This window comes from Achromobacter sp. CSND-B12 (genome assembly GCF_052906545.1).
Genome location: NZ_JBREGJ010000001.1, coordinates 5,530,200 through 5,583,018 on the forward strand (window position 1 = coordinate 5,530,200; position 52,819 = coordinate 5,583,018).

56 protein-coding genes and 1 tRNA gene (2 of these 57 only partly in view) are annotated in these 52,819 nt (G+C 68.0%); 32 read left to right on the forward strand and 25 right to left on the reverse strand.

Going from position 1 to position 52,819, the window contains the following annotated elements:
- From pheT to ACUTAG_RS26020, 5 genes are all read left to right on the forward strand, one after another.
- Positions 1 to 1,485: the 3' portion of a phenylalanine--tRNA ligase subunit beta gene (pheT, locus tag ACUTAG_RS26000; RefSeq protein WP_006388000.1), read on the forward strand. Its footprint begins 933 nt before the window's first position; only the last 1,485 of its 2,418 coding nucleotides appear in the window; its start codon lies beyond the left edge, outside the window; it ends in the stop codon at positions 1,483 to 1,485.
- Positions 1,486 to 1,488: 3 nt separating this feature from the next.
- Positions 1,489 to 1,827, forward strand: coding sequence for an integration host factor subunit alpha (locus tag ACUTAG_RS26005; RefSeq protein ID WP_006388001.1), 339 nt, complete (start codon positions 1,489 to 1,491; stop codon positions 1,825 to 1,827).
- A gap of 57 nt (positions 1,828 to 1,884) precedes the next feature.
- Positions 1,885 to 2,316, forward strand: coding sequence for a MerR family transcriptional regulator (locus ACUTAG_RS26010; RefSeq protein ID WP_006388002.1), 432 nt, complete (start codon positions 1,885 to 1,887; stop codon positions 2,314 to 2,316).
- Positions 2,317 to 2,607: 291 nt separating this feature from the next.
- Positions 2,608 to 2,684: transfer RNA gene (locus ACUTAG_RS26015), tRNA-Pro, on the forward strand.
- 336 nt (positions 2,685 to 3,020) lie between these two features.
- A complete protein-coding gene (locus ACUTAG_RS26020) occupies positions 3,021 to 3,335 on the forward strand; it encodes a hypothetical protein (protein WP_131727054.1) in 315 nt (104 codons plus the stop codon).
- A 358-nt stretch (positions 3,336 to 3,693) separates the two neighbouring features.
- On the opposite strand, the gene ACUTAG_RS26025 is transcribed toward ACUTAG_RS26020, so the two are convergent.
- The 3 genes from ACUTAG_RS26025 to ACUTAG_RS26035 form a co-directional block, all read right to left on the reverse strand.
- Positions 3,694 to 3,852, reverse strand: a complete 159-nt coding sequence (locus tag ACUTAG_RS26025; protein WP_020927051.1) for a DUF6726 family protein — start codon at positions 3,850 to 3,852, stop codon at positions 3,694 to 3,696.
- A gap of 325 nt (positions 3,853 to 4,177) precedes the next feature.
- Positions 4,178 to 4,453, reverse strand: coding sequence for a hypothetical protein (locus ACUTAG_RS26030; RefSeq protein WP_053500251.1), 276 nt, complete (start codon positions 4,451 to 4,453; stop codon positions 4,178 to 4,180).
- Between the two features lie 99 nt (positions 4,454 to 4,552).
- A complete protein-coding gene (locus ACUTAG_RS26035; protein ID WP_053500249.1) occupies positions 4,553 to 4,924 on the reverse strand; it encodes a VOC family protein in 372 nt (123 codons plus the stop codon).
- Positions 4,925 to 5,004: 80 nt separating this feature from the next.
- Between ACUTAG_RS26035 and ACUTAG_RS26040 the strand changes: the two genes are divergently transcribed.
- The 4 genes from ACUTAG_RS26040 to ACUTAG_RS26055 all read left to right on the forward strand — a co-directional run bounded on the left by ACUTAG_RS26040 (position 5,005) and on the right by ACUTAG_RS26055 (position 7,508).
- Positions 5,005 to 5,334, forward strand: coding sequence for a hypothetical protein (locus ACUTAG_RS26040; RefSeq protein WP_131727053.1), 330 nt, complete (start codon positions 5,005 to 5,007; stop codon positions 5,332 to 5,334).
- 69 nt (positions 5,335 to 5,403) lie between these two features.
- Positions 5,404 to 5,709: an NIPSNAP family protein gene (locus tag ACUTAG_RS26045; RefSeq protein ID WP_020927055.1), complete on the forward strand. Its 306-nt coding sequence runs from the start codon at positions 5,404 to 5,406 to the stop codon at positions 5,707 to 5,709.
- Positions 5,710 to 5,865: 156 nt separating this feature from the next.
- Positions 5,866 to 6,783, forward strand: a complete 918-nt coding sequence (locus ACUTAG_RS26050) for a PhzF family phenazine biosynthesis protein (protein ID WP_148316621.1) — start codon at positions 5,866 to 5,868, stop codon at positions 6,781 to 6,783.
- 290 nt (positions 6,784 to 7,073) lie between these two features.
- A complete protein-coding gene (locus ACUTAG_RS26055; RefSeq protein ID WP_006388011.1) occupies positions 7,074 to 7,508 on the forward strand; it encodes a GNAT family acetyltransferase in 435 nt (144 codons plus the stop codon).
- Positions 7,509 to 7,596: 88 nt separating this feature from the next.
- Here ACUTAG_RS26055 and ACUTAG_RS26060 read toward each other — a convergent pair whose 3' ends face one another.
- Together ACUTAG_RS26060 and ACUTAG_RS26065 are read right to left on the reverse strand one after the other, a co-directional pair.
- Entirely contained in the window at positions 7,597 to 8,550 is a 954-nt protein-coding gene (locus ACUTAG_RS26060) for a succinylglutamate desuccinylase/aspartoacylase domain-containing protein (protein WP_148316623.1), read from the reverse strand.
- 9 nt (positions 8,551 to 8,559) lie between these two features.
- Positions 8,560 to 9,561, reverse strand: coding sequence for a Bug family tripartite tricarboxylate transporter substrate binding protein (locus ACUTAG_RS26065; protein ID WP_020927058.1), 1,002 nt, complete (start codon positions 9,559 to 9,561; stop codon positions 8,560 to 8,562).
- 150 nt (positions 9,562 to 9,711) lie between these two features.
- Here ACUTAG_RS26065 and ACUTAG_RS26070 point away from each other — a divergent pair, with 150 nt between their 5' ends.
- The 3 genes from ACUTAG_RS26070 (at position 9,712) to ACUTAG_RS26080 (ending at position 11,856) form a co-directional block, all read left to right on the forward strand.
- Positions 9,712 to 10,575 carry a MurR/RpiR family transcriptional regulator gene (locus tag ACUTAG_RS26070; RefSeq protein ID WP_026385315.1) on the forward strand — a complete coding sequence of 288 codons (864 nt, stop codon included), beginning with the start codon at positions 9,712 to 9,714 and terminating at the stop codon, positions 10,573 to 10,575.
- Positions 10,576 to 10,761: 186 nt separating this feature from the next.
- Positions 10,762 to 11,016: a hypothetical protein gene (locus tag ACUTAG_RS26075; RefSeq protein WP_006388015.1), complete on the forward strand. Its 255-nt coding sequence runs from the start codon at positions 10,762 to 10,764 to the stop codon at positions 11,014 to 11,016.
- 246 nt (positions 11,017 to 11,262) lie between these two features.
- Positions 11,263 to 11,856: a BPSL1445 family SYLF domain-containing lipoprotein gene (locus ACUTAG_RS26080; protein ID WP_006388016.1), complete on the forward strand. Its 594-nt coding sequence runs from the start codon at positions 11,263 to 11,265 to the stop codon at positions 11,854 to 11,856.
- 84 nt (positions 11,857 to 11,940) lie between these two features.
- Here ACUTAG_RS26080 and ACUTAG_RS26085 read toward each other — a convergent pair whose 3' ends face one another.
- Positions 11,941 to 12,174, reverse strand: coding sequence for a hypothetical protein (locus ACUTAG_RS26085; protein WP_020927062.1), 234 nt, complete (start codon positions 12,172 to 12,174; stop codon positions 11,941 to 11,943).
- Between the two features lie 112 nt (positions 12,175 to 12,286).
- Complete coding sequence (locus ACUTAG_RS26090) at positions 12,287 to 12,757, reverse strand: Lrp/AsnC family transcriptional regulator (RefSeq protein WP_006388018.1); 471 nt, start codon at positions 12,755 to 12,757, stop codon at positions 12,287 to 12,289.
- A 160-nt stretch (positions 12,758 to 12,917) separates the two neighbouring features.
- Here ACUTAG_RS26090 and ACUTAG_RS26095 point away from each other — a divergent pair, with 160 nt between their 5' ends.
- The 5 genes from ACUTAG_RS26095 to ACUTAG_RS26115 all read left to right on the forward strand — a co-directional run bounded on the left by ACUTAG_RS26095 (position 12,918) and on the right by ACUTAG_RS26115 (position 16,243).
- Positions 12,918 to 13,823, forward strand: a complete 906-nt coding sequence (locus ACUTAG_RS26095; RefSeq protein WP_148316625.1) for a DMT family transporter — start codon at positions 12,918 to 12,920, stop codon at positions 13,821 to 13,823.
- A gap of 42 nt (positions 13,824 to 13,865) precedes the next feature.
- Positions 13,866 to 14,090 (forward strand): hypothetical protein, encoded by a 225-nt coding sequence (locus ACUTAG_RS26100; RefSeq protein ID WP_006388020.1) that lies wholly within the window; start codon positions 13,866 to 13,868, stop codon positions 14,088 to 14,090.
- Between the two features lie 366 nt (positions 14,091 to 14,456).
- Complete coding sequence (locus ACUTAG_RS26105; protein WP_006218759.1) at positions 14,457 to 14,669, forward strand: hypothetical protein; 213 nt, start codon at positions 14,457 to 14,459, stop codon at positions 14,667 to 14,669.
- Positions 14,670 to 14,818: 149 nt separating this feature from the next.
- Entirely contained in the window at positions 14,819 to 15,925 is a 1,107-nt protein-coding gene (locus ACUTAG_RS26110; protein ID WP_054447070.1) for an AGE family epimerase/isomerase, read from the forward strand.
- A gap of 102 nt (positions 15,926 to 16,027) precedes the next feature.
- The gene (locus tag ACUTAG_RS26115) at positions 16,028 to 16,243 is read left to right on the forward strand and encodes a hypothetical protein (RefSeq protein WP_006388022.1); all 216 of its coding nucleotides are present in this window, start codon (positions 16,028 to 16,030) and stop codon (positions 16,241 to 16,243) included.
- 89 nt (positions 16,244 to 16,332) lie between these two features.
- Here ACUTAG_RS26115 and ACUTAG_RS26120 read toward each other — a convergent pair whose 3' ends face one another.
- Positions 16,333 to 17,274, reverse strand: a complete 942-nt coding sequence (locus ACUTAG_RS26120) for a LysR substrate-binding domain-containing protein (RefSeq protein ID WP_110059676.1) — start codon at positions 17,272 to 17,274, stop codon at positions 16,333 to 16,335.
- Positions 17,275 to 17,423: 149 nt separating this feature from the next.
- Here ACUTAG_RS26120 and ACUTAG_RS26125 point away from each other — a divergent pair, with 149 nt between their 5' ends.
- From ACUTAG_RS26125 to ACUTAG_RS26160, 8 genes are all read left to right on the forward strand, one after another.
- Positions 17,424 to 18,413 (forward strand): Bug family tripartite tricarboxylate transporter substrate binding protein, encoded by a 990-nt coding sequence (locus ACUTAG_RS26125; RefSeq protein ID WP_047992945.1) that lies wholly within the window; start codon positions 17,424 to 17,426, stop codon positions 18,411 to 18,413.
- A 2-nt stretch (positions 18,414 to 18,415) separates the two neighbouring features.
- Positions 18,416 to 19,294: an N-formylglutamate amidohydrolase gene (locus ACUTAG_RS26130; protein ID WP_110059675.1), complete on the forward strand. Its 879-nt coding sequence runs from the start codon at positions 18,416 to 18,418 to the stop codon at positions 19,292 to 19,294.
- A 146-nt stretch (positions 19,295 to 19,440) separates the two neighbouring features.
- The gene (locus tag ACUTAG_RS26135; RefSeq protein WP_047992944.1) at positions 19,441 to 19,761 is read left to right on the forward strand and encodes a hypothetical protein; all 321 of its coding nucleotides are present in this window, start codon (positions 19,441 to 19,443) and stop codon (positions 19,759 to 19,761) included.
- A 149-nt stretch (positions 19,762 to 19,910) separates the two neighbouring features.
- Positions 19,911 to 20,942, forward strand: a complete 1,032-nt coding sequence (locus tag ACUTAG_RS26140; protein ID WP_020927069.1) for an ABC transporter substrate-binding protein — start codon at positions 19,911 to 19,913, stop codon at positions 20,940 to 20,942.
- On the forward strand, positions 20,929 to 21,948 hold the full coding sequence (locus tag ACUTAG_RS26145) for an ABC transporter permease (protein WP_054497741.1): 1,020 nt from the start codon (positions 20,929 to 20,931) through the stop codon (positions 21,946 to 21,948). The genes ACUTAG_RS26140 and ACUTAG_RS26145 overlap by 14 nt, the downstream gene beginning before the upstream one ends.
- Positions 21,942 to 22,727 (forward strand): ABC transporter ATP-binding protein, encoded by a 786-nt coding sequence (locus ACUTAG_RS26150; RefSeq protein WP_006388029.1) that lies wholly within the window; start codon positions 21,942 to 21,944, stop codon positions 22,725 to 22,727. Before ACUTAG_RS26145 ends, ACUTAG_RS26150 begins: the two co-directional genes overlap by 7 nt.
- A complete protein-coding gene (locus ACUTAG_RS26155) occupies positions 22,724 to 24,211 on the forward strand; it encodes a c-type cytochrome (protein WP_236260899.1) in 1,488 nt (495 codons plus the stop codon). Before ACUTAG_RS26150 ends, ACUTAG_RS26155 begins: the two co-directional genes overlap by 4 nt.
- 77 nt (positions 24,212 to 24,288) lie before the next feature.
- The gene (locus ACUTAG_RS26160; protein WP_006384667.1) at positions 24,289 to 24,819 is read left to right on the forward strand and encodes an OsmC family protein; all 531 of its coding nucleotides are present in this window, start codon (positions 24,289 to 24,291) and stop codon (positions 24,817 to 24,819) included.
- A gap of 42 nt (positions 24,820 to 24,861) precedes the next feature.
- Here the strand turns inward: ACUTAG_RS26160 and ACUTAG_RS26165 are convergent, their stop codons facing one another.
- Positions 24,862 to 25,704 carry a LysR family transcriptional regulator gene (locus ACUTAG_RS26165; protein WP_020927071.1) on the reverse strand — a complete coding sequence of 281 codons (843 nt, stop codon included), beginning with the start codon at positions 25,702 to 25,704 and terminating at the stop codon, positions 24,862 to 24,864.
- A gap of 108 nt (positions 25,705 to 25,812) precedes the next feature.
- Here ACUTAG_RS26165 and ACUTAG_RS26170 point away from each other — a divergent pair, with 108 nt between their 5' ends.
- Positions 25,813 to 26,799 carry a bile acid:sodium symporter family protein gene (locus ACUTAG_RS26170; protein WP_020927072.1) on the forward strand — a complete coding sequence of 329 codons (987 nt, stop codon included), beginning with the start codon at positions 25,813 to 25,815 and terminating at the stop codon, positions 26,797 to 26,799.
- 4 nt (positions 26,800 to 26,803) lie between these two features.
- On the opposite strand, the gene ACUTAG_RS26175 is transcribed toward ACUTAG_RS26170, so the two are convergent.
- Together ACUTAG_RS26175 and ACUTAG_RS26180 are read right to left on the reverse strand one after the other, a co-directional pair.
- Entirely contained in the window at positions 26,804 to 27,190 is a 387-nt protein-coding gene (locus ACUTAG_RS26175) for a Rieske (2Fe-2S) protein (protein ID WP_006386601.1), read from the reverse strand.
- A gap of 52 nt (positions 27,191 to 27,242) precedes the next feature.
- Positions 27,243 to 29,045 (reverse strand): ABCB family ABC transporter ATP-binding protein/permease, encoded by a 1,803-nt coding sequence (locus tag ACUTAG_RS26180; protein ID WP_187378257.1) that lies wholly within the window; start codon positions 29,043 to 29,045, stop codon positions 27,243 to 27,245.
- Positions 29,046 to 29,340: 295 nt separating this feature from the next.
- On the opposite strand from ACUTAG_RS26180, the gene ACUTAG_RS26185 reads away from it, so the two are divergent.
- Positions 29,341 to 30,168: an aldo/keto reductase gene (locus ACUTAG_RS26185; RefSeq protein ID WP_006386603.1), complete on the forward strand. Its 828-nt coding sequence runs from the start codon at positions 29,341 to 29,343 to the stop codon at positions 30,166 to 30,168.
- Between the two features lie 73 nt (positions 30,169 to 30,241).
- Here the strand turns inward: ACUTAG_RS26185 and ACUTAG_RS26190 are convergent, their stop codons facing one another.
- Entirely contained in the window at positions 30,242 to 30,442 is a 201-nt protein-coding gene (locus tag ACUTAG_RS26190) for a hypothetical protein (RefSeq protein WP_006386604.1), read from the reverse strand.
- Entirely contained in the window at positions 30,439 to 31,614 is a 1,176-nt protein-coding gene (locus ACUTAG_RS26195; protein ID WP_020927075.1) for a PepSY-associated TM helix domain-containing protein, read from the reverse strand. Before ACUTAG_RS26195 ends, ACUTAG_RS26190 begins: the two co-directional genes overlap by 4 nt.
- Positions 31,615 to 31,799: 185 nt before the next feature.
- Here ACUTAG_RS26195 and ACUTAG_RS26200 point away from each other — a divergent pair, with 185 nt between their 5' ends.
- On the forward strand, positions 31,800 to 32,519 hold the full coding sequence (locus ACUTAG_RS26200) for a metallophosphoesterase (protein ID WP_006386606.1): 720 nt from the start codon (positions 31,800 to 31,802) through the stop codon (positions 32,517 to 32,519).
- Positions 32,520 to 32,637: 118 nt separating this feature from the next.
- Here the strand turns inward: ACUTAG_RS26200 and ACUTAG_RS26205 are convergent, their stop codons facing one another.
- Both ACUTAG_RS26205 and ACUTAG_RS26210 read right to left on the reverse strand, forming a co-directional pair.
- Positions 32,638 to 35,322 (reverse strand): penicillin-binding protein 1A, encoded by a 2,685-nt coding sequence (locus ACUTAG_RS26205; protein ID WP_054515863.1) that lies wholly within the window; start codon positions 35,320 to 35,322, stop codon positions 32,638 to 32,640.
- 215 nt (positions 35,323 to 35,537) lie between these two features.
- Positions 35,538 to 36,344 (reverse strand): AraC family transcriptional regulator, encoded by an 807-nt coding sequence (locus ACUTAG_RS26210; RefSeq protein ID WP_054508210.1) that lies wholly within the window; start codon positions 36,342 to 36,344, stop codon positions 35,538 to 35,540.
- Between the two features lie 165 nt (positions 36,345 to 36,509).
- On the opposite strand from ACUTAG_RS26210, the gene ACUTAG_RS26215 reads away from it, so the two are divergent.
- Positions 36,510 to 37,760 carry an MFS transporter gene (locus ACUTAG_RS26215; protein WP_054444167.1) on the forward strand — a complete coding sequence of 417 codons (1,251 nt, stop codon included), beginning with the start codon at positions 36,510 to 36,512 and terminating at the stop codon, positions 37,758 to 37,760.
- Positions 37,761 to 37,809: 49 nt separating this feature from the next.
- On the opposite strand, the gene pgaD is transcribed toward ACUTAG_RS26215, so the two are convergent.
- Genes pgaD through pgaA form a run of 4 tightly spaced genes read right to left on the reverse strand, consistent with a single transcriptional unit; the run spans position 37,810 to position 44,105 of the window.
- Positions 37,810 to 38,271 (reverse strand): poly-beta-1,6-N-acetyl-D-glucosamine biosynthesis protein PgaD, encoded by a 462-nt coding sequence (gene pgaD, locus ACUTAG_RS26220; RefSeq protein ID WP_148316630.1) that lies wholly within the window; start codon positions 38,269 to 38,271, stop codon positions 37,810 to 37,812.
- A complete protein-coding gene (gene pgaC / locus ACUTAG_RS26225) occupies positions 38,268 to 39,605 on the reverse strand; it encodes a poly-beta-1,6-N-acetyl-D-glucosamine synthase (protein ID WP_446650380.1) in 1,338 nt (445 codons plus the stop codon). The genes pgaD and pgaC overlap by 4 nt, the downstream gene beginning before the upstream one ends.
- On the reverse strand, positions 39,602 to 41,635 hold the full coding sequence (gene pgaB / locus ACUTAG_RS26230; protein WP_148316631.1) for a poly-beta-1,6-N-acetyl-D-glucosamine N-deacetylase PgaB: 2,034 nt from the start codon (positions 41,633 to 41,635) through the stop codon (positions 39,602 to 39,604). The genes pgaC and pgaB overlap by 4 nt, the downstream gene beginning before the upstream one ends.
- 7 nt (positions 41,636 to 41,642) lie before the next feature.
- Positions 41,643 to 44,105 (reverse strand): poly-beta-1,6 N-acetyl-D-glucosamine export porin PgaA, encoded by a 2,463-nt coding sequence (gene pgaA / locus ACUTAG_RS26235; protein ID WP_148316633.1) that lies wholly within the window; start codon positions 44,103 to 44,105, stop codon positions 41,643 to 41,645.
- A gap of 605 nt (positions 44,106 to 44,710) precedes the next feature.
- Between pgaA and ACUTAG_RS26240 the strand changes: the two genes are divergently transcribed.
- A complete protein-coding gene (locus ACUTAG_RS26240) occupies positions 44,711 to 45,940 on the forward strand; it encodes a sensor domain-containing diguanylate cyclase (RefSeq protein WP_060721661.1) in 1,230 nt (409 codons plus the stop codon).
- Here ACUTAG_RS26240 and ACUTAG_RS26245 read toward each other — a convergent pair.
- On the reverse strand, positions 45,930 to 47,837 hold the full coding sequence (locus ACUTAG_RS26245; protein WP_370445616.1) for a S9 family peptidase: 1,908 nt from the start codon (positions 47,835 to 47,837) through the stop codon (positions 45,930 to 45,932). The genes ACUTAG_RS26240 and ACUTAG_RS26245 overlap by 11 nt on opposite strands.
- 163 nt (positions 47,838 to 48,000) lie before the next feature.
- Between ACUTAG_RS26245 and ACUTAG_RS26250 the strand changes: the two genes are divergently transcribed.
- Complete coding sequence (locus ACUTAG_RS26250) at positions 48,001 to 48,456, forward strand: BPTD_2524 family lipoprotein (protein ID WP_006386616.1); 456 nt, start codon at positions 48,001 to 48,003, stop codon at positions 48,454 to 48,456.
- 60 nt (positions 48,457 to 48,516) lie between these two features.
- Here ACUTAG_RS26250 and ACUTAG_RS26255 read toward each other — a convergent pair whose 3' ends face one another.
- The gene (locus ACUTAG_RS26255) at positions 48,517 to 48,942 is read right to left on the reverse strand and encodes a PaaI family thioesterase (RefSeq protein ID WP_006386617.1); all 426 of its coding nucleotides are present in this window, start codon (positions 48,940 to 48,942) and stop codon (positions 48,517 to 48,519) included.
- Positions 48,943 to 49,112: 170 nt separating this feature from the next.
- Between ACUTAG_RS26255 and dinB the strand changes: the two genes are divergently transcribed.
- Positions 49,113 to 50,195, forward strand: coding sequence for a DNA polymerase IV (dinB, locus tag ACUTAG_RS26260; protein ID WP_006386618.1), 1,083 nt, complete (start codon positions 49,113 to 49,115; stop codon positions 50,193 to 50,195).
- A 2-nt stretch (positions 50,196 to 50,197) separates the two neighbouring features.
- Here dinB and ACUTAG_RS26265 read toward each other — a convergent pair whose 3' ends face one another.
- The 4 genes from ACUTAG_RS26265 to ACUTAG_RS26280 all read right to left on the reverse strand — a co-directional run.
- A complete protein-coding gene (locus ACUTAG_RS26265) occupies positions 50,198 to 50,659 on the reverse strand; it encodes a GatB/YqeY domain-containing protein (RefSeq protein ID WP_006386619.1) in 462 nt (153 codons plus the stop codon).
- A gap of 88 nt (positions 50,660 to 50,747) precedes the next feature.
- Entirely contained in the window at positions 50,748 to 51,971 is a 1,224-nt protein-coding gene (locus ACUTAG_RS26270) for a beta-ketoacyl-ACP synthase (RefSeq protein ID WP_026383853.1), read from the reverse strand.
- Positions 51,971 to 52,702, reverse strand: coding sequence for a 3-oxoacyl-ACP reductase FabG (gene fabG, locus ACUTAG_RS26275; RefSeq protein WP_006386621.1), 732 nt, complete (start codon positions 52,700 to 52,702; stop codon positions 51,971 to 51,973). The genes ACUTAG_RS26270 and fabG overlap by 1 nt, the downstream gene beginning before the upstream one ends.
- On the reverse strand, positions 52,699 to 52,819 hold the final stretch of the coding sequence (locus tag ACUTAG_RS26280; protein ID WP_148316635.1) for an ApeP family dehydratase. Its footprint extends 335 nt past the window's final position; the window shows 121 of its 456 coding nt (coding positions 336-456); the start codon falls outside the window, past its right edge; it ends in the stop codon at positions 52,699 to 52,701. Before ACUTAG_RS26280 ends, fabG begins: the two co-directional genes overlap by 4 nt.

A 52,819-nucleotide genomic window follows, 5' to 3' on the forward strand; every position in this document is an offset into this window, starting at 1 on the left:
AGCCTGGCCGGCATCATGGGGGGCGAGGCCACGGCGGTCACGCTCGACACGCAGAACATCTACCTGGAAGCCGCGTTCTGGTGGCCGCAGTCGCTGGCCGGCCGCGCGCGCCGCTACAAGTTCAGCTCCGAGGCCAGCCACCGCGGCGAGCGCGGCGTGGACTTCGCCACGATTCCGCAGCACATCGAATTCATCACGCGCCTGATCGTCGACATCTGCGGCGGCCAGGCCGGTCCGCTGGACGACCAGATCGTCAACCTGCCCAAGCGCGAGCCGGTGCGCATGCGCCTGGCGCGCTGCCATCGCGTGCTGGGCGTGCCGGTCACGCAGGCCGAAGTCGCAAAGATCTTCGGCAGCCTGGGCCTGGAATTCACGCTCGATGGCGACGACTTCGTCGTCACCCCGCCGTCGTATCGCTTCGACCTCGAGATCGAGGAAGACCTGATCGAGGAAGTGGCCCGCATCTACGGTTTCGAGAACATCCCCACCGTGCCGCCGCTGGCGCGCGCCAAGATGTTCTCGCAGCCCGAAGTGCGCCGCGGCCCGCATGCGCTGCGCCGCCTGGCCGCGGCGCAGGACTACCAGGAAGTCGTCAACTACAGCTTCGTCGAAGCCGAGTGGGAGCGCGACTACGCCGGCAACGACACGCCGGTCAAGCTGGTCAACCCGATCGCCAGCCATCTGTCGGTGATGCGTTCGAGCCTGATCGCCGGCCTGGTGGCCAACATCCGCCACAACGCCAACCGCAAGCAGACCCGCGTGCGCCTGTTCGAACTGGGTCGTGTGTTCGCGCGCGACGATGCCGCCAAGGACGGTCCGCTGGAAGTGGCCGGCGTGCGCCAGCCGCTCAAGCTGGCGGGCGCCGCATGGGGACCGTCGGTGGAAGAGCAGTGGGGCGTGCCGGCGCGCCAGGTCGATTTCTACGACGTGAAGATGGATGTCGAGGCGCTGTTCGGCGCGCGTGGCGCCCGCCTGCGTTTCGAGGCCGCCGCCCACCCCGCGCTGCATCCGGGCCGCAGCGCCCGCATCACGCTGGACGGCACGCAGGTTGGCTGGCTCGGTGAGCTGCATCCGCGCTGGGCGCAGCAGGCCGACCTGGCGCACGCGCCGGTGGTGTTCGAGCTGGACGTGCAGGCGCTCTCCGAAGGCGAGCTGCCGCAGGTGCGCGAGCTGTCGCGCCAGCCCGTGGTGGTGCGTGACCTGGCCCTGTGGGTCGATGCGCCCGTGACCGTCCAGTCCATGCTGGACACGGTGGCGGCGACCGTCAAGGCCGACCCGCAGCTGGCCGTGGTGCAGGACGTGCGCCTGTTCGACGTCTGGCGCGAAAAGCCCCAGGGCGACCAGCCCGTGGCCGAGAAAAGCCTTGCGTTCCGTTTCTGGCTACAGGACACTGAGGTCACACTGGACGAAGCCCGGGTGGCCGCCTGCCTGGCACGCATCAAAGACGCTTTGGTCAGTGCCCACGGCGCGCGCCAGCGCGCTTGAACCATGGGGAACAGTATGCTTGCCGAGCCGCGCACCCTGACCAAGGCCGAGCTGGCCGAACTGCTCTTCGAGCGGGTCGGCCTGAACAAACGCGAAGCCAAGGACATCGTCGATACGTTCTTCGAGGAAATCCGCGACGCCCTGGCGCGCGGTGACTCCGTCAAGCTTTCGGGCTTCGGGAATTTCCAGGTGCGCGACAAGCCGCCGCGCCCGGGGCGCAACCCCAAGACCGGCGAAACCATCCCCATCGCCGCGCGCCGCGTGGTCACGTTCCACGCGAGTCAGAAACTCAAGAGCGTCGTCGAACAGGCCACGCCCGCGGCGCCAGACGCCGAGGAGTGATACGCTTTGTCGGTAATTGTTATCGGCTCTCGACGCATCGCGGCATAGAATTCTCTTATGACACGTACCGAATCCACCGTTACCTTACCGCCCATTCCCGCCAAGCGTTACTTCACCATCGGTGAAGTCAGCGACCTGTGTGGCGTCAAGCCTCATGTCCTGCGGTATTGGGAACAGGAATTCACGCAGCTCAAGCCGGTGAAGCGGCGCGGTAACCGTCGCTATTACCAGCACCATGAAGTGCTGCTGATCCGCCGCATCCGTTCCCTGCTGTACGAGCAAGGCTTCACCATCAGCGGCGCGCGCAACCGTCTGGGCGATGCGCGCGACACGCCACACGACCAGGATGCCGCGGTGCGCCTGAGCGGCGCGGAGATGCAGGCCCTGCGCAACGAGCTGGGCAATGTGTCGACGATGCTGGGCGAGGCGCTCGGCTCGGCCGCTACGGCTTCGAGCGGCAATGCGGTGAGCGCCAACGCCACGGCCTGAGCATGGCGGTGCATTGCACCGCCGTCTATCCGAGTTGATGGCCCCGCGCCATGGGCGTTGTCGTTGAACGCGGCGTGCATGGAGCGCTGAGACCTGTAGTTCACTCTGTCGCATAGTGCAGCTCATCCTGTGGTTTAGTCTGCGATTCAGTGCCTTGCGTGCCATGCGCGAGCCTTGCCTGTGAGTGTTGCGGGCATTGCGTAGGGCACGCAAATTTTTTTTGAGTATTCGGCACTTTTTTTGCACCAATGCGTGCAAACAATTTTTAGGTCTGCTATACTCTTTTTCTTTCGGGGCGTAGCGCAGCCTGGTAGCGCACTTGCATGGGGTGCAAGGGGTCGCGAGTTCGAATCCCGCCGTCCCGACCAGCAATACCCTAGGGGGTTAGTGATGAAAATCACTAACCCCCTTTCTCATTGCGGCCCCAACGCATGGGGCCAAACCCATGGGGGCCAAACCCATGGGGGCTAAATCCGTCGAATATCGGCGGCGCCTGTGGAGTCTTCCACATGCACGGACATGTCGTTCAGTGCTCATTTCGCTCAGTCCTCATTGCCCCTTCGTGATGGTTGCTGCGTTGCCGGCAATTGGAACAGCTGTGAACAGCGGGACGGGTTCGTGGCCGATCCACTCTCCCTTTCGTTATAGTTATCTCCCATGTTCAATACGCTATCTGAAAGGGAGGGATGGTGAGATCAGTCGCAGTGCTGCTGCTTGTTGTATTGACGGGGTGTGCTTCGGTGGAGGATCTGCGAACCGGGGGCACGATCTATGAAGGCGAGACTTCCAAGCCTGTTGCCGAATACGGCCCGTGTGTCTCGGAAAGGTGGTCGAAATTCAGCGCCGGCTGGACGAATTACTACCCAGTGCCCAAAGGGATAGAGATCGTGTATGCCCCCATGTTTGTCGATCTGCTCCTGCGCGCCGTCGAGCAGGATGGGGTGACTCGTATTCACATCGGAAGTCGCGCCGGTTGGCGTGCGACCGATTTCGTTCAAGCGGCCAAAGACTGCGCTTAAGTGTGCGATCGTTCCGGCCGTCGCCTCGTGCGATTGGCCATTTTTGTTCTGTATCCGCAATCATGCCTAAAGTCAGCCCTTGGGGGGCGTGCGGCATTGCCCGCACGGCGCAAGCAGAGCGTCAGAATCTGAACCCGCTGATGTATTCGCCGCAGGAGTTGTAGCTGGTCTTTCCGTTGGTCTTCATGTCATAGCGCAGCACCGTGCCTTGTCGGTGTAGAAGAGAAGATCACGGCAAAGTCGGTGTACTCGGGCACGTAGGCGCTGTAGGACCCATTTGTCGTGCCCATCGGAAACGATTGGTTTTTCCGCGCAAAAACGCGTGGGCGCTGCAGAACTGATACCGGCCCGGGCGCCATCAGTCGATAACCTCCGCGCACGCATCCGTTGGCGCGGCCGCGACGCCGCCGACGACCGGCACGATCTTGATGACGGCGGACGTGACGCGACAAGGCGCAGCGGCCAGGCCGCAGCCCGCGCAGGACAGGCAGAGCAGGGAGATCAGCAACCACTTCATGGGAGATGCGCCGGCGGATGGACGTTGGCACCGTCGGCGAGGCCAGGGTGCAATGGGAAGATTGTGCGTTGCGGGCCTGCCGGCAATAGTGGGGAATTGATGGGCGAATGTAATGACGTTTGCCCGCGATCAATCAGGATGTAACCGGGGCGGGCATGGACGGCTTCGGAGCGGCTTTGTCGCCGGAATAGGCGACCACGGCAACGCCGTCCAGCGTCAGTGGCGTCGGGGTCCGCCTGCGCCGGAAGGGCGCCATCGAGCGGCGGGCCGCCCCTTGGGGTTCGCGGCTGCGCCCCAAGGGGCACCGTACGCCCGGCGTGTCGTTTCAGCCGCGTGTACGCAGCCGTGCCACTGCCGTCAGGATCAGCTGCAGGATCGTCACGATGCAAAGCGCCGCCAGCATCGAGTCCAGCACCATGTTGTCCCACAGGCGCGGCGGACCGACGCGGAACTGGATGCTGTCGAACACCATGCCGGCGGTGAAGCTCGTGGCGAGCGTCCCGCGCCAGCCGCGCAGCGGCACGCAGCGCAGCGCCAGCAGGACGGCAAGGGTGAGAACCCACAGGCGGGGGTCCAAGGCCTGGGCGAGAAAATATGACAACGACTGGAGCTCCGGGAGGATGAAGCCCGCTCAGGCGCGGGCGCACGCCCGTTTTTAACCCAGGATCGGATGACCGGCGTGGGGAAAGCCGATCCGATGTCAGGGAAGGCGGGATTGCAGCGCGATGCGGTTGCCTTCGCTATCGCGGATTTCGGCCACCTGCCAGCCGGATCCGGTCGGGGTCTTGGGAAACAGCACTTCGCTGCCTAGCGCCTGGGTCCGGCGCAACGCGCCGTCGAGATCGCTCACTCCGAAATAGACGATGGGGCCTTGCCGGGTGGGCAGATAGGCGGGTCCCTGGGCCAACGCCCCGCTGGCGCCGTCTGTGCCTTCCTCGAAGGGGAAATAGGCCATCCTGCTGTCATGCAGGTCGACGATGCCGTCGAACGCGATGCCCAAGACCTGGCTGTAGAAGCGCATGGCGCGTTCGAGGTCGGCGGCGGGAATTTCCACGTGCTGGATCAGATTCATGGGCGGATCGGCAAATGTGTCGGAGCGCCGCGTTGACGCGCGGCGAGGGTTGTGGGATTGTCGCAAGGAAATCGGCGCCCGTGCGCCGCCGCGATGCGAGCCCTGCCATGCCCCACCCGCCGAAACCGGATGCCGCCGTGCGTCACTACCGCTTTGCCTGCCAGGACATCGAGGCGCGATACGGCCATGGCAATTTCGATGATGCCGGCGACCTCGTCGCCGAGGCCCTGCGTGACGTATCGGCTTGGGAGAACCAGTATCCGCTGGCTTTCGAGTTCGACACCGCGCATGCCAATCCGTGGTATCACGCGTTCGTCGCGACGGTCACCGGCCTGCCGGACGACGTTGCGCGGCGTTTCGCGGATCGCATGCGGATGCTCGGCCTGCCGTCGCCGCGCTCGGCCGATTGACCGGAATTCGGCTCGCGCGCTAGGATGCCGCGGCGCGTTCGCGCCTCGTCCATCCGCTACGGAGTCTTCATGGTCACCTGCTATCTGCGTTACGTCATCGACCCCAGCCGTCTCAAGGAATTCGAAGCCTACGGCAAGATGTGGATTCCGCTGGTCGAGAAATTCGGCGGCACGCATCATGGCTACTTCCTGCCTTCCGAAGGGGCCAACAATATCGCGCTGGCGCTGTTCACGTTTCCCAGCCTGGCCGAGTACGAACGCTATCGCCAGCAGTCGATGTCGGACGCGCAGTGCCAGGCGGCGTTCAAGTACGCCGAGGACACGCGCTGCATCCTCAGCTACGAACGCAGTTTCTTCCGTCCCGTGTTCGACTGAGCGCGGGCGCGGCGTGTTTCACCCGGTCGCCGTGCGCGGCCCTGCGCCCGCGTCGGTCGGCCTGTTATGCCTTGATTTGGACCGCTCTGTGCCTGTCGCGGGGCGGGGGCGGCGCGCATAATTTCCCGCATCCGCCATCCGCTCCCAGGAGCCCGCATGCGTTACCGCTACGTCACCGCCGATGTCTTCACCGAACAGGCTTACCAGGGCAACCCGCTGGCGGTGGTGCTGGAGGCCGGGGGGCTGGATACGGGGCAGATGCAGCGCATCGCGCGCGAGTTCAATTATTCTGAGACCAGTTTCGTTTTACCGCCGCGCGATGCCGGGCACACGGCCTGGGTGCGCATTTTCACGCCCGACCGCGAGGTGCCGTTCGCGGGCCATCCGAATGTGGGGACGGCGGTAGTGCTGGCGCGCGAGATGATCGCGGCCGGCCAGCCGGCGCCGGCGCGCTTTGTGTTCGAGGAGGAGGCGGGGTTGGTGCGTATCGACCTGCGTTATGGCGAGGACGGCGGCCTGCTGGGCGCCGAACTGGCCGCGCCGCAGCCTTTGACCCGCGCCAGCCAGGTGACGGTCGAGGCCGCGGCGCGCGCATTGGGCCTTGCGCCCGCCGATATCCTGCTGGCCGAACATGCGCCGCAGGTGGTGTCGGTGGGGCTGGTCTTCCTGGTGGTGCAACTGGCCAGCCGCGACGCTCTGCGTCGCGCCCGGCCGGATCCGGCGGGCTATGCGGCCTTGCTGCCGCTGGATGGCGCCCGCTCCATCTATGCCTACACCACCGATTGCGGCGCCGATACGGGGCTGGGACCCACGGATATCCAGGCGCGCATGTTCACCGGCCGCATGACCGAAGACCCTGCCACGGGCAGCGCGACGGGCGCGGCGACGGCATTGCGGGCGGCGCTGCGGGGCGCGGGCGCGCTGCGCCTGCGGGTGGGCCAGGGGGTGGACATGGGACGCGCCAGCCTGTTGCTGGCGCACGCCGAGGTGCGCCCGGACGGCGTGTGGGCTGGCGTGGCCGGCCAGGCGGTGGTGGTGATGGAGGGCACGCTGCCCGCGCCCGCCGCGGCCTGAATGCGCCGGCGCGAGCTTGTCGCGGCGCATCGCGGTCGTGTATGCTGGCCGCCATGAACCGCACCCATCATGCCCCGCCGGCCGCGCCGGCCCGGGCGGACAACCGACGAATCACTCGACGCCTGCGTTGAGTGGCAAGCCGTGTTCGAGCGCCGGATTCTCCCGGCGTTCCATCCAGAAGGCCACGATACCCCTCGTGGCCTTTTTGTTTGCGCGGCATGCGCGCTTTGCTTTCCAGCCATCGAGGCGTAGCGCCCGGCCTTCGTTTTTTCCATCGAGAGGAACGAAGCATGAAGCATCCCGAACTGGCCATCCGGTCTTTCCATCCGGCGGACGAAGCCGCCATCATCCAGCTGTGGACCGACTGCGGATTGACGCGGCCCTGGAACGATCCGCGCAAGGACGTGGCGCGCAAGTTGACCGTGCAATCCGACCTGTTCCTGGTCGGCGAGGCGGACGGCGCCATCGTCGGCACGCTGATGGGCGGCTATGACGGCCACCGCGGCTGGGTCAACTACCTGGCGGTGTCGCCGGCCCATCAGCGCCGTGGCTACGCGTCGGCGCTGATGCGGGCGCTGGAACGCAAGTTCCTGGAAATGGGCTGCCCCAAGATCAACCTGTTGATCCGTTCGGGCAATCTGGCGGTGAAGGACTTCTACGCCAGCCTGGGGTTCCAGCAGGACGAGGTCATCAGCCTGGGCAAGCGTCTGATTCCAGACCTGTGATGCGGGGAGGGGGGCGCGGCCGCCTCGCGCCCGGACTGACCGCCAGGCGATGCGCCGGCCGGGCTTGCGGATTGCGCAAGCCTGGCCTTTACATCGGCTCGGTCAGGTATACCGCCTCGCGGCCGACGATGGGCATGCGGGTGGGCATGAAGATCGTGCAGTTGTCGCACGGCGAGCGGATTTCCTCGCCGGCGTTGATGGCGATGAGGTCGCCCTTGTCGAAAACCTCGAAGCCCAGCACCGGCCGCGTGAAGGTGAAGTCTTCCGACTTGACCATATGTACTTCGAGCAGCCGGAATGGCTGGGCCGGCGCGGGCGGCGCGTTGCCGGCCGGCGTGTCGACCAGGCCCAGGTGCGCCAGGAAGCGCAGCGTGACGTCGGTGGCGAGCGTGGCGGCCGATTGCGCGAAATGCTGGCCGCATTCGACCACCAGCGCGCCGCCGCTGTCCGAAGCGGGGTCGCCATGACGGCCGTAGTTCAGCACGCCGGTGCCGGGGAAGCGGCCGGCCGGCATCACCAGTTGCACCGCGGGGGCGCCGACGGCGGCGGCCAGCGCGGCGTTGCGCGCCATTTCGGGATAGACCCAGAACGGCTGCACCGGCGCCCGCGTCGAATGGATGTCCAGCACATAATCGGCGGCATCCAGCACCGGGCGCAGTTCGCGCGCGCGCCGCAGTTCCGGGCTCTGTTCGTTGCCGTCGAGCCATTCGGGCGACCAGATACGGTTCAGGTTGTGGACCAGCTGGCGGTTTTCGTAAGGGTTGTCGATGTCGAAGGCGTTGTACGCCTCCATGTTGGCGAAGCTGACGGTAAGCGTGCCGACCTTGGGACGCACGCCGGTATCGAGCAGGTGGGTGGCGGCCACCATGCCGCAGATTTCATTGCCGTGGGTCAGGGCGTTGATCAGCACGTGCGGGCCGGGCTTGCCCGATTCAAAGCGGTGCACGTAGTCGATGCCGGTGTTGCCCTGGCGATAGGCGGACAAGTCGCGCGGCAGGACCTCGAGCGGCGCGGTGTCGGGAGCGAAAGCGGGATTGGACATGGCGGGAACCTATTCCGGACGGATGCCGGCGCGGTCGATCAGGTCTTTGTACAAGGCCAGGCGCTGCGACATCATGTCGGTGAATTGTTGGGGGGACTGCAATTCGGGCGGCAGGGCGCCGCTCTTTTCCAGCGACTGCACCGTGGCTTCCTGGCGGGCGGCGGTCTGCACCGCCTCCAGCAGTTTCTGCAGGACGGCGGGCGGCGTGCCGGCGGGCGCGGCGAGTCCGATCCACGACATCGAATTGAGCACGGGGTAGCCCAGCTCGGCGAAGGTGGGCACGTCGGGCAGCGAGGGAAGGCGATTGGGCGCGGCCACCGCCAGCGCGCGCATCTTGCCGGCCTGGATGTGGGGCAGGAAGGGCGCCAGGTTGTCCAGCGCGAACTGGGCCTCGTTGGACAGCAACGCGTTGAGCAGCGGCGCGCCGCCGCGATAAGGCACGTGCACCGCGCCGACCTGCAGGGTGTGCTTGAGCAGTTCGGCATTGAGCTGGCCCATGCTGCCGACGCCGGCGGTGGCGAAGTGGACATCGTCCGGGTGCGCCTTCAGGTGGGCGATGAATCCGGCGAAGTCCTTGACGGGCAGGGCGGCGCTGGTCACCAGCACGTTGGGCGAACGCGCCAGCTGCGAGATCGAGGCGAAATCCTTGATCGGGTCATAGCCCAGGTTGGGATGCATCAGCGGGTTGGCCAGGTGCGAGCTTTGCGACGAGGCCACCAGCGTGTAGCCGTCGGGCTTGGCGCGCGCCACGCGCTGGCTGCCGATGGCGCCGCCGGCGCCATCGCGGTTCTCGACCACGATGGTGACGCCGAGGATCTTGCCCAGCACTTCGGCATAGAGCCGGCCGGCCAGGTCGACGGAGCCGCCGGCGGGAAAGGGCACCACCAGGGTGATGGGACGCGAGGGATAGGCGGCGTCGGCGCGGGCCGACAGGGGCAGCAAGGCGGCGGCCAGGCCCGCGATCAGCAGTTGGCGGCGGGCGGGCGACAAGGCCTCGGACGGGTGCTTCATGAAGCTCTCTTGTGGGGAATAACGGTTCGGTCTATTCTGCAATACGCATTGCAAAACGAAATATAGTCTGCAATGAACGTTGTTGAATTTGGGGTTATCACCTAGGCCGTGATCCGGCCGGAGCCCGGCACCTTGGAGTCCGCCCGCATCGTGAATCTGCACCAGCGCATCGCCGCCTACGACAAGAAACTGACCAAGACCGAACGGCGCCTGGTCGAGGACATGCAGGCGCGCTATCCCCAGGGCCTGCTCGAGTCCGCCACGGCGCTGGCGCGCAACGTGGGCACCAGCGCGTCAACCGTGGTGCGGCTGCTGGCCAAGCTTGGCTATGACAGCTACGCCCAGGCGCAGATGCAGGCGCGCGCCGAACTCACGGCGCGGCTGGCCTCGCCGGGCGAGCGGGCCGACGCGGTCAGCGTCGACAATCCATCGGCGCAGGCCTGCCTGCGCAACGCCTTGCTGCACGACCAGCACAACCTGGAAACAACCTTTGCCGCCATCGACGTGGCGGCGTTCGAGGCCGCGGTGCGGTTGTTGACACAGCGCCGCGCGCGCGTGCACGTGCTGGGGCTGCGCCAGGCCGCGCCGCTGGCCAGCCACATGGCGCTGTACCTGAACCTGTGCCTGCCGGGCGTGCGCGCCATGACGGCATCGGGGCCGTTGTTCCTGGAAGACCAGCTGTTGTGGCTGGACGAGCAGGATGTGCTGCTGGCGTTCACGTTCCGGCGCTACTCGGTGGCCGCGGCCAATGCGGTCAAGGTCTTCAGGGAACGTGGCGGCAAGGTGGTGCTGGTGACCGACTCGGCCGCGGCGCCGGCCGCGGCCCAGGCACACCATGTGCTGTTGGCGCGCACCTCCAGCGCGTCGCCATTCGATTCGCACGTGGCGGCATTGTCGATCTGCAATGCCTTGCTGGCGGCGGTGGCGCTGCGCCGCAAGAAGGAACTGGCCGCGACGCTCGAACGCGGCGAGGCCTTGTGGGACGCGCAATGGATCCATCCGCCGGCGCGTTGAGTGGCGGCGGAGCAGGGCGCGCCGGTGCCGCGGAAGCGGCCTGGATTCAGGGCTTTATCGCGCTTGTCCAGATGCGTCGGCACCATGCGTCCTAGTACTCCATAACCCCCTGAAAACATTGCTTTTCAAGCCCGCTTTTTGTTGGCATATTGCGGGCGGATCAAGCGGATTTCAGGAGAGGAGGATATGGATGTGTGGCCACAGCGTCGCATCGATGGCTTCGAGGTGCAGTGCGAAGTCGTCAGTCTCGACGCCGGTGTGTTGGCGATAGAGATCAGCGTGGCGCGGGCGGGCGATGCGGCCTTCCGGCGGCGTTGGTCGCTGCCGCGTTTCGTGACCTTCGCCGATGAGGGCGTGGCGCGGCGGCATGCCGAACTGGTGTTGTCCGGCATCGTCTCGGTGGATCTGGCTACTGGTGAACCGCGCTACGGCATTCTCTGAAAATGCCATTTTCGGCCGGGTTTCGCTCGGCTTGCAGGCTGGTATCGAGACGCGGATTGCCCTACCAAATGTTGCTCCGGCGGGCCGCGCAAGCGGGCATGGCGCCTTGCGCCACCCATGGTCCGGCATGGGTTCCGTGGAACGCCGGCCCGGTAGGTTTTGTTTCGTTTATCACATCATGTGCCTTGCGCCCATGCTCGAGGCCGGTAGAGTGGATAACGGATGACAACAAAAAAGGAGAGTTCCATGTTCGACACTTTTCCTGTCCTGCGCCGCGTCGGTCTGGCCGCCGCGACCATCAGCGTGGCCGGCCTGTTGTTTGCCGGTTGCACCACGACTTCGCCGCAATCGAATGCTTCCGCCACGGAGCAGCGGCAGTCGATCAACAGCGCGGCCAATGCGTCTCTGGGCAAGCTGTACGAAGCCGCGCCGCAATCGAAGGACCTGGTCGCGCGCGCCAAGGGCGTGCTGATCTTCCCTGACGTGTTGAGCGGCAGCTTCTTCATCGGTGCGCAACACGGCAAGGGCGTGCTGCGTGTCGGCGGCGCCAACGCCGGTTACTACAGCACCACGGCGGGTTCGATCGGCTTCCAGGCCGGCGCGCAGTCCAAGGCGATGTTCGTGCTGTTCATGACGGATGAAGCCCTGAACAAATTCCGCAACAGCAACGGTTGGACGGTGGGCGCCGATGCCACCGTGGCGGTGGTCAACATCGGCGCCAACGGCCGTATCGATACCAATACGGCGCAGCAACCGGTGGTGGGTTTCGTGCTCAACAACGGCGGCCTGATGGCGGGCGTGTCGCTGGAAGGCACCAAGATCGCGAAGATCGATATGTAAAGACCGTCGCGGCCGGCCCTGCGGCCGACGCAAACAAGAACGCCGCGGCGCAGGCCGCGGCGTTTTGCGTTGAGAAGGCGCGCTTCAGCGCAGGATGTCGTCGCCGTGGTTGCGCACCGCGCTTTCACGTTCGATTTCGGCGGCTTCGATCTTCGGATCCAGGCCGCGCCAGCGCAGGATGCGGCCGCGTTCCTCGGCGGGTTCCCAGCCCAGGATGCCGTAGCGCGTGATTTCGGTTTCTCCGGTGTCGAATGCCACTTCGAAGTAGCCCTGACGATCGGGTAGCGTGCTGCCGGGGTACCAGTCGGTTTCAGGCATGGTGGACTCCTTGCTAAGCGATGAAGGGGCGCCGGCCTCGCTCCGGGGCCGGACGCTTTTCATTGTGGGGCTGGCAGCCCGATCCCGCAAGCGCGCGGGCCTTGCGCGGCGCCTAGCCCAGCGGGACGGCGGTGGTGTAGAGCACCTGCTTGAGCGCGAAGCTGGAACGGATGCTGGCCACCCCGGGAATGCGCGTGATGTGTTCGACGATCAGGCGCTCGAGTGCGTCGACGTCGGGCACCAGGGCGCGGATCAGGTAGTCGGCGTCGCCGGACATCAGGTAACACTCCATGATTTCCGGCAGCACGGCGATCTCGCGTTCGAACACATCGAGCGCCGCCTTGCGCTGCTTATCCAGCGAGATCTGGATGAACACATTGACCTTCAGGCCGAGCTTGCGCGCGTTGAGCAGCGTGACGCGGCGGTCGATCAGGCCTTCGGTTTCCAGGCGGCGCACGCGCGCCAGGCAAGGCGATGCCGAGAGATTGACGCGCGCGGCCAGCTCGACGTTGGTCAGGCGCGCGTCGCGCTGGAGTTCATTGAGAATGCGGATGTCGGTGGCATCCAGGTTGATATCCGGCATAACAGACCTGTCGTTCGTGGATGAGCAATGCATTTGTGCTGAGTATGCCCGTTCCTGTGGTGAATTGAGGTGAAATATGCTGGGGTTTACCCTATAGACTATTCCTTTCTTTGGCAAATTGGCCAAGACGCGGAATATTCAAGCGGTAGATGTGGCGGTAATGAGTCAGCAGAGCACGTTGCGCAAGTTCTTGCCCCTGATGGGGGCGGTCATGATCTGGGGCGGCAATTGGCCCGTCATGAAACTGGGGCTGGCGCACATGAGTCCACTCTGGCTGGCGGCCAGCCGCTTTGGCTCGGCGGCGCTGATCAGCGTGGTGGTGCTGGCGGCGCTGCGGCGGCTGCGATGGCCGACGCGCCAGGAGTGGCCGCTGGTGGCCGGCGTGGCGCTGCTGCAGATGGGCGCGTTCACGGCGCTGGCGCTGTGGGCATTGCAATACGTGGCGCCGGGACGCGCATCGGTGATCGCATACGCCACCTCGATCTGGGTCATTCCGCTGTCCTCGCTGGTGCTCAAGGAGCGGTTGTCGGCGGCGCAATGGCTGGCCACCGCGCTCAGTTATGCCGGCATCGGCGTGATCGTGGCGCCGGCGTTCAGCCCCTGGCAGGCGCATACCGTGATCGGCCTGGTGATGCTGCTTGGCGCGTCTTTCGCCTGGGCCTGCAACATCATCCAGTTGCGTGGCCAGCGCCATGTGCGGCTGGGGGCCGACATGATCCCGTGGCAGACGGCGATCGCCACCGTACCGCTGGCGGCCCTGGCATGGCTGCGCGATGGCGCCCCGCTGTTCCTTGCCGTGCCCGATGCCTGGCCGGTGATCCTGTATACCGGACCGCTGGCCACCGCGCTGACTTTCATCGTGGTGCTGGGCATGACGCAGAAACTGCCGCCGGTGGCGACCTCGATCGCGATGCTGTGCGTGCCCGTCATCGGCCTGATCGTATCGTCGCTGGTGTTCCATGAGCGCATTTCGCCGGACCTGGCCCTGGGGCTGGGGCTGATCGCATTGAGCGTGGCGGGGTCGGCGCTGGCGTCGCGCCGTCCCCTGGCGCTACGGCCGTCGTAGGGCCGGCATGCTATCGTTGCAGTATTGAACTGAGAGTCACGCATGGCATTGCATCGTTTCGAGAAAGGCGAACTGGGACATTGGCTGCGCATCGTTGCCGACAATTCGGAACCGGGCGCCGTGCAGACCAGCGTGCCCGCGCATGTGGCCGAAGCGTTGCAGACATTGCGTTGCATCGATGCCGGCCCCGGGGGCGCCTGGGTGATCACCGAAAAAGGCAAGCTGGCGCTGCGCATGGAAGAACCCGGCGCCATCCATTTGCGCTAGGGCGGATGTAGCGGTGCCAGCCGGCACCCGTGTTCCTCCTCAGGCCGATCCCGGCCGTCCTCATGGTTCGTCCCCCTCCGAGCCCGCTACAGGTTCTTGACGTACGCGTTAACGCGGGGGCATTTCGTCCATTTCTTGCGAATGTTCATGTGATATTTCACGATGTCCACGCTTGTCCGGGCGGGCTACGGGAATCTCCTGAGACGGTTTGTTCGATTTGGCTGCGTCCGGACGTATCGCGGCGCGCGCCCCACCGGTAAGATGAACTTGCGTGACGGATTCAGGTCTATTCATAGCGCGGGAATTCTGCACCCGCATGCGTCACGCGTGGTTCACGCGTTTAGGTAACCGACTGGGAGGTAGCACATGCAGCATCGTGACCAGGAAGTACTGATCGACGTTTCCACAGCGGCCATGGATACCGGCGGATATGGCGTATTGCTGACGGTAACGGCCGAGGGCGGCACCGAAGTGGATGCCGCGTTTTCCCACTTGGGCAACTGCGCTTCGTTGGACGAAGCACGCGATCGCGCGGAAATATTCGCGCAGAACTGGGTCGAGGAAAACATCTTCCGCTAGGCGCTCGTGCGCTGTACGGAAGCTGAACGGCTGTACGGGTCTGTGTGCGCATGACGCTCAGAATGGCGTTCCGGAGATGGCGACGAAAATTTCGGTTATCGTCGCTGCTCCATAACAAGCGGCCCTTATCGGGTTTGCGTCGTTCCAAGATGACTGCCGCACAGACCAACTCCGCGCTGGCGGAGCACATCACCGCATTTCGCGAGCATTTCGACTCCGTCATCCTGCCCCTGTGGATGGGGCCGGGCTTCAATGACACCCTGGGTCTGCCCTTTGAATCCCTGGATGCCGCCAGCGGCGCGCCGTTGCCGGCCGAGCGTTATCGCGCCATGGCGTGCGCGCGCCAGCTGTACGTCTATGCCGCGGCGCCGGGCGCCGCGGCGGGCGCGCACGCCGATCGCCTGTTCGATTCGCTGGTGCGCGTGTTTCGCGACGAGGCGCATGGCGGCTGGCACTACAGCGTCGACGCTCAGGGACGCCCGCTGGACCTGACGCAGGATCTGTACACCCACGCTTTCATCGTGTTTGCCTGCGCCGCGCATTTCCGGCGCTCGCGCAACGCGCAAGCGCGCAAACTGATGCTGGCCACGGCGGAGGTCATCGAGTCGCGCTTCAAATCGGCCGACGGCCTTTATCACGCCGCCTTGAACGCGGACTGGAAGCAGGTGCTGCGCGGCCCCGCGCAGAACCCCATGATGCATCTGACCGAGGCCTATCTGGCCGCCGCCCAGGTGGCGGAACCGGCGTTGTTCGCCAAGCGGTTGCGCGGGTTGGCGCAGGTCATGACCCAATCGTTCCTGAGCGCGTCGACGCAGTGCATTGCGGAGCTGCCGCAGGGCACGCCGGGCAATCGTATCGAACCGGGCCATCAATTCGAGTGGTTGTCTCTGGTGCGCGAGTCGGCCGAGGTGTTCGATGGGCTGGACCTGGCCGAGTCCCTGCCACGCGGCGTGCATTGGGCCCGAGGCCATGGCGTCGATGCGGGCGGCGTGGCGGCGGCGCTGGACGAGCAGGGAGCGGTGCTGGACGATACCCGCCGCATATGGGCGCAGACGGAGCATCTGCGGGTGCTGGCGGTGTTGGGCGAGCAGGCCGCCCTGAACCAGGCGTTGGCGGCGTTCCGTGCCCGTTTCCTGCATCCCGGCGGTTGGTATGAATGCCTGGACGCCGCCGGGGCGGTGGTGCGTCCGGACATGCCGTCGACTTCGCCGTACCACCTGGCGACCTGCCTGGCGGCGCTGCCTGGCGTTGTTTAATTGCGCCGTTAACAATTTTTGTTTAATCGAGGATAGGTTTTAATAGAAAAACATTGGTGAAATCCCTTACAATTTAGTAACTATGTTTGTGGGGAAGCATCAATGAGCGTTATGTGCTTGGCTTGCCAACGCATCAACCCCGGGCTTGCAGGCGTCGCGCCGCATTCGCATCTGGGGCACCAGGGATTCACCAACCCGACACAGAAAGGCCGCGAGGAAAGCCGCGAAGACCATTTCCGTTGCTTGAACTGCGGCGCCAAGTGGCTGCGCGAAACGGACAAGTGGGGCGTGGACCTGGGCTTCAAATTGGCGCCCTGAGGGCGTCGATATAGGGTGGCGCCGCAAGGTCGCTGCAATTGCTTGTTACTGTCGGGCCCCGTTTCGGGGCCCGTTTTGTTTCCTGGCCGTTACACGGCTGTGCCGGCCGCCGGCGCGGTGTTGTCGGGATCCTGGCGGGCGGTGTCCAGCAACCATTGCCGGAAACAGGCCAGTGCGTAGTGGTCGCGACGCTGGGGCGGCGCGCACAGATGGTAGCCGCGCGAGATGGCGATGCGCAGGTCGGGAAAGGGCGCGGCGACGCGGCCGCTCTGCAGGTCGTCCTGCAGCAGGCAGCGCTGCAGCACGGCGATGCCCATGTCGGCCATGACGGCGCGGACCAGGATGCTGACCTGGTCGAAACCGCCGGCCAGCTTGAGGCCGTCGCGGCGCACGCCGGCGGCCTCGAACCAGCGGGTCCAGTTGTCCATGCCGTTGGAGTGGTACAGCAATGGTTCGCCGAGCAGCCCCGCGGGGGTGTCCCACAGGCCGGCAGCGCGCCGCGCCGCCAGCCGGGCGGGGCTGCAGATGGCGATCATTTCCCGGCCGATCACGTAGTCCGCCTGCCAACCGGGCCATTGGCCGGTTTCTCCGGAAAGGATGCTGGCGTCGGGCGTGGCGCCGGAAAAATCCTCGTTGCGGCGATAGGCCGCGAAGCCCAGCTGGATGTTGGGATGGCGCCGGTGGAAGTCGGGCAGGCGCGGCACCAGCCAGGCGCTGGCCAGGGTCGGCACGCTGGACAGGGTCAACCGCAGGCGGCGGTCATCGGCACGCAGTTCGGCGCTGAGCGCCTCGATGGCCTGGAGCGGCGCCTGGCCGCCTTCGTAGAGCTTGCGGCCGGTCTCGGTCAGGGTCAGGCCGTGGGCGTTGCGGCGCATCAGCGGCTGGCCGAAATGCGCTTCTAGCCGCGCGATGGCGCGGCTGACGGCGCCCTGGGTCACGCACAGGGTCTCGGCCGCCAGGGTGAAACTGCCCAGCCGCGCGGCCGTCATGAAGGCGTGCAGCTCGGACATGGACGGCGAGTGCAGGCGCATGGCGCGGCGGTCCCCGGGGCCAGGCGACAGGCCCCTTAGCATGAGCGTTGGTAATGAAGGCGTGCAATATAGTCGTTTGAAAGGGGATCGTAAAGTTCGGACACTGGCGGGCTCGCAGCAAGACCTGCACCTTTTTCCGGAGTCGCTCCATGTCCCGCCGCTTTTTCGGCTGTTCCGCGCGCATCGCGCTCGCCGGCGTCTGCGCCGCGCTGTCCTTTGCCGGTCCGGCGCACGCCGCCGACTATCCCTCCCGCCCCATCAAGCTGGTGGTGCCGTTCGCCGCCGGCGGTTCGACCGACATCGTGGCGCGCCTGGTGGCCGAGTACGCCGGCCGCGACCTGAAGCAGACCATCGTGGTCGAGAACAAGGCCGGCGCGGGCGGTTCGCTTGGCATGGAACAGGTGGCGCGCTCGACCCCTGACGGCTACACCATCGGCATGGCGACGATGAGCACGCACGGGTCGAATCCGGCGGTCTATCGCAAGATGAACTACGACCCGCTCAAGGACTTCGAGCCGGTGGCCAACGTGCTGGCCGTGCCCAGTATCTTCGCGATCAATCCGCAGGTCCCCGCCAAGAACATGGCCGAGTTCGTCGCGCTGGCCAAGGGCCAGGCGGACAAGTACAGCTTTGCCTCGCCGGGCGTGGGCTCGCTGGGGCACGTGAACATCGAGAACTTCATGATGCTGGCCGGCATCAAGCTGCTGCACGTGCCGTACCGCGGCGCCGGTCCGGCGCTCAATGACGTGATGGGCGGGCAGGTGGACGCCATCACCGACAACCTGTCCTCGACCCTGCCGCAGGTGCTGGGCGGCAAGCTGCGGCCGCTGGCGGTGCTGGGCGCCGAACGCTCGCCGCTGCTGCCCGACGTGCCGACCTATATCGAACTGGGCTACCCCGACATGGGCACGGGCGGCTGGTTCGGCCTGGTGGCGCCGGCCGGCACGCCGCCGGCGGTGATCGAGCGCCTGAACCAGGCGGTGCGCGCGGCGATGCAGGATCCGGAGTTCCGCAAGAAGGCCGAGGACGTCGGTGGTACGCTGATGCCGACCACGCCGCAGGAATTCAAGACGCAGATCGAACAGGCCCTGGCGCGCTACGCCAAAGTCGCCAAGGCCGCCAACATTCAGGCTGACTGACGATGACGAACGCCGACTTCCAAGCCGTTTCCGTGCATGCCCCGACCGCGCCGGCCCTGCCGCTGGTGTGTGACTCGCCGCACAGCGGCGAGCAATACCCCGCCGATTTCGGCGCCGCGGCCAGCCTGGCGCAGTTGCGCCAGGGCGAGGATACGCACGTGGACGCCTTGTGGTCGGCGGCGCCGGCATTGGGCGCCACGCTGGTGGCGGCGCACTTTCCGCGCGTCTACATCGATCCCAACCGCACGCTGCGCGACCTGGATCCGGAGTTGCTGGCCGAACCCTGGCCGGAGCCGCTCGATCCCGGCGAGAAGACCCGGCTGGGCAAGGGCCTGATCTGGCGCCGCATGGACAAGGCCACGCCGATCTATGACCGCAAGCTGTCGCTGGCCGAAGTGCGCCACCGCATCCAGGCGTACTACGAGCCGTATCACGCGGCGCTGGCGCAGGCCATCGAAAGCGCGCAACGCGATTTCGGCGCGGTCTGGCATCTGAATCTGCACTCGATGCCGAACGATGCCTATGAGCGGCTGGGCCGCGAGAGCGCGCATCCGCTGGCCGATTTCGTGCTGGGCGACCGCGACGGCACCACCTGTGAGCCGGAGTTCATCGCCCTGATCGAGACGGCGCTGCGCGACCGCGGCTATACCGTGGCGCGCAACGATCCCTACAAGGGCGTGCAGCTGATCGCGCAGATCGGCCAGCCGGCATTGAACCGGCACAGTCTGCAGGTGGAGATCCGGCGTCCGCTGTACATGGACGAGGCGACCCGCGAGCGCAACGCGGGCTTCGAATCGCTGCGCGCCGACCTGTCGCAGGTGCTGGCGCAGGTGGGGCAATACGTGCGCGCGCGCATGCCGGCAATATTATCGACAAAATAGACGCGCGTGCATCGTCGCGATCCCGCGGCCCCGGTTGACGCAAGCCAATCGGGGCCGTCGTGCTTGCGCTTAAGTTTCCCGGCGGGCGGCCGTTGTCGCTAACAACGTGCTGCGTCGATCATTGGCGCGGCCTACAGGGAACCGGTATGGCCGAGAAGATCATCAATGGTTTTTCCGTCGTGGCGTACGCGACGCAACCCGAGGGGCGCATTCCGGCGCGCGCCTTTCTGGAAACGCGGCGCCTGCCGGTGAAAGCGGATGCGGCGGCCAAGGCACCCGGCGCCCCGGACGCGCAGCCGCCCTGTGAGACGCCCGAGGTCGAGGAAGAAGCCGAAAGCCTGGCGTTCGAGATCTTCGTGACGCGTCGTTTCCGCGGCACGGTCGAAGCGATGTCGGCCGCGCGCAACGCGCTGGACCGCGTCAAGTCCGTCGACGAGCACGGCGTTCCCGACCACCTGCCGGACTAGGGCCGCGCGCAGCCTGCCGCGGGACCCGGCGGCGCGGCCGCCGCCCACATATTGTTATCCCCACTTTGTATTTGTCGAACGCCTGAGCGCGGGCCGATGATGCCGCATGGCAAGCATCGCCATTCACAGTCTGCTCAAAAGGAAGGTTGATGAATACGAACGTCCAAACGCGCGCCCATGCGGCGCGCGGCATTTCGCGACGCGCATTGCTGCGCGCGGCAACCGCGGCGGGCCTTGCGGCGCCGCTGGGCATGCTCGGTTCGCGCGTGCTGGCGGCCAATGGCGCGCCTCGCACCTACAAGATCGCGTGGAGCCAGACCGCGGTGTGCCAGTCGCCGGTGTCGGTGGCGCTGGAGCGCGGCTTTTTCGACAAGTACAACCTCAAGGTCGAGCGCATCAATTTCAGCGGCTCGACCGACCAGTTGCTCGAAGCCATCGCCACCGGCCATGCCGATGGCGGCATCGGCATGGCGCTGCGCTGGCTCAAGCCGCTGGAGCAGGGCTTTGACGTGAAGCTGGCGGTGGGCACGCACGGTGGCTGCATGCGCCTGCTGACCGCGGCGGACTCGCCGATCAAGAGCGTGCAGGACCTGAAGGGCCGCCGCGTGGCGGTGTCCGACCAGGCCAGCCCGGTGAAGAACTTCTTTGCGATCCGCGTGGCTCAGCTGGGCATCGATCCGGAGTCGGTGGACTGGCGCCAGTATCCGCAGGACCTGTTCGGCGAAGTGCTGAGAAAGGGCGAGGTCGATGCCATCGCCGGCGACGATCCGCTGATCTACACGCTGCGCGAGGACAACAAACTGCGCGAAATCGCCACCAACATCGAAGGCGATTACGAGAACCGCACCTGCTGCGTGCTCGGGCTGCGCGGCGACCTGGTGCGCAATGATCCCGAGTCGGCCGCGGCCATCACCCGGGCGGTGATCGACGCGCAGCGCTGGACCGCGTCCAATCCCGACGAGACCGCCCGCATCTTCGCGCCCTACGTGCCGGGCAAGGTGCCGGCCGAGCGCGTGGCGGCGATCCTGCGCAGCCACAGCCATGGCCACGCGTCGACCGGCGGGGCGCTGCGCGAAGAGATCGTGGGCTATGCCAAGGATCTGAAGACCATCAAGGTGCTCAGCGCCAATCTCGATATCAACAAGTACGCGCAAGCGGTGGTGCCCAATGTCCTCGGCTGACACGCTGGCGGTTGGCGCGTTGCGCGGCGCGCCGGCCGCGGCGCAACCCTGGCGCCTGTGGAAGACCGGCGTGGCCGCCGCCGCCCTGTGGGCGGCGGTGGGCGCGGTGACGCTGCGCTGGCCCAACGTGGAGGTGGGCTTCACGTCATGGGGCTACACGCGTGAATTCGGCGTGGCGGCGTTGGTGCTGGCGGCCTTGCTGCTGCTGGCGGCGGTGGCCGGCGGCGCCCACCGCCGTCCGGTGCGGGCACTGCACCGGGCCGGGCCGTGGCTGCTGGCATTGGCCGTGGCGGTGGGCCTGTGGGAGGTCGCCACGGCCAAGCTGGCGCTGCTGCCCAGCCCGTTCTTCGCGCCGCCGCAGTCGCTGATCGAGGTCTACGTCAGCGACTACAAGCGGTTGGCCGACAGCCTGGCCAACTCGCTCTGGCTGCTGGCCAATGGCTTCGGCCTGGGCGCCGCGGCGGGTTTCCTGACCGGCGTGGCGATCGGCTGGTCGCGCGGCCTGGGTTACTGGGTGCATCCGGTGCTGCGCTTCCTGGGGCCGGTGCCGTCGACGGCGCTGCTGCCGATGGCGTTCTTCTTTTTCCCGTCGAGCTGGTCGGCGGCGGTGTTCCTGATCGCGCTGGCGACCTGGTTCCCGGTCACGGTGCTGACCTGGTCGGGCGTGGCGGGCGTGAACCGCGCCTACTACGACGTGGCGCGGACGATGGGGGCGAGCGAGTGGTTCCTGGTGCTGCGGGTGGCGATACCGGCGGCCTTGCCGCAGGTGTTCGTGGGCCTGTTCATGGGCCTGGGCGCATCGTTTTCGGTGCTGGTGGCGGCCGAGATGATGGGCGTGAAATCGGGACTGGGCTGGTATCTGTCGTGGGCGCAGGGCTGGGCGTCGTACGCCAATATGTACGGCGCGCTGATCGTGATGGCGCTGGTGTTCTCGGGGCTGATCACGCTGCTGTTCGCGGGGCGTGATCGCTTGCTGGCCTGGCAGAAGGGGGTGGTGAAATGGTAGCGGCGGCACAGGAAGCGGCGGCGCGCGGCGCGGCGCTGGCGGTGCGGGGCGTGAACCACCGCTTCGAGCTGGACGGCGCGGCGTTGCCGGTGCTGGACGATATCGACCTGGAGGTGCGGCCCGGCGAGTTCGTGGCGCTGCTGGGCCCGAGCGGTTGCGGCAAGTCGACTTTGCTGCGGCTGGTGGCGGGGCTGGAGCCGCCGGCCCAGGGCGACCTGCTGGCCGACGACGAACCGATCGACGGACCGTCGCCATCGCGCATCGTGGTGTTCCAGGATCCGACGCTGTATCCGTGGCGGACCGTATGGCACAACGTGGCGCTGGGCCTGCAGGCGCGCGGACTGTTGAAGACGCAGCGCGCCCGGGTCGACGACGCGTTGCAGCGCGTGGGGCTGGCGGCCTTTGGCCAGGCCTACCCGCACCAGCTGTCCGGCGGCATGGCGCAGCGCGCCGCGCTGGCACGCGCGCTGGTGAACGATCCGCGCATCCTGATCCTGGACGAGCCGCTCGGCAAGCTCGATTCGCTGACGCGGATCGCGATGCAGTCCGAGCTGGTGGAGCTGTGGCAGCGCAGCGGCTTCACCGCCTTGCTGGTGACGCACGACGTCGAGGAGGCCCTGTTCATGGCCTCGCGCATCATTGTGTTGAGCGAACGGCCGGCGCGGATCAAGGATGAGATCGTCAACGACCTGCCGTATCCGCGCCATCGCGGCGACCCGCGCCTGGCCGAGTTGCGGCGCCAGGCGCTGGCCTTGCTGGGGCTGGATGCAACGTGGTGAGCAACGCGGCATTGGCGCTGGCGGCCCTGGTGGCGCCGGCGGGCATGCTGGCGTGCCTGGCCGCCGCGCGCCGGCGGGGCGATGCGATCACGGCCGGCCTGCCGCTGCCGTGGCTGGCGGCCCTGGCGTTGGCGGCGGTGGGCGGCGTGCTTGCGCTGGGCTGGCAACGGGTGCAGGGCGCGCCCGGCCTGCTGGGATCGCGGCTGGGGCACCTGGCCCTGGCCGTCGCCGCTGTGTTGCTGCTGGCGGCGCTGGTGGCTTGCTGGCTGCACAGCCGCGCGCCGGAACGGGCGGGGCAGGCGTGGCGCCGCGCCGGCGCCACGGTATTGGCAGCGTTGGCGCTGCTGGCGACGTTGCTGGCGTTGGCGATTGCCTGGCAGCCGGAGGAGGCGCTGGCAATCGCGCACTGGCCGTTCACCTGGCGCTACGACCCGGATCTGCCGGTCGGCACGCATACCTGGCGGCGCCTGGGACTGGCGGCGGGATTGACGGCGGCGGCGCTGGCGCTGCTGGTGGGCGCGCTGTTTGCGCGGCGGGGCCGGCTGGTATGGCTGACGGCCGCCGCGGGCCTGCTGGCCAGCGCCAGCTGGCCCGCGCCGCGCATGCTGCTGACGGAAGCGACGGCCACGTCGTACCAGCGTTCGCCCCTGGTGTTTTCGGATCGCAATCTGCTGCAAGGCGCGCGCCTGTACCAGAGCCACTGCGCGGCCTGCCATGGCGAGCGGGCGGATGGCCGGGGGCCGCTCGCGCCGGGGCTGCCGACCTGGCCGAGCGTGTTGGGCGCGGCGTTGTTCGAGAACCGGCTCGAAGGGGAGTTGCACTGGCGCCTGGCGCAAGGCGGCCACGGGCATGCCGTTGGCGCGCAGGGCGGGGACGGTCGCTCCGGCAGCGGACTGCCTGGCGACAGGCCGGCCGCCGCGGCGCGCGTTGCCGGTCCGCCGCAGGCCTTGACGGCCGACGAGATCTGGCAGGTGCTGGACTACCTGCGCGTGCACGCCTATGGCGTCAACGGTGGCGCGGGCATGCCGGCGGTTCCCGCGCCGGTGGTGGCGTTGTCGTGCCGCGACGGGCGCGCGGTCACGCTGGCCGGCCTGCGCGGCCTGCCGCTACGCGTGGTGGCGGCGATGCCGGGCGCGCCGCCGGAACCGCAGGATCCGCGCCTGTTGACCGTGGCGTTGACGCGCGGCGGTCCGCTGCCCGGGGATGCCGATTGCGCGGCGGTGGACGAGGACGCCTGGAATGCCTATGCGCTGGCCGCCGGGCTGGCGCCGCAGGGGCTGGCGGGCGCGCAGTTCATGGTCGATCGCCGCGGCTGGCTGCGGGCGCGGCGCCTGCCGGGCGCGGCGCCGGCCTGGACCAGCGCGGACAACGTCTGCGGGCCGGGCGGCCGCATGGAGAACACCACGGCGCAGGGCTTGGGCGCGCTGCTGCTGGCGATGGATCGTGCCCCCATCGGGATTCCGGATACGCGCCGCAGGCGGTAGCGCATGTTCGGGCGGCATGGCGACTCGCCATCCGGGCACATTTCCCTTCCACTTTTCACATACGCGAGGCAGGCAAGATGAGCACGTTGAATGAATACCTGGGCCAGAAGCGCGAGGCGGTGCTGGCGCGCAATGCGCGAGACCCGCGCACGGTGACGCCGGTGAAGCTGCGCGCGCAGGTCAGCGCGGAAGGTCGCAGCGGCGTGCGCCGCATCCGCATCCGCGATCACCAGGTGGTGAGCGACAGCCCGGCGGATTTCGCCGGTTATGACCTTGGGCCGAGTTCGCCGGAACTGCTGTTGGGATCGCTGGGCAGCTGCCTGACGCACATCTTCCTGATCAAGGCGGCCGAGCTGGAACTGCCGCTGGAATCGCTGCAGGTGGAGATCGAAGGCGACCTGGATCCGCGCGGCGGCAAGCCGGGCTACGAGCAGGTGCCGTTCTTTCCGCACAACATCCGCTACACCGCGCACATCGTGTCGCCGGCCGACGAGGACGCGGTGCGGGCCGTGCATGAGGCGGTGGAGCAGTGGTGCCCGATCCTGAACCTGCTCAAGCAGCCGCAGCCGCTGGAAGGCAGCGTGCGGCACACGCGGTCACGGGCCTGAGCGGCCGGGGCCCGCGCCCGCGCGGTCGTCCGGTTGAAAGTCTCAGGTCAACGAGCTGCGCATCAGGATTTCGGTGAGCGCGCGGGTCGGCTGGTTGGGCGCGGGCGCCGAGATCACGATGAATTCCACCTGCGGCAGCGCCGGCAGGGCCAGTGCGCCGGCGGGCGCCGCCAGGCCGGCGGTGGACAGGTGCGAGGGCTGCACCGTGATGCCCAGGCCGGCGCGGGCGGCCGCCTGGCAGCCGGCGTAGCTGGTGCTGGTACAGACGATCTGCCAGCTGCGGCCGGCGCGCGCCAGCGCATCCAGCGCCAGGGTCCGGGTGACGCTGGGCTCGCGCAGCAGGATCAGCGGCAGCGGCGCGTCGGGCGCCAGGCGCAGGCCTTCGCGGACGCGCCACAGGAGCGCTTCCTTGTGCAGGGTCTGGCCGCGGCGGTCGCCGCGGCGGCGCTTGCCGATCATGACGTCCAAATCGTTGTCGTCGAGCAGCCGGTAGAGGTCGCTGGTGACGCCGATGGTGATGTCCAGCTCGACTTCGGGATGCGCCTGGCGGAACGCGGCCAGCACGTCGGGCAGCGGGCCCATCGCCAGATCGTCGGAGGTGCCGAGCCGTACGCGTCCGCGCAGGCGCGGGGCGTCGAACAGCCGCTCGGCGCGTTCGTGCGCGTCGAGGATGATTTCGGCGTGCACCAGCAGGCTGCGGCCGTCGCTGGTCAGGGCCAGTGAGTGGGTGTCGCGCAGGAACAGGCGGCGCTGCAGTGCCAGCTCCAGCTGGCGGATGTGTTCGCTGACGGTGGGCTGGGTCAGGCCGAGGCGGCGCGCCGCCTCGCTGAAGCTGGGCGCGCCCGCGGCGGTGGCGAAGGTCTTGAGCCAGAGCGGGTTGAGCATGGCGGCCTGCCTATAGGAAAGTTCGATAGCAGTTAAAGTAACCAGTGGCCTTCACGATAGCAAGCCGCGCGCCTATAGTTTCCGCAACCTTCCCGGAAACCTCCCGCCATGCGCCGCTTCCTGCCCGACCAGTTCACCCTCATCCTGATCGCCACCGTGGCGTTCGCCAGCTTTTTCCCGGCCGTGGGCAAGGGCGCGTCGTTCATGATGGTGGCCAGCAATGTGGCGATTTCGCTGTTGTTCTTCCTGCACGGCGCGCGTTTGTCCACGGACGCGATCGTGGCGGGGGTCAAGGACGTGCGGCTGCATGCGCTGATCCTCGGGTGCACCTTCATCCTGTTCCCGGCGCTGGGGCTGGCGTTGCGGGCCGTGTTTCCCGGGCTGCTGACGCCGTCGCTGTGGCTGGGCGTGATCTTCGTGTGCACGTTGTCGTCGACGGTGCAGTCGTCGATCGCCTTCACGTCGATGGCGCGCGGCAATGTGCCGGGCGCGATCTGCGCGGCGACCGCGTCCAACCTGCTGGGCACCGTGCTGACGCCGCTGCTGGTGGCGGTGCTGCTGCATCGCCAGGGCGGCGGCCACGGCCTGGCCGACGCCGGCCGCATCCTGCTGCAGCTGCTGCTGCCGTTCGCGGTGGGCAGTCTGCTGCGGCCGTGGATCGGCGCCTGGGCGCAGCGCAACAGCCGGGTGCTGTCGAAGGTGGATCGCAGTTCGATCCTGCTGGCGGTCTACACCGCGTTCAGCGAGGCGGTGGCGCAGGGCATCTGGCATGCGTTCCCGGCGATCGACCTGGCGACCATGGTGCTGGTCAATGCGTTGCTGCTGGGGTCGGTGCTGCTGCTCACGACCTGGGGCAGCCGCAAGCTCGGGCTGTCCAAGGAGAACGAGATCACGCTGGTGTTCTGCGGGTCGAAGAAGTCGCTGGCATCCGGCATTCCGTTGGCCACGGTGCTGTTCGGCACCTCGCAGATGGGCATCGTGGTGCTGCCGCTGATGATCTTCCACCAGATGCAGCTGATGGTCTGCGCGGTGCTGGCGCGCCGCTACGCCGACCGGGCCGAGCCGACGCAGGCGGCCGAGCCGGCCCGCGCCTGAGGCCTCAGCCTTCGGCGGCCAGCGGCTGGATCTTGCCGCTGGGCTGCCAGTAGACGGCGCCGTCGCGTTCCTCGACCGCCAGCACGGTGAGACGGCCGTTCTTACAGGGACCGCCCACGCACAGGCCGGTGTCGGGCTGGTAGGTGGCGCCGTGGCGGGCGCACATGATCAGGTCGCCGGCGCGGGTGAAGAAGCTGCCTTCCCAGTCGAGTTCGACGCCGACGTGGGCGCAGCGGTTCAGGTAGCCGTGCACCCGGTCCTGGTAGCGCACGAAGAAGGCGGTGGTGCGGCCCGCGCTGTCGGTGACCGGCAGTTTGACGCCCAGCCCGCCGTTGACCAGGTCGGTGGCGGCGCAGACGCGGACTTCGGGGGCGATGCGGGAATCCTGCATGGATGGCCTTGGAAGCAAAGGGTGCGATCTTCGGATAGGGGGGCGGGGCTTGTCAATCCGCTGGCGCGGCGGTGTTTTCCTGCTGCCGCGTCCACATGGCGGCATACAGGCCGCCCGCGGCCAGCAGCTGCGCGTGGCGCCCGCGTTCGGCCACGCGGCCGTCCTCGAGCACGAGGATCTCGTCGGTATCGGCCACGGTGGACAGGCGGTGGGCGATGATGAGCGTGCTGCGGCCGCGGCTGACTTCGCGCAGGTTGGCCTGGATCTCCCGTTCGGTGCGGGTGTCGAGCGCGCTGGTGGCTTCGTCGAACAGGAAGATGGCCGGGTCCTTGAGCAGGGTGCGGGCGATGGCCACGCGCTGCTTTTCGCCGCCGGACAGCTTGAGTCCGCGCTCGCCCACCATGGTCTGGTAGCCGTCGGGCATGGCCATGATCAGGTCGTGGATGTGCGCCAGCCGGGCCGCGTGCTCGATCTCGGCATCCGAGGCGCCGGGACGGCCGTAGCCGATGTTGTAGCGGATGGTGTCGTTGAACAGCACGGTGTCCTGCGGCACCACGCCGATGGCGGCGCGCAGGCTGGCCTGGGTGACGTCGCGGATGTCCTGGCCGTCGACCAGGATGGCGCCGGCGTCGGCATCGTAGAAGCGGAACAGCAGCCGCGCGATGGTGGACTTGCCCGCGCCCGAGGTGCCCACCACGGCCAGGGTCTTGCCGGCCGGCAGGGTGAAGTTCACGCCCTTGAGGATGGGCCGGCGTTCGTCATAGCCGAAGCGCACGTCGCGGAACTCGACCGCGCCGCCGGCCACGCGCAGCGGCTGCGCCTCGGGGCGGTCGGCCACTTCGCGGTCCTGGCCGAGCAGTTCGAACATGCGTTCCATGTCGATCATGGCCTGCTTGATCTCGCGGTAGATGAAACCGAAGAAGCTGAGCGGCGAGTACAGCTGCAGCAGGTAGGTGTTGACCAGCACGAAGTCGCCCAGGGTGTAGCGGCCCGCGGCGATGCCGCGGGCGGCCATCCACATCACCAGCGTCAGGCCCGCGGAGATGATGACGGCCTGGCCGATGTTGAGGATCGACAGGCTGACCTGGCTGCGCACCGCCGCGCGTTCGTAGCGGGTGAGCGAGGCGTCGTAGCGGCGCGCTTCGTGTTCTTCGTTGCCGAAGTACTTGACCGTCTCGTAGTTCAGCAGGCTCTCGATGGCCTTGGTGTTGGCCTCGGAATCGGTTTCGTTCATGAGCCGGCGGAACTTGGCGCGCCATTCGGTGACGGCCAGCGTGTAGGCCATGTACAGAATCACCGTGGCGCCGGTGGCCAGCGCCAGCCAGGCGTCGAACATGCGCCACAGCACGATGCAGACCAGGCCGATCTCGAAGAAGGTCGGCAGGATGTTGAACAGCAGGAACGATAGCAGCGTCTGGATGCCCTTGGTGCCGCGCTCGATGGCGCGGGTCAGGCCGCCGGTCTGGCGCGTCAGGTGGAAACGCAGGGCCAGGCCGTGCAGGTGGCGGAAGATCCGCAGGCCGACCGAGCGGATGGCGTGCTGGCCGACGCGGGCGAAGAGGGCGTCGCGCAGTTCCGAGAACAGCAGCGACAGCACGCGCGCGCCGCCGTAGGCCAGGATCAGGCCCAGCGGCACGGTCACGGCGCCCGGCGCGCCTTCGCCCAGGGCGTCGATGGCGTGCTTGTACAGCACCGGCACGTAGACGGTGGCCGCCTTGGCGGCGAACAGGCACAGCAGGGCGGCCACCACCCGGGCCTTCAACCCCGCCTGGCCGGGCGGCCAGAGGTAGGGAAAGAGGGTGCGCAGGGTGGCGAAACCACCGCGTCCGGCGGGGCGGGATTCTGGTGCGGTCATGGGGACGGAAGTTGTTCAGGCGGGGGGCGGCCCAGGGTTCCACGGGGGTGAAAGGCCCCGAAAAGGCCCATTATCCGGCACCAGCGCTATGATCTAGTTGAAAACCCCTGGGATGAAAGCACCACTCCCGGGGGTTTTCCATCCGGTTTTCGCATTGTTTTTTTCCATACGGGCGCAGCGGGGCGGGCCCGTCATCAACGGTAGGCCAGGGGGTACCGCCCGGCAACATCCCTGGCTGCGCGACCTGGCGCGATTTCGCCATGCGAGCGTCGCGTCGCAAGCTTGGGAGGGTGTTATGGCGAAGGTACCCACAGTGAAACTGAACGACGGCGGCAAGATTCCGCAATTGGGCCTGGGCGTGTGGCAGGTGCCGGACGAGCAGGCCGCGGCCAGCGTCAAGGAAGCGCTGGCGGCCGGCTACCGTTCGGTGGACACCGCCGCGATCTACGGCAATGAATCCGGCGTGGGCGCCGGGCTGCGCGCGGCAGGGGTGGCGCGCAAGGATCTGTTCATCACCACCAAGCTGTGGAATGACAGGCACGGTTTCGACCAGGCCCACCAGGCGATGGACGAAAGCCTGGAAAAGCTCGGCCTGGCCTACGTGGACCTGTACCTGATCCATTGGCCGGTAGCGGGCAGCGACAAGTTCGTGGACGCCTGGCGCGCCATGATCGAGATGAAGGAAGACGGCCGTGCCCGCTCGATCGGTGTGTCCAATTTCACCCAGGCCAACCTGGAGCGCCTGATCGACGCCACCGGCGTCACGCCGGCGGTCAACCAGATCGAGCTGCATCCGGGCTTCGCGCAGCGCGAACTGCGCGCTTTTCACGATAAGCACGGCATCGCCACCGAGTCGTGGAGTCCGCTGGCGCAGGGCAAGATCACCCAGGACAAGACCATCCTGGAACTGGCGCGCAAGCACGGCAAGTCGCCGGCCCAGGTGACGCTGCGCTGGCACTTGCAGCATGGCCTGATCGTGATCCCGAAGTCGGTGACGCCGGCGCGCATCCGCGAGAACATCGACGTGTTCGATTTCGAGCTGTCGGGCGCGGAGATGGCGGCGATCGACGCCATCGAGGAAGGGCCCCGCCTGGGACCCGATCCGGAAAAGTTCGGCAAGTAGGGCGCCGGCGAGCGGCGGGCGCCGCCGGCGTGCCCGGGGCCTGCGCGAGGTTGCTTCCAGTGCCAGCCGGGCTCTAGGCTTCGGGTTGCCTGGGCGGGAAGAACCAGTAGCGCGCGATGACCACCAGCAGGATGGTCAGCGCCGTCCATGAGGCCCAGTGCCAGGCGCCGGTGCCCAGCAGCGCCGCCAGCAGGCCGAAGATGCTGAGCACGCCCAGCAGGGTCGGCACGCCCCAGACGAACAGGAAGCCGCGCGAGGATTTCTGCTTGCTCATGCGGGACTCCGTTGCGGGGTGGCGGCGGCCTGGTGCTTGCGCACCAGTTCGGCGATGCGGGCTTCGGTGGCGCGGCGCCGCGCCAGCCACAGGTAGAGGCCGCTGACCAGCACCACGATGGTGATCAGGTCGAGCACGGCCCAGATGATCTTCAGGGGCAGGCCGGCGTAGTCGCCGAAGTGCAGCGGACGCGACAGTTCCAGCGCGGTCAGGTACCACGGCATTTTCGCGATCGTGGTCAGTTCGCCGCTGCGGCCGTCGATCAGGACGGGCGTGTTCATCTTGGAGGTCAACGGCGTGGCGCCGCGCATCCAGGTGATGTAGTGGTGGGGGCTGCCGAAGGCGTTGCCGGGGAAGGCGATGAACGACACTTCGTTGCCCGGCAGGGCCTTGCGCGCGGTGTCGGCGGCGGACTGGGCCGAAGACAGTTCGGCGGGCACGCCCTGGCCCTTGTAGGGTTCGAGGATGCGCACCAGCTCGGTCGATTGCCACAGGCGGAACAGCGGCGTGGACAGCTCGTTGATGACGCCGGTCACGCCCACCACGAAGGCCCACACCAGCGTCACGATGCCGAGCAGGTTGTGCAGGTCCAACCACTTGAGGCGGGTGGAGCGGCCGGCGCGCACGGTGCCAAATTCCAGCTTCTTCATGAAGGGCCCGTACAGCACCACCCCGGAGACGATGGCGACGCAGAACAGCAGGCCCATGAAGCCCAGGAACAGCTCGCCCGGCAGGCCGGCGAACAGGTCCACGTGCAGGGCCAGCATGATGCCCATGAAAGAGAACTTGTCTTCGGTGTAGAGCGGGCCGTCGAGCAGCACGTCGCCGGTGCGGCCGTCCATGCGCACCGCGTGGCCGGACACCATGCCGTCGCCGGGCTTCTTGGCCATGCCGACGTAGACCTGGGGCTCGTCGGGGTCGAAGAACAGGTAGTCGACCACTTCGCCGGGGTACATGGACTTGGCGCTTTCGACCAGCTTGTCGAGGTTGGCCGGCGGGGTCGAGGCGGGCACGTCGGACAGGGGCTTGGCGTCGTCCAGCCAGTGCTCGATCTCGTGGTGGAACACCAGCGGCAGGCCGGTCAGGCAGATGATGAGCAGGAAGATCGTACAGACCAGGCTGGTCCACTTGTGGACCAGGTACCAGGTTTTGATGGTGGAGGCGGCGGTCATGGCGACGGCGGGGCGGCTCGCGCGGCCCCCTTCAATGGAGATTCGGGAAAGGACGGAACATTATCACGAATAATAGCTATTCTCGTCACGCAATTTGTGTTGCGTCTTGCAAGCGAGGTGTAATTGGGGGCAGATGAAAGCGGGTTAAAAGGAAGCCTGGGCCCGATTGGGCGGGCTGGATCATCATGCAGCAACGTTTTCTGAAAGTGCCGCGCAACGAGCTGGGCCGCGATTTCGCGGTGGGCGACGTGCATGGCTGTTTTACGCGCCTGCGCGACAGCCTGGCGCGGATGGGCTTCGACGCCAGCCGCGACCGGCTGTTTTCCGTTGGCGACCTGGTCGACCGCGGGCCGGAGAGCGAGGCCGCGCTGGAGTGGCTGGCGCAGCCCTGGTTCTACGCGGTGCAGGGCAACCACGAGGACTATGCCGTGCGCCATGTCCGCACCGGCCAGGTGGACGTGGTGAACTGGCGCGGCTACGGCGGCGGCTGGTTCCTGGATCTGCCGGCCGAGCGTCAGCAGGTCTACGCCGAGGCCTTCGGGCAATTGCCTATCGCGATCGAGGTCGAGACCTCGTCGGGCGCGGTGGGATTGCTGCATGCCGATTGCCCGGTGTTGTTCTGGCCGCGCCTGGAATCGGCGTTGCAGGACCGCTACAAGCGCACCAGCGCCGCCTGCCAGTGGTCGCGCGAGCGGCTGCGGCAACTGGACCGCACCGGCGTGCGCGGGGTGCGCGCGGTGGTGGCGGGCCACACCCCGGTAGCCGAGCCGCTGGCGCTGGGCAACGTCTATCACATCGATACCGAGGGCTGGAAGGATGGCTACTTCACCTTTCTCGACCTGGAAACGCTGCAGGCCTGGCCGCGCGCGGTGGTGACCGAGCCGCCGGTGGTCGAGCCGGGTTAGCCGGGACCGGAGCGGGAAAATGAAACGGGGCGCCCATGGGCGCCCCGTCTGCATTGCGGCGCAAGGCCGCTAGTGCCGTTCCGTGGATTTCGCGCGGCTGTATCCGCCGGACAGCACGCTAGAGCGGCCGCGCCGCCAGCGGCCCGTCGCCGCCGCTGACGACGCTGGCGCGGGGGCCGGCCACCGGGTCGGCCTCGACGCGTGGCACCGGAATCGGCGGGATCGGGGTGTCATTGCCGGCGCCGCCGCCCAGCGTGCCTCCCAGCGCGCCGCCGCCGGCGGCCGGCACGGGAATCGGCTGCGCCACCGGCGCCTGCTGGGCCGGCACCTGTTGCGTCGGCACCTGCCGGGCCGGTTGCGGCGCGCCCGCCTGCGGTGGGGTGGCCGGCGGCTGCGCCGCGCCGGGCGCGGGCAGGGGCCGCACCGAGTTGTCGACGCCGTCGGTGGAGCGGTTGTTGTTGAGGAAGTCGGTCAGCGGGTCGCCGCTGGACAGGTCGAGCGAGGCCACCGCCTGGCCCGGCGGGAATTCGTTGAAATAGTATTCGCCGTTGTCCACCAGCAGGCCGTCGGGACGCGGCGCCGGCTTGGCCTCGGGCACGCCCTTGAGCGCCGGCTGCATGTAGTCGAGCCAGGTGGTCAGGGCCAGGCCGCTGCCGAATTCGTTCGTGCCCAGCGACTTGGGCTGGTCAAAGCCCATCCAGACCGTGGTGGCCAGGCTGGGGGTGAAGCCGGAGAACCAGACGTCGACCGCCTCGTTGGTGGTGCCGGTCTTGCCGCCGATGTCGTTGCGCTTGAGCACCTGGTGCGCGCGCGCCGCGGTGCCGCTGGTGGTGACGCCGCGCAGGATGTCATCCATGACCCAGGCGGTGCGCGGGTCGATGGCGCGCGCGGCGGCGTCGCCCGCCACCACCGGCTGCGCCTGCATCAGCACGTTGCCCGAGCGGTCGGTGACCTTGTCGATCAGGTAGGGCGTGACGCGGTAGCCGCCGTTGGCGAACACGCTGTAGCCGTTGACCACCTGCAGCGGCGTGGCGCCGCCGGCGCCCAGGCCCAGCGGCAGCACCGCCGGCCAACGCGCCTTGTCGAAGCCGAAGCGGGTCAGGTAGTCCTGCGCGTACTGCGGGCCGATGGCCTGCAGGATGCGGATGGTGACCATGTTCTTGGACTTGTACAGGCCCTGCCGCAGGGTCAGCATGGGCTCGTAGCGGTTGCCGTCGTTCTTGGGCTGCCAGTCCTTCGAGCCGGTCTGCGCGGCGGTCAGCATGAAGGGCTGGTCGGACACCTGGGTGGCCGGCGTCAGGCCGCGTTCGAGGGCCGCGGCGTACACGAACGGCTTGATGTTCGAGCCCGGCTGGCGCCAGGCCTGCGTGACGCGGTTGAAGGTGCCGCGGTTGTAGTCGAAGCCGCCGATCATGGCGCGGATGGCGCCGTCCTGCGGCACCATCGACACCAGCGCCGCCTGCAGCGCCGGCATGTTGATGATTTCCCAGCCGTCGCCGTTCTTGTGGATGTAGACCACCGAGCCGCGCTGGATGCGCTGGCTGTCGCTGGCCTTGGGGTTGAGGGCGCGCGCCACCACCGCCAGCGCCTTCTTGTCGGAGATGGTGATGATCTCGCGCGCGCTGCGCGCCACGGTCACTTCCTGCGGGCTGGCGGCCAGCACCACGGCGGTCAGCAGGTCTTCGCTGTCGGGCGTCTTTTCCTGCACGCCGTCGAGGATGTCGTCGAACGCCGCGGCGTCCTTTTCGACGCCGTCGGGCAGGTCGATCTGGTCTTCCGGGCCGGGGTAGGGCGCGCGCCGGGTGTAGTCCAGCACGCCGTCGCGCACGGCGCGGTAGGCCGCTTCCTGGTCCTTGGAGTCGATCGTGGTGTAGACGTCGATGCCCTTGGAGTAGGTCTGCTCCTGGAACACGCCGTACATCAGCTGGCGCGCCAGTTCGGCCGGGTATTCGCCGTGGATGGCGAAGCCGCGCAGGCTGGCGCCGTCGGCGCCGCGGATCACTACGTGCTGCTTGAGGGCTTCTTCGGTCTGTTCCGGCGTCAGGTAGCCCAGCGTCTTCATGCGGCCCAGCACGTAGTGCTGGCGGATCTCGGCGCGCGGGAAATTGGTGATGGGGTTGAAGCGCGAAGGCGCCTTGGGAATGCCGGCCAGCATCGCGGCCTCGGCCGGCGTGACTTCGGACAGCGGCTTGCCCAGGTAGGTGCGCGAGGCGGCGGCGAAGCCATAGGCGCGGTGGCCCAGGTAGATCTGGTTCATGTAGAGCTCGAGGATCTGGTCCTTGGTGAGCTCGGATTCAATCTTGTAGGTCAGCAGCAGTTCGTAGAACTTGCGCGAATAGGTCTTTTCGGACGACAGGTAGAAGTTGCGCGCCACCTGCATGGTGATCGTGCTGCCGCCCTGGGTCTTGGATTGCTTGACGAGGTTCACGAGCACGGCGCGCACCATGCCCATCCAGTCGACGCCGCCATGCTGGTAGAAGCGGTCGTCCTCGGCCGCCAGCACCGCCTGGCGCATCACCGCCGGGATCTCGTCGAAGCGCAGCACGTTGCGGTGTTCTTCGCCGTATTCGCCGATGAGGACCTTGTCGGCGGTATAGATGCGCAGCGGCACCCGCGGCCGGTAGTCGGTCATGGCGTGCAGGTCGGGCAGGCTGGGCCAGGCGATCGCCAGCGCCAGGCCGACCAACAGCGCCCCGCAGACACCGAGGCCGGCGACGGCGACGCCGGCCTTGATCAGGAGTCGTTTCCAGGGAAAGCCCGATTTGCCGCCCGGGGTGGCGGAGGATTGCTGGGGGGTGCTCATTGCTGGCGATTCTAGGGCAGAACGCTATAGACCGGCCACCGCGCCGGAAGGTTTCAGTAACCAAACTTGCCCGCAGGGACGGTTCGGATCGGCGGCAGGGGATTTAGGGACGGGGTTGAGGATACGCGCCACGCGGGTTTCGCGCAGCGCCGCGTGGCAAGCGCGCGCTGAAATGTATTGCGCGCCGTGACAAACGGCAAGGCCGGTTGCAGGTGTCATGCGGCCTGTCCGTGCAAATACCGTTGCGGCGGCGCGCCCAGGGCACGGTGAAACATGGCGCTGAAGGCGCTGGGGCTGCGGTAGCCGAGGTCGGCGGCGATGCGCGCCACCGGCACGCCCAGCGACAGGCGGCAGACGGCGTCGGCCAGGCGCACCTGTTGCACCCACTGCCGGTAATTCAGTCCCAATTCAGCCTGGAACAGACGGATGAGCGTGCGCGCGCTGGCGCCGACCTCGCTGCCCCAGTCCTCGATGCCGCGCTGCAGCCCGGGCCGGTCGAGAATCGCCTCGCAGATGATCTGCAGGCGGCGGTCGCGCGGCCATGGGATCTGGATGGGCACGACCCGCGCGGCGGCCAGTTCGGACAGGATCAGCGCGGCCACCTGTTCGGCGCGGCCGCCCAACGGATAGTCGATGGGCTCGGCGGTCAGGGCCAGGATCAGCTCGCGCAACAGGCCGCTGACCTCGATCACCTGGCATTGCGGCCAGTACGCTTGCGCGGCGTCGGCCTGGATGTAGAGCGAGCGCATCGAGACCGCGCCGACCATGTCGACGCCATGCGACACGCCCGCCGGGACCCATAGCGCGCGCAGCGGCGGCAGCGCCCAGAAGCCGCTGGGCGTGGTGACGCGCATCACGCCTTCGATGGCATAGATGAGCTGGGCGCGCGGATGCGAGTGGGCGCCGGTGCGCGCGCCGGCGGGAAATTCCTTGGCCATCGCGGTCACGCCGCGGGGACGGTGTTGATAGTCCTGGGCGTCGATGCTGCGGGCCGGGTCGAGGCGCGTGGGCCGGGTGGGCATGTTGTCACTTCCGACAAATGGGGGAGGCCGAATTCATGGGGAAATGGCCCCATTTTGTCACTTTCCCGACGAAAATTGTCAGTCGGAGGGCGGGCATGCTTCCTACACTGGCAAGGTCCGGCGCTGCGCCGGGCTTTTCTTTGTTTCCCCCGTCCCGTCCAAGCCATGAACCCATCCCAGACCCCCGCTGCCGCGCTGCCCGATGACGCCGCGCCGGTCGCCGCGCCGCAGCCCGCCGTTGCCGACCCTTCGACCGCGTTCGCGGTATTGGGCGCCATCAGCGTGGCGCACCTGATGAACGACATGATCCAGTCGATCCTGTTGGCCATCTATCCCATGCTGAAGGATTCGTTCAGCCTGTCGTTCGCGCAGATCGGCCTGATCACGCTGGTGTATCAGCTGGCGGCCTCGCTGCTGCAACCGTTCATCGGTTTCTACACCGACCGCAACCCCAAGCCGTATTCGCTGCCGGTGGGCATGGGCTTCACGCTGGCCGGCCTCCTGCTGCTGTCGGTGGCGCCGTCGTTCGGCTGGCTGCTGGTGGCGGCGGTGCTGGTGGGCACGGGATCGTCGGTGTTCCACCCCGAGTCGTCGCGGGTGGCGCGCATGGCCTCGGGCGGGCGCCATGGGCTGGCGCAGTCGCTGTTCCAGGTGGGCGGCAACGTGGGCTCGGCGCTGGGGCCGCTGCTGGCGGCGCTGTTCATCATTCCGCACGGCCAGCGCAGCGTGGCGTGGTTTTCGCTGGCGGCGCTGTTCGGCATGGTGGTGCTGACCGGCATCGGCCGCTGGTACGCCGCCAACCGCGCCCGCCTCAAGCCCCGCGCGAGGCGCGAAGGCGCCGGCAACGGGCTGACGCGCAACCAGGTGCTGGGCGCGTTGGGCGTGCTGGGGCTGCTGGTGTTTTCCAAGTACTTCTACCTGGCCAGCCTGAACAGCTATTTCACCTTCTACCTGATCGACAAGTTCGCGCTGTCGGTGCGCGAGGCGCAGTTGTACCTGTTCCTGTTCCTGGCCGCGGTGGCGGTGGGCACGGTGGTGGGCGGCCCGGTGGGCGACCGCATCGGCCGCAAGATCGTGATCTGGGTGTCGATCCTGGGCGTGGCGCCGTTCACGCTGCTGTTGCCGTACGCCAACCTGTTCTGGACCGGCGTGCTGGTGGTGGTCATCGGTGTGGTGCTGGCGTCCGCGTTTTCGGCCATCGTGGTGTATGCGCAGGAACTGGTGCCGGGCAAGGTCGGCATGATCGCCGGCCTGTTCTTCGGTTTCGCCTTCGGCATGGGCGGGCTGGGCGCGGCCGCGCTTGGCAAGCTGGCCGATGCCACCAGCATCGGCTACGTGTACCAGGTCTGCGCCTATCTGCCGTTGTTGGGCATCGTCGCGGTGCTGCTGCCGGACGTGGAGCGCAAGCGCGCCTGAGGCGAGCCGCGGCGGGCGCTCCGGCAGGCGCCCGCCCCGCGCGCGGGCCTCAGGCCGCGGCGCCGGCCGCAGCCGGCACGGCGGCCAGTTGCGGGCGCGCCGTTTCGATGCCCTGGATGTCGCCGTCGCCGCCGTGATGGATGACGGCGATGCGAGCGGCGCGCAGCTGGGCGAGTTGCCGCGGCGTGACCGCGAAGCTCGCGGCCAGCCGCTGGTCGTCCAGCGGCTTGATGGCCTGGCGGCGATCCTTGCCGGCAAAGCGCAGGTGGTTGTAGACCGCCCAGGCCACCAGCACGGTGGCGTTGATCAGGGCCAGCAGGGCATAGCCCAGCAGGGTGTGCAGCGTGGGCAGGAAGGTCGGCCACAGCGACGCCTGGGGACCGCCGGCGGCGCCGCGCAGGATGGCGACGATGCCGGCGCCGAACAGGTAGACGAAGGCGAGCCAGCCGACCGCGGTCAGCAGCAGGTCGAACAGATAGCCCGCGCGCGAGCGTTTGGTCGTGATGATCATGATGCGTCCGGTGATTTGATGCCGCGGTCGGGGCTGGTCCAGCGCGCGCGCTCGGCCTGCTTGCGCAGCATGACTTTGGGGAAACTGACCAGGGTGGTGAACAGGCTCACCATCCAGTAGGCCAGGGGATACCAGATGACCCAGTAGAGCGCGCGCCACAGGCCCGGCTCGTAGCGGCGGTCGATCAGGATACTGATGGCGAACTGCAGCAGGCACACCATCGCCAGCATCATGCCGGTGAAGGCGGGCGGCATCAGGCTGGCGATGTGCATGTTGTTGGGCAGCGTGACGAACTGGCTGATCACCCACAACAGCACCGACACGCCGAAGGCGAAGGCCCAGGCGGTGGACAGGCAGAACTCCAGCATCAGCGGCCACAGGCGGCGATGGCGCCAGCTCCAGATCGAGCGCAGGTTCTTCAGGAACACCTCGGCGCTGCCCTGCGCCCAGCGCAGGCGCTGCTTCCAGATGCCGCGCAGCGTCTCGGGCATCAGGATCCAGCACAGGCCGCGCGGCTCGTAGAAGATCGACCAGTGGTCACGCTGCAGCTTCCAGCTGATGTCGATGTCTTCCGTGATCATGTCCAGGCTCCAGTAACCGACCCGGTCCAGCGCGGCGCGGCGGAAGGCGGCGACCACGCCCGACACGGTGAAGACCTGGCCGTAGACGCGCTGGGTGCGCTTGATCAGGCCGATGATGGACGAGAACTCGCCCACCTGGACGCGGCCGATCAGGGTCGAACGGGTGCGGATGCGCGGGTTGCCCGTGACGGCGCCCACGCGCGGGTTGTCGATCAGCGGCGCCACCAGGTAGGCGGCGGCGTCCGGGTCGAGCACCGCGTCGCCGTCGATGCAGACCAGGTATTCGCTGCGCGCGGCCAGCGCGCCCATGCGCAGCGCCATCGCCTTGCCCTGGTTCTGCGCCAGGTGCACCACGCGCAGGCGCGGGTGCTGTTCGGCCAGGCGGTCCAGCATCGGGCCGGTGCCGTCGCTGGAGCCGTCGTTGATGGCGATGACCTCGATGTTCGGATAGCGCTGGTTGAGCGCCGCCAGCAGGGTCTCTTCGCCGTTGTCGGCCTCGTTGTAGCAGGGCACCAGGATCGACACCAGCGGATCGCCGGCCAGCGCGGGCGGCGCCGATCCGGGGCCCCACTGCCAGCGCCGTTCCCAATGCCACCAGAAGTACAGGCCGCCGGCCATCCACATGCCGGACATGAAAAGCGGGTAGAAGAAGACGAAGCCCAGCAGCGCCTGGCCGGTCAGCATCATGGTGAAGCCGAACGGCGCGCCCAGCACCGCCAGCAGGATAATCAGGGCAATCAGACGGTCGATCATCGGAGGGGATACCAGGCTTCGGAGATGGCGGGCCGGATGCCTTGCAACCGGGGCTGGTCTTGCGAGAAGTCGTCGGGGTAGTAGCCGAAGCTGCGGGCGCCGCGCAGTTGCAGGCGTTGCATCCAGCCTGCCAGCACCGCGGTGTCGACGGGCGTGGCCTCGGGGCGGCCGGGGCCGGTGCGCCAGTCGCGCGCCTGCAGTTCGAATACGGTCCGGTCGAGCGCGCCGGGGCGCCGCGCCACGGCGTCGACCAACCGGTCGAGCCAGGCGTTTTCCTGGCCCTTGGGCACGTTCTCCATCAGCGGCATGGCCATGGGGGCGGTCCAGTCGTAGGCGGCCAGGAAGTCGTCCAGGTTCTGCGCGAACCAGGTCTCAGACTGCGGCTCCAGGATCGGCATGGCGAAGATGTTGCGGGCGGTCTTGATCTGGGGCCCGCGCACGGCGCGCACGCGCTCGGTCAGTTCGGCCGTGAAATCGACCAGGGCGCGGCTCTTGACGCGCGTCCAGCGCTGCAGCGTGTCCGGGTCGGCGCGCAACTGGCCGATGTCGCCGGGCAGGCCGGCGGCGCGGTAGGCGGCCAGCGCGCCGGGGCTGGCGTCCTCGAAGTCGGACAGCACGGCGTCATCGTGGAACAGGATGCCATCGAAGATGGCATGGCGCGCCAGGTCCTCGTACAGGTCGCCGATGCGGGCGCGCGCGGTGGCGTCGAACGGCGACAGGCGGCGGTACTGGTCTGGATCGGGCCGCGCCTGGGCCTGGCCTGGCTGCCAGCGCGTGACGCGCGGGATCGAGGCGTCCAGGTCATAGGCCAGCACCGGCATCCAGGCATACACCATGACGTTGGCGCGGTTGTGCAACTGCCAGGCGGCGCGGTTGAACAGGTCGGCGCGCACCGGCAGCCAGCGGTTGGGGAAGTACACCGAACGCACCAGCCCGTCGCCGGTGGGATCCGAATACGCCTGCAGGAACACGGTGTTGATCTGCATGTCGAGGATGCGCTGCACCAGCTCGCCCAGGTTGCGGTCGGTCTGCGCCGGATCGGGGTCGTAGACGTAGTCCAGGTCGATGTGGGCGATCCGCATGAAGGGCGTGGCCTCCATGCCGACGACGCTGTTGGCGAACGGCTTGAGCGGCGGATCGCTGGCCAGCAGCATGCGCGGCGTGGACATCAGGCGCGCCAGCCGGCCGGGGCCGTCCTCCAGCGTGAGCGCCAGCTGGTAGCCGTTGTCGGCGGCGATGCGCAAGGTGCTGCCGCCCTCGGCGCCATAGGGCCAGACCCAGACGCGCGGCTTTTTACCGGTGACCTGTTCGATCTTGCGGCTGATGGCGCGCACGTCGCTGCCCATGCGGGCTTCGAACTGCGCTTCGCTTTCGTAGCCGCCGGTCTTGGCGTCGTAGGCGCGGATCGCCGCGGCCGGTTCGGTATTGCCTTGCGGGTTGGCCAGCGCGCCGTAGTGCGAGGCGTCGGTGTGCGCGGCGATCTCGACCAGGCCGGACTGCGAAATCGCGCGTACTTCAGCCCAGTTCAGGAAGCGTTGGCGCGGCTGCGGGCTGCCGCCGAAATCCACCTGCTTGTCGGCGGGGGTGTCCATCCAGGTGCCCACCGGCGCCAGCAGCGCCGGCCAGCGGTAGGCCTTCAGGATCGGCAGGACGCGGGTGTAGAAGCTGCGGTAGCCGTCGTCGAAGGACAGCAGCACGGCGCGCTCGGGCAGCGGCTTGCCGCCCTGGCGCGCGGCCAGGATCTGGTCGACCGAGACGGCCTGGTAGCCGTTTTCGCGCAGCCAGGCCAGTTGGTCGACCAGGCGGTCGGTGCGCACGCTCAGAAAGGCCTGGTCGGGGTCTTCGTCTTCGACGTCGTGGTAGGCCAGGGCCAGGAAATTTCCCTGTGCCCAGGGTTGTTCGGCGGGCGCCACGGGCCTTTCGGACGGCGGCGTGTAGACCGGGATGTCCTTGGCGCAGGCGGTCAGCGCCAGGATGGCCAGCAGCAGCAGGGCGGCCAGCAGGAGTCGGATGGGTAGCTTGAGCAACATGGCGGTCTCAGAAGCGGTAGGCAAGGTCGAACACGATGCGCAGTTCGCGCTCGCGCTGGCCGTCGTACGGGCGGCTGATGCCGGTGACCATCGCGCCCATGTCCAGCACGTCGTTGGCGCGGTAGCGCTGGCCATACCCCAGGGCGATGACGCCGCCGGTGCCGTAGCCCTGCTGGGTGTAGGTGCCGGCGCCGATCGTGCCGATCTGTTCCCAGGCGGTTTCGTAGCGGCGGTACAGCGTGTGCGTGACGCGCGCGCCGGGCAGCACCATCAGGTCCGAGCGCGGGTTGTAGTAGGGCGCGTTGTCGCGGCTGTTGCGCTGGGTCGACAGGTCCAGCGTCAGGTCGGCCTTCAGGTGCGGCGCGGTGTAGACGCGCTCGCGCCCGTCCAGCCCCAGTTCCCAGCGCTGGTTGCCGTCGGAAAAGCGCGACGGCGACAGCGACAGGGTCCATTCGCGCCGCTCGTTGGCGCGCCAGCGCACGAAGCCGGTCAGGCGGTTGGCCTTGATGTCGTTGGTCAGCGCCCGCAGCGGGGTTTCGCGCGACAGCACTTCGCCCGAACCGCCCACCTGCCAGTGGTCGTCGATGTCATAGGCGGCCGACAGCCGCAGGCCGGGCTTGACGCCGTGGCCGTAGCTGTGGGTCGAGACTTCGCCTTCGACCGTCAGGTCGCGGCCGCGCCATTCGACGCCGGTGCGCAGCCAGCGGTAGTTGCCGCGCCCCTCCTCGAAGTCGCCGGTGGCGTAGCCGCCGCCGCCGAAGGCGCGCCAGTTGTAGTCGATGGGCGGCGAATACAGCACCGCGTCGATGCCGAAGTCGCCGTTGCCGTTGACCGGGCTGTCCGAGGCCAGGCCGCGGTAGCCGCTGATGCGCAGCTCGGCCTTGTTGTGGACCTCCCATTCGCGCGCCAGGCGGCGGCTGGTGAGGTTCTCGGGCGCGCGCGCCAGGGTGTCGGCCGACAGCGCCTCGGCCTGGCGCCATTCCTGCAGGTCCATGGCGGTGAAGCCCTGGCCGTTTTCGACCTGCAGCGCGCGCGGCGCCAGGGTTTCGGCCATCTTCAGTTCGCGTTCCGCGGCGCGCGGCAGGTCGCGGCGGCGGTAGACCGAGGCCAGGTCGGCGCGCAGGGAGGAATTGTTGGGGGCGTTTTCGACCATGCCGCGCAGTTGCTGCTCGGCGGCGGCGGTGTCGTCGGCCTGCAGGCGCGCGGCCGCCACCGTCTGCGCGCCTTCCAGCTTCAGGTCGTTGGGGTTGCGGGTGGCCTGCCCCTTGAAATACAGCCAGGGGCTGTAGCCGGCGTCGATGGCGTCGGTGACCGCGCCGGTCTGGTCGAATTCCTCGGCCTCGGCCAGCGCGTAGTACAGGCCGGTCTCGGTGCTGAGGCGGTCTTGCGCGTCGTCGTCGCGGTTGGCGCCATCGGCGCCGACCTGGCGATACAGGTCGCGCGCCTTCTGGGGCTGGCGCAGATACAGATAGGCGGAGGCGACGTCATTGAGCGCGTAGCGCGGCACCGTGACGTCCCGCGCCCGCAAGGCCTCGTATTCGCTGACCACGTCGGCCATGCGGGCGCGGGCGTGCAGCGCATGCAGGCGGTCGATGCGGGCGCGCAGCACGTCGTCGCGGGCGGCATCGCCCAGGGCTTCCCAGGCCGGGATCAGCGCCTCGTAGCGCGCCAGCGCGCGGTCGGCGATGACGAAGCGCTCGGCCTCGGTCCGCGTCGGCATGGCCGCCAGCCGCACCTGCTGGGCCAGCGCGTCGCCTTCCAGGCGGCGCAACTGCGCGGCGTCGAACAGGTCCGGATGCTGGCGCGCCAGATCCAGCGCCGGCTGCGCCAGCCGGGCGCGGCTCAGCGCGGCGATGTATTCGCGCAGCACGTAGGGCGTGCCGGGCGCGATCGCCAGCGCCTGGTCGGCTTGGTGCAACGCCTCGTAGGGCTGGCGCAGGCGGACGTGGACGTAGCTCAGCGCCAGGCGGGCATCGGCATCGCGCGGCGCGCGCCTGCTCCAGGCCCTGCCGGCGGCCAGGGCGGCTTCGGTCTGGCCGGCGTCGGCCAGGGTCATGATTTCGCCCGCGGCAAAGGCGGACTGGTCGGGATGGCGCCGCAGGCCGGCGCGATAGGCCGACAGGGCCTCGGGCCAGCGGCGCAGGTCGCGATAGGCGCGCGCCACCGCCAGCTGGATATCGGCGGGCAGGGCGAGGGAGGGCGACAGCGTTTCGTAGGCGGCCACGGCTTCGGCGGGGCGGCCGGCCCAGCTGGCGATCACGATGTGGTCGTACACCGCCTGGCGGCCGGCCGCCGCGCCTTGCTGGCGCAGCATGGCCAGCGCCGGTTCGTAGTCGCCGGCGCGGGCGCGCGTGATCAGCGCGTCATAGTCGGCGCCCGGCGCCGCCAGCGCCAGGACGGGAGCGAGCAGCGCGCACGCGGTGAGGGCCTGCAGTCTCGGCCCGGTGATCCGCCGTCGCGGGTCCGTCATCAAGGCGGGCGGCGCCTGGCGGCCTGCCCGGCCCCTGGGGGGCGTTGTTCTTTTCAGCATCTGTAAATACTTCCGCAGTTGCGATGAGGGCGCTCGTGGCTCCGCCGGCCGGACGCGGGTGGGCGTTGCCGAAGGCGCGGCGCGGACGCGGGAAGGCGCCGGCGGCGAAGGGGAGAGCGTTTGGGTATTCACTGCGCGGCGCCCGCTGCGGGGACCTTCGCACTCGCGCGAGGGAGTGCATGGCTAGTACGCGCCACGCCCGTGGGGCGTGGTTGCGGCACTTCTGATGGCGCCGTCAACAGGCCGAACTTTATGGCTTTTCGGCGAAATCAACTGTCAATTAGTGCAAAGGAGGGACCGCGGCCGCAGGCCTTGGCGTATTCTCTGCGGGCGTACCGCACAACCGTCGTGGCGGTATGGCCGGCATTGGGACGGATCCCGGTACGGAACGTTGTGCGCGCGACGGAAATGGCGCGATGGTGCGCCGTGCAAGTAACAAAAAACGTCAAAAGTGCGGGTCTGTAACGTGTCCTCGGGCCCGCATCCGGTGCAACAGTTGTTCCAAGCGACGGCGACCGCCCAGGAGGGCGCAAGCCGGCAAAAACATGACGACTTCACTATTTTTCCTGGTGTGGGGCCTGGCCACGGCCCTGGCGCTGCCCCTGCTGCTGCCGTTCAATGCGCGCCGGGTGCCGGGCGTGCGCGCGTTCACCATCGCCAACGCGTTGGCGGTGCTGTCGCTGCTGGCCTACGCCTCGGCCGAGATCCTGCCGCCGGCCGTCTATGTGATGGTGTCGAATACGTCGTGGCTGGTCGCGGTGAGCCTGGTGTACGTGGGCGTGCGGCAGTTCTTCGGCTTGCGGCCGCAGGTCCTGCGCGTGGGCGCCGCGGCCGCGGTCGGCATCGCGGCGATGGCGCTGATGCTGTACGTCACGCATGACCTGGTGGGCCGCATGATGCTGTTTTCGGGCTACACCGGTGTGCTGATGGCGGCCACCGGCGCCGTGGTGTTCCGCCAGCGCCGCGGTATCCGCACGCCTGGCGTGATCCTGTATGTGCTGTTGTCGCTGTCCGCCCTGGTGGTGCTGCATGCCTTGCGCGCCGGCGTCTATGGCAGCGGCTGGGCGCAGGCCGCGTCGTTGCTGGAACCGGCGCCGTGGGGCCTGTTCTTCATCGTCTGCGGCTCGGTGACGGTGCCGGCGCTGTTCCTGGCATTGCTGCTGCTGATCCAGACGTCGCTGTCCGAACAGATGCAGGCCGCGCTGACCTTCGACAGCCTTACCGGCGCCTATTCGCGCCGCAGCATCCTGGATGAACTGGAGCACGAGCTGCAGCGCTGCGCGCGCAGCGGCGGCAGGCTGGCGGTGCTGGTGCTGGACATCGACCATTTCAAGTCCATCAACGACCGCCACGGCCACGCGGCCGGCGATGCCGCCTTGCGCCATTTCGCGCAGGTGGTGCCCAAGGCCGTGCGGGCCAGCGATCGCTTTGGCCGCCTGGGGGGCGAGGAGTTCGTCTTGCTGATGTACGGCTGTGATGCCGCGCACGCGCTGGTGCAGGCGCAGCGGGTCTGCGACGCCCTGCGCGATTCGCCGCTGTACCTGCAGGGGCAGGAATTGCGCATGACCGCCAGCGGCGGCGTGGCCACGCTGCAGCCGGGCGATTCGGCCGATGGCATCCTGGCTCGCGCCGACCTGGCGCTCTACAAGGCCAAGGAGCTGGGGCGCGACCGGGTCGAAATGGCCTGGAGCGCGCGTGCGTCGGGCCGCCCGCAGGCGGCCCGGGAGGAAGAGGCGGCCGCCGAGGCCGCCGAACCCGCCAAGCTTACGGCTTGAGATGTTCGATGAAGAACTTTTCCATGGCCGCGTAGAACTCGAATTTGTTCTCGTCGTTGTGGAAGCCGTGGCCTTCGTTGTCCTTGACCATGTATTCCACCTCGACGCCGCGGGCCTTCAACGCCTTGACCATCTGGTCGCTCTCGTCCTTGTTGACGCGCGGGTCCTTGGCGCCCTGGGCGATGAACAGCGGCGTCTTGATCCTGTCGGCGTGCAGGGCCGGCGAGGTCGCCGCCAGGCGGTCCTTGTCGCGCACCGGGTCGCCGACCATGTCCTGCATCTTGTCCAGCATCGGCTTCCAGTAGGGCGGAATCGACTTCATGAACGTGAACAGGTTGGACACGCCGACGTAGTCGACCGCGGCCGCGTACAGGTCGGGCGTGAAGGTCACGCCGGCCAGCGTGGCGTAGCCGCCGTAGCTGGCGCCGTAGATGCCGATGCGCTTGGGGTCGGCGATGCCCTGCTTGACCAGCCACTGGACGCCGTCGGTGATGTCGTCCTGCATTTTCAGGCCCCATTGGCCGAAGCTGGCTTCCCAGAAGGCGCGGCCGTAGCCGGTGGAGCCGCGGAAATTCATCTGCAGCACGCAGAAGCCGCGGTTGGCCAGGAACTGCACCTCGGGGTTGTAGCCCCAGCCGTCGCGCGCCCACGGGCCGCCGTGCGGGTTGACGATGCACGCCAGGTTCTTGGGATCGCGCCCGGCCGGCAGCGTCAGGTAGCCATGGATGGTCAGGCCGTCGCGGCTCTGGTAGCTGATGGGCTGCACGCGCGACATGTCGGCCTCGGGGATGGCCGGATTGATGTCGGCCAGCTTGCTGAGGGTGTCGGCGCGCGCGTCGTAGATGTAGCGCGAGCCCGGCGTGCGGTCGTTGTAGGCGGCGACGATGAACTTGTCTTCGTCGCGGTTGGCGCCCTGGATGGCGAACTGGTAGCCCTCGAGCTGGGCTGACAGTTTCTTGAACAGGGTTTCGGTCTCGGCGTCGAAGAACTTGTATTGCGGCTTGTCGGTCTGGTACGAGGCCACCGTCAGCACGCGGCGCTTGCGCGAGAAGCCGGCGGCGTCCAGGTCGACCGTGTCCGGGGTGAAGATCTCGTCTTCCTTGTCGGGGCTGGCCGGGTCGATCACCACCAGCGCGAGCTTGTCGCGGCCGCGGTTGGACAGGGCGTAGAACTTCTTGTCGTCGAAGGTGAAGAAGGCCGGGCTGACGCTGGTGCGGTAGTCGGTGGTGAAGAGCGGACGGAATTCCGAGGCTTCGTCGTCGCGGTAGAGCAGGGTGGTGTTCAGGCCGTCGCTGGTGACGGCGGCGCGCACCTTGCCGGCGTGGTCGGTCTGCCAGCCGACGATGTTGCCGGGATTCTGCGCCACCAGCACGCCGGCGCCGGTGTGCACGTTGACGCGGTAGACGTCGAACACCTGCGGGTCGCGCTGGTTGTGGCTGATGAGGATGTGGTCGGGGTCGTCTTCGAGGTCGTCCTCGATGCTGGCGCGCACGCCGTCGTACGGGGTCAGGTCGGTGACCTTGCCGGTCTTGGCGTCCACCGCCAGCACGTGGAAGTTCTCGTCGCCGCCGAAGTCCTTCTGGTAGAGCACCACGTCGGCGCCCTTCCAGAAGAAATTGCTGATGTCGCGGGCCGACTCGCTGGTCAGCTTGCGCGGTTCGCCCACCGGCTTGCTGCCTTCCAGGGGCTGGACGTAGATGTTCATGCGCGGCGGCTTGCCGTCGACGCTGGTGGGCTGCATGAAGCCGAGGGTCTTGCCGTCGTCGGCCAGGCGGAAGAAACCGCGTTCCGGATTGCGGAAAAAGTCCTTCAGGGGGTAGGCCCGGGGCGGCTGCGCCGCGGCGCTGGCGCCCAGCGAGGCGCCGACGATACCGGCGGCCAGGATGGTGTGTTTCATGAATGAGAGCAAGGCATACCTCCGACGATTCCACCCGGCCGCGGGCGCCGCCGGACTACCGGTCGATAATGCCATAGCCGCGGCCGGGGTGTCGAACCGGCCGGGCCACTTATGCCGGTGGTCCGTTTGCGGGATAATCGCGGCTATCAATCTGGAGAAACACATGGTTCGGAATCTGGTCGCGGCCTCGGCGCTGGCCCTGGGCCTGGCGGGCTGCTCGCTGGGTATTTCGCAGAACGGCTCATCGCCGCACAGCGAATTCAAGGCGCCCGTCGCGTTCAAGGACGCCTACGCCACCACGCTGCGCCAGGCCAACGCCTGCCTGCGCAGCACCGACGACGCCTATCGCGTGGTGTCGAGCCTGGACGAAAGCGCCCAGTCCGCCGTGGTGCGGGTGCTGGCGCCGTACAGCGACAGCGAAATGACCCGGGTCGACCTGAAGGCGGCCGGTCCCAAGGCCACCGACACCCGCATCGTGATGTGGGGCAAGGGCACCTGGGACGCGGCGGCGATGCGCGCCATGCAGGACGCGATCGTCTATGGCATGAGTTCGTGCTCCAGCTACATGCCGCTGGACCCGCGGCCGCCGGTCAAGCCGTCGCGCGATCTGCCCAAGTAAGGGCAATGGCGGGCCTTGCGGCCGCATCGGGCGACGGCGGCCGCAAGGCCCGCCGCCCGTTCAGTCGCCGCCCGGACGGCGGCGGATGATCTTGAAGGTGGCGGTGGCGCGGGCCACCAGTTCGCCGTCGGCGCGGCGGATGTCGCCTTCACAGAAGGCGATCGACGCGCCGCGGCGCAGGCAGCGCGCCTCGATCACCAGGTCGCCGGTGCCGGGCGACAGGAAGGTGGTGTTCATGTCGATGGTGGCCATGCCCTCGGTGGCATCGGCCGAGCCGCGCGCCGCGGCGCTCAGCGTGAAGTCCAGCACGCTCATCAGGGTGCCGCCGTGGACGTCGCCGCGGCTGTTGGTCAGGTCCTGGCGCCACGGCAGCGACGTGCGGGCATAGGCCGGCGCGATCTGTTCGGGCACCAGGCCCAGGAAACTCATGAAGGGAATCGCCAGGCCGAAATACTCGCCCGGAGCGGGAGTTGCGGTTGCAGTCATGGAAGCGGTCACGCGGGGAAGGGGAAAGATGGGGATTTGCCGGTCATAATATCCACTTTTACGCCGTTCGCCGGGCCCGGCCCCCGCGCCGGGGCGATTTTTCCGGTGACCGTACATTTCGCGCCCGCTTGCGCGCCGATGCGCCATCCGGGCACCCGTTTTCCACCGCCATGAGCGACGCCAGCCGCAAGATCGTACACATCGACATGGATGCCTTCTATGCATCCGTGGAACAGCGCGACAACCCCGAGCTGCGCGGCAAGCCGGTGGTGGTGGCGTGGACCGGGCCGCGCTCGGTGGTGTGCGCGGCGTCGTACGAGGCGCGCCGCTTCGGCGTGCATTCGGCCATGTCGGCGGTGCGCGCCCAGCGCCTCTGTCCGCAGGCGGTCTACGTGCCGCCCGACTTCAACCGCTACCGCGAGGTTTCGCGCCAGATCCGCCAGATCTTCGGCCGCCATACGGACCTGATCGAGCCGCTGTCGCTGGACGAGGCCTACCTGGACGTGACCGTCAACAAGCTCGGGCTGCCGTCGGCCACCGAAGTGGCGCAGGTGATCCGCCAGCAGATCCGCGCCGAAACCGGCCTGACCGCCTCGGCCGGCGTGGCGCCCAACAAGTTCCTGGCCAAGATCGCGTCCGACTGGAACAAGCCCGACGGGCAATATGTGATCCGCCCGTCACGGGTGCTGGAGTTCCTGCAGCCGCTGCCCGTGCGCAAGGTGCCCGGCGTGGGCAAGGTGATGCAGGCGCGCCTGGAGCAGTTGGGTATCCATACGGTGGGCGACCTGGCCACGCACGCCGCGCAGGAACTGGAGCATTACTTCGGCCGTTACGGCCGGCGCCTGTACGAGCTGGCGCGCGGCATCGACGACCGCGAGGTGCAGACCGACCAGCCGTTGCAGCAGGTGTCGGCGGAAACCACGTTTTCGGAAGATGTGCGGCTGGAGGCGGTCGGCGAGGCCCTGGATCGCATGGCCGACAAGGTCTGGAGCCAGGCCTTGAAGAAGGGCGCGCTGGGCCGCACGGTGGTGCTCAAGCTCAAGACCGACCGCTTCCGCATCCTGACGCGCAGCCAGACCAATCCCAATCCGCCGGCCTCGGCCGCCGAGCTGGCGACCATGGCCCGGCTGCTGTGCGAGCGGGTCGACCTGCCGGCGCAGACGCTGTATCGGCTGGCGGGGGTCGGCATGAGCAATTTCGCCGATCCCCAGGAACAATCACGCCAGCCGGACCTGTTCGGCGGGGCGTTCTGACTTCAGGCGAGCCTGGCCTTGACCTGCTGCGACAGCGCGGTCATGTCGGCGCGGCCGGCCAGCGACTGCTTGAGCAAGGCCATGACCTTGCCCATCGCGGGCGCGCCGGTGACGCCCTGGGCGGCCACTTCGGCCAGCGCCGCGTCGATGGCGGCGGCCACTTCCTCGGGCGTGGCGGCCTGCGGCAGGAACTCCTGCAACACCACCAGTTCGGCCTTTTCCTGTTCCGCGGTTTCGGTGCGGCCGGCCTGTTCGAACGCGGCGATGGACTCGCGGCGTTGCTTGACCTGCTTTTCGATGATGGCGGTGATTTCGGCGTCGCTCAGGTCGCGGCGCTCGTCCACTTCCTTCTGCTTGACCGCGGCCAGCAGGAAGCGCAGGGTGGCGAGACGCTCGGTGGCCTTGGCGCGCATGGCGTCCTTGACGGCGTCGGAGAGGCGGGTCTTGAGCGTAGCGGTGCTCATGGGGAAACCTTTGTGTTGTTGCGTCAAAACGGCAGTGTAACCGTGGCCGGGCCTTCCCGCGATGTCATCCGGGTCGGGCGGGCGGCCGTCAGGGCCAGCGGCGGAATACCAGCGAGGTGTTGATGCCGCCGAAGGCGAAATTGTTGTTCATGACGTATTCGTGGCTCATGTGGCGGCCCTCGACCAGGTAGTCCAGCTCGCCGCAGCGCGGATCGACGTGCCGCAGGTTGAGGGTCGGGGCGTACCAGTCGCTGCGCAGCATTTCGATGCTGAACCACGATTCCAGCGCGCCACAGGCGCCCAGCGTGTGGCCCAGATAGCTCTTTTGCGAGCTGATGGGCATGCGGTTGCCGAACAGGCCGTGGGTGGCCTCGGTCTCGGCGATGTCGCCCTGTTCGGTGGCGGTGCCGTGGCCATTGACGTAGCCGATCGCCTGCGGCGGCAGGCCGGCGTCGGCCAGGGCCAGTTCCATGGCGATGCGCATGGTGCGGGCGTCGGGACGGGTGATGTGGGTGCCGTCCGAGTTGCTGCCGAAGCCGACGATTTCGGCGTGGATGCGCGCGCCGCGCGCCTGCGCATGTTCCAGCGATTCCAGCACCAGCATGCCGCCGCCTTCGCCGATCACCAGGCCGTCGCGGTCGCGGTCGTAGGGACGCGGCGTGAGGCCGGGCGTGTCGTTCTTCTGGCTGGTGGCGTACAGGGCGTCGAACACCATGGCTTCGCTGGGGCAGAGTTCTTCGGCGCCGCCGGCCAGCATCAGCGCCTGGCGGCCGTAGCGGACCGCCTCGTAGGCGTAGCCGATGCCCTGGCTGCCCGAGGTGCAGGCGCTGGAGGTCGGAATGATGCGGCCCTTGAGTTCGAAGAAAATGCCGATATTGGCCGCGGTGGTGTGCGGCATCATGCGGACGTAGGAGTTGGCGTTCAGGTCGTCGGTGACGCCGTTGAGCAGCATGTTGCCGAAGGCGCGGATTTCGGCGGTGCTGCCGATCGACGAGCCGCAGGCCACGCCCATGCGGCCGTCGGCAATGCACGGATCGCCCAGCAGGCCGGCGTCGTCCAGCGCCTGTTCCGCCGCGCGCACGCTCAGTTGCGAGACCCGGCCCATGCTGCGCAATTGCTTGCGGGTCCAGTGCGCGGGCGCCTGGAAGTCCTCGATCGGTCCGGCCAGGCGGGTGTTCAGCTCCTGGTAGCGCGACCATTCAGGCATGGCGCGGATGGCGCTGCGGCCATCCTCGAAGGCGCGCCGGATGCCGGCCCAGTCGGATCCCAGCGCACTGATGCCGGCCATGCCGGTGACGACGACGCGATGCATCAGCACAGTCCTCCGTTGACCGCGATGACCTGGCGCGTGATGTAGGCGGCCCCCGGCGACATCAGGAACGCGACGGTGGCCGCGACTTCCTCGGGACGGCCCATGCGTTGCGCGGGCACGGCCTTCAGGATTTCCTCGACCGGCACGTGGGCGTCGATCATGTCGGTGTCGATCAGGCCGGGCGCCACGCAGTTGACCGTGATCTGGCGCTTGGCCAGTTCCACCGCCAGGGCCTTGGCGGCGCCGATCAGGCCGGCCTTGGACGCGCTGTAGTTGACCTGGCCGCGGTTGCCGATCAGTCCCGAGACGGAGGCCATGCAGACCACGCGGCCGGGCGCGCGGCGGCGGATCATCGGCATCGCCAGCGGACCGAGGACGTTGTAGAAGCCGTCCAGGTTGGTGCGCAGCACCTGGTCCCAGTCGTCGCCCGTGAGGGCTGGGAAGGCGCCGTCGCGGGTCAGGCCGGCGTTGAGCACGACGCCATAGTAGGCGCCGTGGGCGTCGACGTCGGCCTGCAGCACGGCGGCGCATTGCGCCCGGTCGGCCACGTCGAACTGCAACACGCGCGCCTGGCGGCCGCGGGCCGCGATTTCGGCCTGGACCGCCTCGGCCTGGGCGCGTTGCTGGCGGCAATGCAGCACCAGGTCATGGCCGGCGTCGGCCAGGGCCAGGGCGATGGCGCGGCCGATGCCGCGGCTGGAACCGGTGACGAGAATCGGGGCGGCGCTCATAGGGGAGGCTGTTCCTGGATGAAAACGTTGGGATCGTCGGGCTGGTAGACGTTGAGCCGGGCGCTGGCCAGCGGGCCGGCGTCGTCGCGCAGCTCGCATTCGAAGACGCTCATGCCC

What these genes read in the sequence shown, in the direction of transcription:
- ACUTAG_RS26005 (WP_006388001.1), top strand. Translation starts at nt 1,489, where the DNA reads ATGGGGAACAGTATGCTTGCCGAGCCGCGCACCCTGACCAAGGCCGAG.
- ACUTAG_RS26010 (WP_006388002.1), top strand. Translation starts at nt 1,885, where the DNA reads ATGACACGTACCGAATCCACCGTTACCTTACCGCCCATTCCCGCCAAG.
- ACUTAG_RS26025 (WP_020927051.1), bottom strand. Translation starts at nt 3,852, where the DNA reads ATGAAGTGGTTGCTGATCTCCCTGCTCTGCCTGTCCTGCGCGGGCTGC.
- ACUTAG_RS26035 (WP_053500249.1), bottom strand. Translation starts at nt 4,924, where the DNA reads ATGAATCTGATCCAGCACGTGGAAATTCCCGCCGCCGACCTCGAACGC.
- ACUTAG_RS26045 (WP_020927055.1), top strand. Translation starts at nt 5,404, where the DNA reads ATGGTCACCTGCTATCTGCGTTACGTCATCGACCCCAGCCGTCTCAAG.
- ACUTAG_RS26050 (WP_148316621.1), top strand. Translation starts at nt 5,866, where the DNA reads ATGCGTTACCGCTACGTCACCGCCGATGTCTTCACCGAACAGGCTTAC.
- ACUTAG_RS26055 (WP_006388011.1), top strand. Translation starts at nt 7,074, where the DNA reads ATGAAGCATCCCGAACTGGCCATCCGGTCTTTCCATCCGGCGGACGAA.
- ACUTAG_RS26060 (WP_148316623.1), bottom strand. Translation starts at nt 8,550, where the DNA reads ATGTCCAATCCCGCTTTCGCTCCCGACACCGCGCCGCTCGAGGTCCTG.
- ACUTAG_RS26065 (WP_020927058.1), bottom strand. Translation starts at nt 9,561, where the DNA reads ATGAAGCACCCGTCCGAGGCCTTGTCGCCCGCCCGCCGCCAACTGCTG.
- ACUTAG_RS26075 (WP_006388015.1), top strand. Translation starts at nt 10,762, where the DNA reads ATGGATGTGTGGCCACAGCGTCGCATCGATGGCTTCGAGGTGCAGTGC.
- ACUTAG_RS26080 (WP_006388016.1), top strand. Translation starts at nt 11,263, where the DNA reads ATGTTCGACACTTTTCCTGTCCTGCGCCGCGTCGGTCTGGCCGCCGCG.
- ACUTAG_RS26085 (WP_020927062.1), bottom strand. Translation starts at nt 12,174, where the DNA reads ATGCCTGAAACCGACTGGTACCCCGGCAGCACGCTACCCGATCGTCAG.
- ACUTAG_RS26090 (WP_006388018.1), bottom strand. Translation starts at nt 12,757, where the DNA reads ATGCCGGATATCAACCTGGATGCCACCGACATCCGCATTCTCAATGAA.
- ACUTAG_RS26095 (WP_148316625.1), top strand. Translation starts at nt 12,918, where the DNA reads ATGAGTCAGCAGAGCACGTTGCGCAAGTTCTTGCCCCTGATGGGGGCG.
- ACUTAG_RS26100 (WP_006388020.1), top strand. Translation starts at nt 13,866, where the DNA reads ATGGCATTGCATCGTTTCGAGAAAGGCGAACTGGGACATTGGCTGCGC.
- ACUTAG_RS26105 (WP_006218759.1), top strand. Translation starts at nt 14,457, where the DNA reads ATGCAGCATCGTGACCAGGAAGTACTGATCGACGTTTCCACAGCGGCC.
- ACUTAG_RS26110 (WP_054447070.1), top strand. Translation starts at nt 14,819, where the DNA reads ATGACTGCCGCACAGACCAACTCCGCGCTGGCGGAGCACATCACCGCA.
- ACUTAG_RS26115 (WP_006388022.1), top strand. Translation starts at nt 16,028, where the DNA reads ATGAGCGTTATGTGCTTGGCTTGCCAACGCATCAACCCCGGGCTTGCA.
- ACUTAG_RS26120 (WP_110059676.1), bottom strand. Translation starts at nt 17,274, where the DNA reads ATGCGCCTGCACTCGCCGTCCATGTCCGAGCTGCACGCCTTCATGACG.
- ACUTAG_RS26125 (WP_047992945.1), top strand. Translation starts at nt 17,424, where the DNA reads ATGTCCCGCCGCTTTTTCGGCTGTTCCGCGCGCATCGCGCTCGCCGGC.
- ACUTAG_RS26130 (WP_110059675.1), top strand. Translation starts at nt 18,416, where the DNA reads ATGACGAACGCCGACTTCCAAGCCGTTTCCGTGCATGCCCCGACCGCG.
- ACUTAG_RS26135 (WP_047992944.1), top strand. Translation starts at nt 19,441, where the DNA reads ATGGCCGAGAAGATCATCAATGGTTTTTCCGTCGTGGCGTACGCGACG.
- ACUTAG_RS26140 (WP_020927069.1), top strand. Translation starts at nt 19,911, where the DNA reads ATGAATACGAACGTCCAAACGCGCGCCCATGCGGCGCGCGGCATTTCG.
- ACUTAG_RS26145 (WP_054497741.1), top strand. Translation starts at nt 20,929, where the DNA reads ATGTCCTCGGCTGACACGCTGGCGGTTGGCGCGTTGCGCGGCGCGCCG.
- ACUTAG_RS26150 (WP_006388029.1), top strand. Translation starts at nt 21,942, where the DNA reads ATGGTAGCGGCGGCACAGGAAGCGGCGGCGCGCGGCGCGGCGCTGGCG.
- ACUTAG_RS26160 (WP_006384667.1), top strand. Translation starts at nt 24,289, where the DNA reads ATGAGCACGTTGAATGAATACCTGGGCCAGAAGCGCGAGGCGGTGCTG.
- ACUTAG_RS26165 (WP_020927071.1), bottom strand. Translation starts at nt 25,704, where the DNA reads ATGCTCAACCCGCTCTGGCTCAAGACCTTCGCCACCGCCGCGGGCGCG.
- ACUTAG_RS26170 (WP_020927072.1), top strand. Translation starts at nt 25,813, where the DNA reads ATGCGCCGCTTCCTGCCCGACCAGTTCACCCTCATCCTGATCGCCACC.
- ACUTAG_RS26175 (WP_006386601.1), bottom strand. Translation starts at nt 27,190, where the DNA reads ATGCAGGATTCCCGCATCGCCCCCGAAGTCCGCGTCTGCGCCGCCACC.
- ACUTAG_RS26180 (WP_187378257.1), bottom strand. Translation starts at nt 29,045, where the DNA reads ATGACCGCACCAGAATCCCGCCCCGCCGGACGCGGTGGTTTCGCCACC.
- ACUTAG_RS26185 (WP_006386603.1), top strand. Translation starts at nt 29,341, where the DNA reads ATGGCGAAGGTACCCACAGTGAAACTGAACGACGGCGGCAAGATTCCG.
- ACUTAG_RS26190 (WP_006386604.1), bottom strand. Translation starts at nt 30,442, where the DNA reads ATGAGCAAGCAGAAATCCTCGCGCGGCTTCCTGTTCGTCTGGGGCGTG.
- ACUTAG_RS26195 (WP_020927075.1), bottom strand. Translation starts at nt 31,614, where the DNA reads ATGACCGCCGCCTCCACCATCAAAACCTGGTACCTGGTCCACAAGTGG.
- ACUTAG_RS26200 (WP_006386606.1), top strand. Translation starts at nt 31,800, where the DNA reads ATGCAGCAACGTTTTCTGAAAGTGCCGCGCAACGAGCTGGGCCGCGAT.
- ACUTAG_RS26205 (WP_054515863.1), bottom strand. Translation starts at nt 35,322, where the DNA reads ATGAGCACCCCCCAGCAATCCTCCGCCACCCCGGGCGGCAAATCGGGC.
- ACUTAG_RS26210 (WP_054508210.1), bottom strand. Translation starts at nt 36,344, where the DNA reads ATGCCCACCCGGCCCACGCGCCTCGACCCGGCCCGCAGCATCGACGCC.
- ACUTAG_RS26215 (WP_054444167.1), top strand. Translation starts at nt 36,510, where the DNA reads ATGAACCCATCCCAGACCCCCGCTGCCGCGCTGCCCGATGACGCCGCG.
- pgaD (WP_148316630.1), bottom strand. Translation starts at nt 38,271, where the DNA reads ATGATCATCACGACCAAACGCTCGCGCGCGGGCTATCTGTTCGACCTG.
- pgaC (WP_446650380.1), bottom strand. Translation starts at nt 39,605, where the DNA reads ATGATCGACCGTCTGATTGCCCTGATTATCCTGCTGGCGGTGCTGGGC.
- pgaB (WP_148316631.1), bottom strand. Translation starts at nt 41,635, where the DNA reads ATGTTGCTCAAGCTACCCATCCGACTCCTGCTGGCCGCCCTGCTGCTG.
- pgaA (WP_148316633.1), bottom strand. Translation starts at nt 44,105, where the DNA reads ATGACGGACCCGCGACGGCGGATCACCGGGCCGAGACTGCAGGCCCTC.
- ACUTAG_RS26240 (WP_060721661.1), top strand. Translation starts at nt 44,711, where the DNA reads ATGACGACTTCACTATTTTTCCTGGTGTGGGGCCTGGCCACGGCCCTG.
- ACUTAG_RS26245 (WP_370445616.1), bottom strand. Translation starts at nt 47,837, where the DNA reads ATGAAACACACCATCCTGGCCGCCGGTATCGTCGGCGCCTCGCTGGGC.
- ACUTAG_RS26250 (WP_006386616.1), top strand. Translation starts at nt 48,001, where the DNA reads ATGGTTCGGAATCTGGTCGCGGCCTCGGCGCTGGCCCTGGGCCTGGCG.
- ACUTAG_RS26255 (WP_006386617.1), bottom strand. Translation starts at nt 48,942, where the DNA reads ATGACTGCAACCGCAACTCCCGCTCCGGGCGAGTATTTCGGCCTGGCG.
- dinB (WP_006386618.1), top strand. Translation starts at nt 49,113, where the DNA reads ATGAGCGACGCCAGCCGCAAGATCGTACACATCGACATGGATGCCTTC.
- ACUTAG_RS26265 (WP_006386619.1), bottom strand. Translation starts at nt 50,659, where the DNA reads ATGAGCACCGCTACGCTCAAGACCCGCCTCTCCGACGCCGTCAAGGAC.
- ACUTAG_RS26270 (WP_026383853.1), bottom strand. Translation starts at nt 51,971, where the DNA reads ATGCATCGCGTCGTCGTCACCGGCATGGCCGGCATCAGTGCGCTGGGA.
- fabG (WP_006386621.1), bottom strand. Translation starts at nt 52,702, where the DNA reads ATGAGCGCCGCCCCGATTCTCGTCACCGGTTCCAGCCGCGGCATCGGC.